Source organism: Microbacterium sp. NPDC055683 (assembly GCF_053617895.1).
In genome coordinates, this window is record NZ_JBSHGQ010000034.1 from 1 (window position 1) to 42187 (window position 42187).

Below are 42187 nucleotides of genomic sequence, written 5' to 3' on the forward strand. Positions count from 1 at the left end.
GGCTTCCCGGGCGGGCACAGGACGCATCGGATCAGTCGCGGATCTCCGCTCCGAACCGCTCCCGGGCCACGGCCACGCCCGCGAGCTTCGCCTCGGTCGCCTCGGCGGCGGTCAGCGTGCGGTCGACGGCGCGGAAGCGCAGCGCGAACGTGAGGCTCTTGGCGCCGTCCGGCACGCCCTGCCCGCGGTAGTCGTCGACGACGCGCAGCGACTCCAGGAGGTCGCCGGCGCCGTCGACGAGCGCGTCGCGCAGGTCGGCGGCCGGGAGCTCGGCCGGCACGACGAGCGATACGTCCTGCGTCGCGGCGGGGAAGGTCGAGAGCGATGCGACGACGACGCGGTCGCCCGCGAGCGCGAGCACGCGGTCGAGGTCGAGCTCCGCGACGACGACGCGGCCGGCGAGATCGGCGTCGGAGGCGACCTGCGGCAGCAGCTCGCCGACGTAGCCGACCTCCGCACCCCTCACCGAGAGGGCTCCCGTCCGTCCGGGGTGGAGAGCCGCGCGCGCCCCCTGCGAGACCTCGATGTCGACGCCCGCGGCGGCGGCGATCGTGCGCACGGCGTCGAGCGCCACCTCGAGACCGGCGTGCTCGGCCGCGCGGCCCGGCTGCTTGGGCGCCACGTTGCCGGCGAACAGCAACGCGACGTGGCGCGGCTGCGGCGGGATCGACGCGTCGAGCGCCGCGAGCGTCTCGGCGTCGGGGCGGACGGCGAGCGGCGGGATGGCGTCGGTGCCGTAGGCGACGCCGTCCTGCGGCAGGAAGACCGTGCCGATCTCGAAGAGCGCGAGGTCGGTGAGACCGCGGGAGAGGTTGCGGTGCGCCGTCTGCAGGAGACCGGGGACGAGCGAGCGCCGCAGGAACGGCGCCTGCCCGTCGAGCGCGTTGGCCAGCCGCACGCTCGGCAGGTGCGACCCGGCAGCCGAGCCGTGCAGGTCGTTCTGCTCCTGCGTCGTGAAGGGGAACGCGGGCGTCTCGACGAGCCCCGCCGCCGCGAGCGCGTTCGCCACCCGGCGGCGGCCCTGCTGCGAGGGCGTGAAGCCGCGGCCGGACGGCGGCACCGGCAGCACCGACGGGATGCGGTCGAGGCCGTGGATGCGCGCCACCTCCTCCGCGAGCGTCCACTTGTCGGTGAGGTCGGGGCGCCACGACGGCGGCAGGACCGACCATCCGCCCTCCGTCGTGCGCACCTCTGCGCCGATCGTCTCGAGCGCTCCCGTGATCTCGTCGGGCGCGTAGGCGACGCCGACGAGTCCCGGGACGAACGTCGCCGGCAGGTCGATCGCGCGGGGTGCGTGCACTCCCCCGAGGCGCGCGCCGAGACCGTCCGGCACGCCGCCCGCGAGCTCGACGAGAAGGTCGACGACGCGCTGGGCCGCCGCGACGGCGACCAGGGGGTCGACGCCGCGCTCGAACCGGCGCGACGCCTCGCTCGACAGCTTGTGCCGCCGCGCCGTGCGGGCGATGGAGACGGTGTCGAACGTCGCCGCCTCGACGAGCACGTCGGTCGTGCCGTCGCCCATCTCGGTGGCCGCCCCGCCCATGACGCCCGCGAGGCCGATCGCGCCCGAGTCGTCGGCGATGACGAGGTCCTCCGCGTGCAGTGTGCGGACCTGGCCGTCGAGGGTCTCGAGGGTCTCTCCCGGGGCCGCACGGCGCACCGTGATGCCGCCCGTGAGCGTCGCGAGGTCGTAGCCGTGCACGGGGTTGCCGAGCTCGATCATGACGTAGTTCGTGATGTCGACGAGCACGCCCAGCGAGCGCACGCCCGCGAGCGTGAGCCGGGCGATCATCCACGGCGGCGTCGGGCGCGACGCGTCCACGCCCCTCACGACGCGGGCGACGAAGCCGGATGCCCCCGCGTTGCCGCGGAGAGGAGCGGCGTCGTCGATCACGATGGGGAAGCCGTCGGCCTCGGCCGCCTCGGCGACGAGGCGCTCGGCGGGATCGCGGAAGACGGCGCCCGTGGCGTGGGCGTACTCGCGCGCGATGCCGCGGATCGACAGCGCGTATCCGCGGTCGGGCGTCACGTTGACGTCGACCGCGGCATCGTCGAGGCCGAGCAGCGCGATGGCGTCGGTCCCGACCTCGGGGTCGAGGCCGACCTCGACGAGCCGGAGGATGCCGTCGTGTTCGTCGCCGAGGCCGAGCTCGCGCGCCGAGGCGATCATCCCATCGGAGACGTGCCCGTAGGTCTTGCGGGCGGCGATGGGGAACGGACCCGGCAGCACGGCGCCCGGAAGCGTCGCGACGATCTTGTCGCCGGGGTGGAAGTTCGACGCGCCGCACACGATGCCGCGCGGCTCCGCCTCGCCCACGTCGACCTGGCACCAGCGGATCGTCTTGCCGTTCTTCTGCGGCTCCTCCTCGAAGGAGAGGACCCGGCCCACGACGATGGGCCCCGTCAGGTCGAACCCGACGACCTCCTCCTCCTCGAAGCCGACGCGCACGAGCGCCGCGAGGACGTCCTCGGGCGTCGTGCCGACCGGAAGCTCGACGTACTCACGCAGCCACGAAAGCGGGACGCGCATCACACCACCATCCCGAACTGCTCGCTGAAGCGCACATCGCCCTCTGCCATGTCGCGCATGTCCTGCACGTCGCTGCGGAACATCAGCGCCCGCTCGATGCCGATGCCGAACGCGAAGCCGCTGTACACGTCGGGATCGATGCCCGCCGCGCGCAGCACGTTCGGGTTGACCATGCCGCAGCCGCCCCACTCGATCCAGCGCGCACCGCCCTTGAACGTCGGATGCCACAGGTCGAACTCCGCCGACGGCTCCGTGAAGGGGAAGAAGTTCGTGCGCAGCCGCGTCTTCGCCTCGGCGCCGAACAGCTGCCGTGCGAGGTGGTCGAGCGTGCCCTTGAGGTGCGCCATCGTGATGCCCTTGTCGACGACGAGCCCCTCGAGCTGCGTGAAGACGGGCAGGTGCGTGGCGTCGAACTCGTCGGTGCGGTAGACGCGGCCGGGGCAGACGACGTAGACGGGCAGCTCGCGGTCGAGCAGCGAGCGCACCTGGACGGGGCTCGTGTGGGTGCGCATGACGAGGTGGCGCGAGACGGGGTCGACGAAGAACGTGTCCTGCAGCTGACGCGCCGGGTGGTCCTCGTCGAAGTTCAGGGCGTCGAAGTTGTACCACTCGTGCTCGAGCTCCGGCCCCTCCGCGATCTCCCATCCCATGCCGACGAAGATGTCGGAGATCTGGTCCTGGAGGAGGGTGAGCGGATGGCGGGCGCCCGTGCGCGTGCGGGCGCCGATCGCGGTGATGTCGACGCGCTCCGCCTCGAGCTGCGCGGCGAGCTCGCCGGCGGCGAGCTCCTCCTCGCGGGTGCTGAGCGCCTGCGCCACGCGGCCGCGCGCCTGGCCGACGAGCTTGCCGAACTCGGCCTTCCGCTCCTTGGGCACGCTGCGCATCTGCGCGTTGAAGGCCGCCAGCGGAGAGCCATCCCCCGCATGGGCGGCTCGAGCGGCTTTCAGGGCGGCGGTATCGGGGGCTGCGGCGATCGCGGCGAGCGCATCGGCGACCGCGGCCTCCACCCCTTCCGGCGTGATCTCGGGAGTGTCAGACACGAGAGTCGAGTCTAGTCGGCCCGGCCGACGCCCCCGAGCGGCTCAGACGCGGCCGTCGGCGTCGGGCTCGCCCTGCTGCAGGATGACCGACGTGTTGGTCGCGCCCTCGTGCTGCCGGGGGTCCTTCGGCCCGCCCGCGAGACGGACCTTCGGGGAGCGCTTGACGCCCTTCTGCACGCGGTAGGCGACGTACGACAACGCGAGGCAGACGGCGACGTAGATCGAGCCGCCGATGATCGCCGAGGGGATGAGCGGAGAACCGTAGGGCGCCTGGTTCCCGATCTGGTTGATGACGTACAAGAGCTCCTGGTACGTGATGATGAATCCGAGGGCGGTGTCCTTCAGCGCGACGACGAGCTGGGCGATGATGACGGGCATCATGGCGCGCACGGCCTGAGGCAGCAGGATGAACCACATCACGCCCGTCTTGCGGAGCCCGATGGCGTAGCCGGCCTCCTTCTGGCCGCGCGGCAGCGACTCCACGCCGGCGCGGACGACCTCCGCGAGCACCGACCCGTTGTAGGCGATGAGGGCGATGACGACCGCGGCATACGGCGGCATCTTGAGCCCCAGGACGGGGAGGCCGTAGTAGAGCAGCATCATCAGGATGAGGACGGGGACCGCGCGGAGGACCTCGACGACCGCGGTGAGCGGGATGCGCACCCACGCGTGCTCGGAGAGGCGTCCGACACCGAGGAGGAACCCGACGACGAGAGAGCCCACGCCCGCGACGGCGAAAGCCGACAGGGTGCTGAGGAGGCCCTCGCCGAACCGCACCCACACGGTCGAGTAGGTGAAGATGTTCCATTTGGCGGCGGAGAACTGCCCCGTCGCCATCAGGCGCCACACCACCCAGGCCAGGACGGCCGCCACGATGAGCACCGTGGCGATCCCGATGATGCGGTTGCGGGCGACGGCCCGGGGGCCGGGGACGTCGAACAGGACGGAGCTCATCGCGCGATCCTCCACTTGCTCTCGAGCGCTCGCTGCAGCCATCCGAGGAGCAGCACGAGCACGACGAAGACGACCATCACCCAGAGGAGCACGACGAGCTGGTTCTCGCCCTGCTCGCTGAGCGCCGATCGGATGGTGCCCAGGTTCGCGACCGAGAACCCCGCCGCGACGGTGGTGTTCTTGAGGAGCGCGATGAGCACGCTCATGAGGGGCGGGATCACGGAGCGGGCGGCCTGCGGCAGCACGACGTAGCGCATGACCTGCGCGAAGTTCAGCCCGATGGCCCGGGCTGCCTCCGCCTGGCCGACCGGAACCGTGTTGATGCCGGATCGCAGCGTCTCGGCGACGTACGTCGCGGTGTAGATGCCGAGCGCGCAGACGGCCAGCAGCAGCGAGTTCACGCGTTCGCCGACGAGGATCGGCAGGCAGAACGCGAAGAAGAACATCACGAGAGTGAGCGGGGTGTTCCGGATCCAGTTCACGTACACCGCGCCGACGACGCGTGCGATCGGCACGGGCGACACCCGCGCCGCGCCGACGATGAAGCCCAGCACGAGGGCGATCGCACCGCCGCCGAAGAACAGCACGAGCGTCCCCGTGAACGCCTCCTGCCAGAGGTCGGGGTGATCGGTGATGACTCCCACGTCTGCTCCTGTCGATCCGGGAAGGGGGGGTGGACGGGGTGGCCGGCGGATCACCGACGGCCACCCCGACGGGTCATTCGACCGCGTCGACCTCGGGCTGGGTCGCTGTCACGCCCGATGCGCCCAGGTTGTCGTCGAAGATCTGCTGCCAGATCTCGCCGCCGTCGGTGAGCTGCTCGTTGAAGTACTCGGTGAGAGCCGTGTCGTCCTTCGCGATGCCGATGCCGTACCGCTCCTCGCTGAAGGGCTCGCCGACGACCTTGAGGTTGTCGGGATCCTGCGCGGCGTAGCCGATGAGGATCGCCTCGTCGGTCGTGACCGCGTCGACCTGGCCGTTCTTGAGGTCCTCGACGCACTTGGAGTAGGTGTCGTACTCCTTCGTGGGCACGTCGGGGTAGTTGTCCTTGATGTTCTGGATGGGCGTCGACCCGGTCGCCGAGCAGACCGTCGTGTCCGACCCGAGGTCGTCGACGCTGGCGATGTCGCTGTCCGCCGCGACGAGCAGGCCCTGGCCCGTCACGAAGTACGGCCCCGCGAAATTGATCTGCTCCTTGCGGGCATCCGTGATCGAGTAGGTGCCGACGTAGTAGTCGATGTCGCCGTTGACGATGGCCTGCTCGCGGTTCGCGGAGGCGATCGCCTGGAACTCGATCTGGTCCTCGTCGTAGCCGAGGCTGGCGGCCATCCACCGCGCGATGTCGACGTCGAAGCCGGTGCGCTCGTTCGTGACCGGGTCGAGGTAGCCCAGATTCGGCTGGTCCTCCTTGACGCCGACCTTGACGACCCCGTCCTCGGCGATGCGGTCGAACGTCGGGCTGCCGTCGAGCGAGACGTCGGTGGCGACCGTCCACGCCGTGCCCGAGGCGTCGTCGTCTCCGCCGTCGCCGGATGTGCTTCCGGGCGTGCCGCTGTTGCAGGCGGTCAGGGCGAGCAGCGCCGTGGCGGCGATCCCCACGCTCGCGAGGGTCCTGATCTTGCGCATGTGCGTTCCTCTCTCTCGGTTGAGATCGTGACCGGGCCGCACGCCGTTGTGCGACTCCGGAGTCTCGGGTCAGTGCGTGATGAGCTTGGACAGGAAGTCCTTGGCGCGGTCGGAGGTCGGGTTCGTGAAGAACTCCTCCGGCGCCGACTGCTCGACGATCTGGCCGTCCGCCATGAACACGACGCGGTTCGCGGCCTTGCGTGCGAACCCCATCTCGTGGGTGACGACGATCATCGTCATGCCCTCGTGGGCCAGCCCGACCATGACGTCGAGCACCTCGTTGATCATCTCCGGGTCGAGCGCGCTCGTCGGCTCGTCGAACAGCATCACCTTGGGGTGCATGGCGAGCGCACGCGCGATCGCGACGCGCTGCTGCTGCCCGCCCGACAGCTGCGCGGGGAGCTTGTCGGCCTGCGCGCCCACGCCGACGCGGTCGAGCAGGGCACGCGCCTCCTTCTCGGCGTCGGCCTTCTTCATGCCGCGCACCTTGATGGGACCGAGCGTGACGTTCTCGAGGATCGTCAGGTGCGCGAAGAGGTTGAACGACTGGAACACCATGCCGACCTCGGCACGCAGGTTGGCGAGCGCCTTGCCCTCCTTGGGCAGCTCCTTGCCGTCGATCGTGATCGACCCGCTCGTGATCGTCTCGAGGCGGTTGATCGTGCGGCACAGCGTCGACTTGCCGGAGCCGGACGGCCCGATCACGACCACCACCTCGCCCTTGTCGACCGTGAGGTCGACATCCTTCAGCGCGTGGAAGTCTCCGTAGTGCTTCTGCACGTCCTTGACGACGACGAGGGGCTCAGCCATGGGTTCACCCTAGGCGCAGGCTGTGCACATCCTGAACATCGCCGGGCGAGGATTTACAGAGTTGTGACGGGGAGAGCTCCCCAGGTGCTCATTCCGCCTCGCGCTGGGCGAACGCGCTCTCGTACAGGCACACGCTCGCCGCGGTCGCGAGGTTGAGCGACTCGGCACGGCCGAAGATGGGCAGCCGCAGCGCCCGATGGGCGAGGGCGAGCGCGTCGTCGGCGAGCCCGCGCGCCTCGTTGCCGAACAGCCACGCCGTCGGCCGCGCCAGCGATCCGTCGCGTCGTGCGGCGAGCAGGTCGTCGCCCTTCACATCCGCAGCCACCACCTCGAGCCCGGCGCCGCGCGAACGCGCGACGACGTCCGCGAGATCGGCGCCCACGACCACGGGCACGTGGAAGAGCGATCCCGTCGTCGACCGGACGACCTTGGGGTTGTAGGGGTCCACCGTCCGGCCCGTCAGCACGACGGCGTCGGCGCCCACGGCGTCGGCGGCGCGGATGATCGTGCCGAGGTTGCCGGGATCGCGCACCTCCTCGCAGATCGCGACGAGGCGCGGTCGCGCGGAGAAGACGTCCTTCAGGGCGGTCGGGTTCTGCTTCGCGACCGCGACGAAGCCCTGCGGCGTGACGGTGTCCGCCATGGCGGCCAGCACGTCCTCCGTGACGAACTCGATCTCGACGCCCTCGTCGACGAGCGCAGACCGGAGGTCCGCGTGCTTCTCGAGCGCGGTCGGCGTGGCGTACAGCTCCACGATGACGTCGGGCCGGAACGCCACGGCCTCGCGGACCGCCTGCGGGCCCTCGAGCAGGAACAGCCCGGTCTCCTTGCGGGCGACGCGCCTCGCCAGCTTCGCAACGGCCCGCACTCGCGGCGATCGGGGATTCTCCAGCACGCCCTCAAGTCTAGAGACAGCAGAAGAGGGCGCCCCTCAGGGGCGCCCTCTTCGCGAGGCGTGTCAGATCACGCAGCCGACTTCGGCGCGTTCACGTCGCCGGGCAGAGCCTTCTTGGCGACGTCGACGAGGGCCGCGAACGTCGCGGGCTCGTGGACGGCCAGCTCCGCGAGGATGCGGCGGTCGACCTCGACGCCGGCCAGGCCGAGGCCCTGGATGAGGCGGTTGTAGGTGAGGCCGTTCTGGCGGCTCGCGGCGTTGATGCGCTGGATCCACAGGCGGCGGAAGTCGCCCTTGCGCTTGCGACGGTCGCGGTACGCGTAGACGAGGGAGTGGGTGACCTGCTCCTTCGCCTTGCGGTACAGGCGCGAACGCTGACCGCGGTAGCCCGAGGCGCGCTCGAGGATGACGCGACGCTTCTTCTGCGCATTTACTGCGCGCTTGACTCTAGCCATTCTTCATACTTCCTAACGAACGTCCGTCGCGGTTCAGCGACCGAGGAGCTTCTTGACGACCTTGAGGTCGTTGCCCGAGATGACCTGGTCCTGGTTCAGGCGACGGGTGCGGCGGCTCGACTTGTGCTCGAGGTTGTGGCGCATGCCCGCCTGCTGCTTCTTGATCTTGCCGCTGCCGGTGATCTTGAAGCGCTTCTTGCTGCCCGAGTGGGTCTTCTGCTTCGGCATCTTCTTCTTTCCTTGCGTCTGCGCCCGGTGGGCGACGTGATGTGCAACCCGCCGAAGCGGGAAGTTCGGGGGACTACTCCGCCGCGGGCTCCGCGGCGACCGTCTTCGCCTCGCGCTGCGCCTGCTTGGTCGCTGCGCGCGCGGCGTTCTGCTCGGCCTTCGCCTCCGACTTGTTCCGATGCGGGGCGATCACCATCACCATGTTGCGGCCGTCGATCGTGGGGCGCGACTCGACCGACCCGAACTCCGCGACGTCCTCCGCGAACTTCTGCAGCAGGCGCACGCCCTGATCGGGGCGCGACTGCTCACGGCCGCGGAACAGGATCATGGCCTTGACCTTGTCGCCCGCCTGCAGGAAGCCCTCGGCACGCTTGCGCTTGGTGTCGTAGTCGTGCTGGTCGATCTTCAGGCGGAAGCGGACCTCCTTGAGGACCGTGTTCGCCTGATTGCGGCGCGCTTCCTTGGCCTTCTGGGCGGCCTCGTACTTGAACTTCCCGTAGTCCATGATCTTGACCACGGGAGGACGCGAGTTGGGGGCCACCTCGACGAGGTCGAGGTCGGCCTCCTGCGCCAGGCGCAGTGCCACCTCGATACGGACGACGCCGATCTGCTCGCCTGCCGGGCCGACGAGTCGGACCTCTGGCACGCGAATGCGCTCGTTGGTGCGGGGATCGCTGATGCGGAACTCCTTGGGTGCGTGATTCGAGCCACCGTGTCGCGAGGGTCGCGGCGCGGGCGGGAGAAGAGTTCAGCATCCACCCGAGCACGACGATCGACATCGGCTCGACACCCTGATCGACCCGCGCGGACGCGAGCGGAGTGTGCATGACCCGGTAGCCTGGAGCGGCAAGCGCGGGTGGGAACTGAATCCTCTTTCGTCCGGAGCGAACTCCGGAGCCCGCAAAAGTCTACCAGAGAGCGGTCCATGAGCGCCATTCCGTCCGACGAGCCCATCCACGACGCCGACCGCCACGCGCGGTGGGAGGAGCAGGAGCGCGCCGCGGCCGCCACCGAGGCCGTCCGTGACATCGCCGACGTCGCCGCCGTCGAGGTCATCGCGTCGAGCTGCGTCCACCTCATGAGCGCGGCAGCGGTGAAGCTCGGCCTCGCCGACGCGGCGGACGCCGACGAGCTCGTAGACCTCGACGAGGCGCGCAAGCTCATCAACGCGCTCGCGGGCCTCGTCACCGCCGCCGCCCCGGAGATCAGCGACATGCACGCTCGACCCATCCGCGACGGCCTGCGATCGCTGCAGCTGCGCTTCCGAGAGCTGTCGCTCATTCCTGACGCGCCGGGGGCGGGCCCGGGCGAGAAGTACACCGGCCCCGTCATCTGAGGCGTCCGGCCGTCCGAGCCGAGGGCGGCCGCCTCAGCCGCGCTCGAGCGTGACCTGCAGCGAGTCCACGAGCACGGCGATGCGGTCGTCCGCGGCCCAGCGGCGCGCCAGGCGCTGCAGGACCGCGTCGACCTCCGCGCGTTCGAGGCCGTCGACGAGGCGGAGCCGGACGACGAGCTCCGGGCCCCGCAGGCGCGCCTCCGGGTCGCCGGCCTCCACAGCCAGGTCGATCACGGCCAGCTCGCCGCCCACGCTCGCCTGCAGCGCGAGGAACACGTCCGGGCTCTCTGGCGAGGGCTCCCAGGCCTGGTTCTGCGCGATCGCCCAGACGGCGGGCCTGCGCACGACGAACTCCGTGGGGCTCGTCGGGTCGAGCACGATGAGGTCGGTGTCCTCCCCCGCGGCCGCGAGCGCCGCGCGGGGGCCCGCCACGGGGATCGGCCGGGCAGCCGCATCCCACGCCGAGAGAGTCTCGACGCAGCTGAAGAGCGGAAGCACCTTGCGACCGTCCGGCGCGGAGACCGTCACGATCGACAGCTCCTGCGTCTTGTCGACGGCGAGCCCGTGCGCTCCGACGCCCTCGTCGCCCTTCTCCGCGACGAGCGGGACGAGCACGCGCGCGCCGCGCAGCGCGTCGACGACCTCGCGCGCGGACGCGCGACCGGCGCGGAATCCCGTCAGCGCATCCCACAGGGCGGGATCGGCCGAGCCGTCGTCTCCCGCGGCGGGGTTGGGATGGAACCGGCGCCCCTCCCAGGGGACGCCGGCGGAGTCGGAGAGGCCGTCAGTATCCGGCGACATCCAGCGCCTCGGCGAGCGTGAACGCGCCCGAGTAGAGGGCCTTGCCGACGATCGCTCCCTCGACGCCGAGCGGGACGAGGTCGCGCAGCGCGGCGATGTCGTCGAGGCTCGACACGCCGCCCGACGCGACCACCGGCTTCGGCGTGCGCGACGTCATCTCGCGGAGGAGCTCGATGTTCGGCCCGCGCAGCGTGCCGTCCTTCGTCACGTCGGTGACGACGTAGCGGCTGCAGCCCGCCTCCTCGAGGCGCTCGAGCACCTCCCAGAGGTCGCCGCCCTCCTGCGTCCAGCCGCGGGCGGCGAGCGTCGTGCCGCGCACGTCGAGCCCGACGGCGACCGCGTCGCCGTAGCGCCCGATGACGGATGCCGTCCACTCGGGGTTCTCGAGCGCGGCCGTGCCGAGGTTGATGCGCTGCGCGCCGCTCTCGAGGGCGGCCTCGAGCGAGGCGTCGTCGCGGATGCCGCCAGAGAGCTCGACGTTCACGCCGCGCACGTGCTTGATGACCTTCCGCAGGATGCCCGCGTTCGACCCGCGGCCGAACGCCGCGTCCAGATCGACCAGGTGGATCCAGTCCGCACCCTGGCTCTTCCAGTTGTCGGCGGCCTCGAGCGGATCGCCGTAGCTCGTCTCGGAGCCGGCCTCGCCCTGCGTCAGGCGGACGGCCTTGCCGTCGGCGACGTCGACGGCGGGGAGCAGGGTCAGTGCGGGTGTGGACGCGAAATCGTTCATGGCTCCTCGTGCACGCGGGCCTCTCCCGCGGACGCACGAGTCAAGAGACTAGACCGCCCGCGGCCCCTGCTCCAACTCGATGCCGTCACAGCGCGGGAGCGAGGCCGTCCACCCAGTTGCGCAGCAGGCGGATACCCGCCTCCCCCGACTTCTCGGGGTGGAACTGGGTCGCCGACAGCGGGCCGTTCTCGACGGCGGCGAGGAAGGGACCGCCGTGGTGCGCCCACGTCAGGACGGGCTGCGGGAACGGCGCCTGGACGTCGAGCTCCCACTGCTGAGCCGCATAGGAGTGCACGAAGTAGAAGCGCTCGCCCTCGAGCCCGCGGAAGAGCCGCGACCCCTCGCCCGCGTCCACCGTGTTCCAGCCCATGTGGGGCACGACGGGCGCGTCGAGCTGCGCGACGGTCCCCGGCCACTCGCCGAGGCCCTCGGTCTCGACGCCGCGCTCGATGCCGCGCGCGAAGAGCACCTGCATGCCGACGCAGATCCCCAGAACGGGCCGCCCTCCGGCGAGGCGCCGTTCGATGAGCTCTCCTCCGCGGATGGCGTCGAGCTGCTCCATGACGGCCTGGAAGGCGCCCACTCCGGGCACGAGGAGGCCGTCGGCATCGAGCACCGTGGAGCGGTCGCGGGTCAGCGCCACGTCGGCGCCCGCGGCCTCGAGGGCCTTCACGGCCGAGTGGACGTTGCCCGAGCCGTAGTCGAGGACGGCGACCTGCGGACGCGCCGTCACAGCGCGCCCTTCGTCGAGGGGATGCCGTCCACGAGCGGATCGAGCGCCTTGGCCTGCCGGAACGCGCGCGCGAACGCCTTGTACTCGGCCTCGGCGATGTGGTGGGGGTCACGGCCCCCGAGGACGCGCACGTGCACGGTGAGGCCCGCGTTGAACGCGATCGCCTCGAACGTGTGGCGAACGAGCGAGCCCGTGAAGTGGCCGCCGATGAGGTGCTGCTCGAACCCGGCCGGCTCCCCCGTGTGCACGAGGTACGGGCGGCCCGAGATGTCGACGACGGCCTGAGCGAGCGCCTCGTCGAGCGGGACCAGGGCGTCGCCGTATCTCGAGATGCCCGCCTTGTCGCCGAGCGCCTCGCGGATCGCCTGTCCGAGCACGATCGCGGTGTCCTCGACGGTGTGGTGCGCGTCGATGTGGGTGTCGCCCGTCGCCCTGACGGAGAGGTCCGTGAGGGAGTGCTTCGCGAACGCCGTGAGCATGTGGTCGAAGAAGGGCACGCTCGTCTCGATGGTGCTCTTCCCCGTGCCGTCGAGGTCGAGCTCGAGCTCGATGGTCGACTCGCTCGTGGAACGGGTGCGGCGCGCGATTCGGGTCATGCACCGATTCTATCGGCGCGCCTGCGGGCGCTCCCCGCCGTCAGCGGCCGATCTCGGCGAGCGCGTCGAGGAACGCGCTCGTCTCCTCCTCCGTGCCCGCCGTCACCCGGAGGTGACCGGGGATGCCGATGTCGCGGATGAGGACCCCGCGGTCGTAGAGCGCCTGCCACGTGCCGCGGACGTCGTCGACCCCGCCGAACAGGACGAAGTTCGACCAGGTCGGGTAGACCGTGTAGCCGAGCGCCTCGAGCGTGGCGGAGATCCGATCGCGCTGGACGACGATGTCGTCGACCATCGACAGCATGGTGTCGGAGTGGCGGAGCGCAGCCGAGGCCGCGGCCTGCGTGAGCGCGCTCAGGTGGTAGGGCAGCCGGACGAGGCGGAGGGCGTCGACGAGAGCGGGATCGGCGGCGAGGTACCCCACTCGCGCGCCCGCGAACGCGAACGCCTTGCTCATCGTGCGCGAGACGACGAGACGTTCGCGGCCGGGGAGCAGCTGCAGAGCCGACGGCACGTCGCGCGGGGCGAACTCGCGGTACGCCTCGTCGACGATGACGATCCCGCGCGCGGCCTCGTAGACGGCCTCGACGACGTCGTTCTCGAGCGGCGTCCCCGTGGGGTTGTTCGGCGCGCACAGGAAGACGACGTCGGGCCGCGCGTCGGCGACCTGCTCGGCGGCGCTCTCCGGAGTGAGGGTGAAGCCGGCGCCACGCTCGCCCGCCACGAACGTCGAGCCCACGCCGCGTGTCAGCAGCGAGTACATCGAGTAGGTGGGGGCGAAGCCGAACGCCGTGCGACCCGGTCCTCCGAACGCCTGCAGGATGTGCTGGAGCACCTCGTTCGAGCCGTTCGCCGCCCAGATCTGCGCGGGCTCGATCCCGTGGCCGAGGTAGTCCGCGAAGCCCTCGCGGAGCGTCGTGAACTCGCGGTCGGGGTACCGGTTGACATCGCGGAGCGCGAGAGCCACCGAATCGGCGATGTCGTCGGCGACGTCGTCGGGGATCGGGTGCGTGTTCTCGTTGACGTTGAGGGCGACGGGCAACGGCGCCTGGGGAGCGCCGTACGGCTGCTGTCCGCGGAGGTCGTCGCGCAAGGGGAGGTCGTCGAGGGTGGCGGTCACCCCATCCATGCTAGGGCGTGAGCGCCTGGCTCAGTCCGCCGACGCGTAGGCCGCGGGGATGGCGATCTCCGCGCCGGCGTCGACCCCGCCGCCGTCGAGGCGGTTGAGGCGGACGATCGCGTCGACCACGTCGCGCGGGTCGGCGTCGGGGGCGATCTCCTCCGCGATCCCCCACAGCGTGTCGCCCGCGAGCACCGTCACGGTCTCGAACCCGCCCGCAGGCACGCCCGCCTCGCTGGATCCCAGCGCGCCGCCGCCGTTGAGCACGCCGAGACCGATCGCCGTCACCACGGGGGCCGCCGCGAGGGCGGCGACGACGCGCCGACCGCGCGCGGTGAGGCGCAGCCGCGTTCGACGGGCGGGGGCTGTGCGGATGGTGCTCATGTCGGTTCCTTCCTCGGGGCCGCTTCGAACCTGCATCTCGGCCGGGAGACGCAGGCCCGAAGCGATGTTCCGAATGTATCTTCGAGGTGCCGGGCGTGTCAAGAGTTGTCTTCGAAGCGGCCTACGGTCCCGCATGCGACACGCTCGAACAAATCTCCTCGGATCCGTGTCGCATCCGATACCGTCTTCTCAACGGGATCACCACATCACGCACCACCGACATCCGCTCGGGGCAGCGAAGGAGCACGGACATGACGGATGCCCAGACCCGCGGCGAGAAGCCGCGGACGCGCAGGCGCAAGAACCTCAGCGAGAAGCAGCTCGCCATCCTCGAGGTCATCCAGCGGTCCATCCAGGTGAACGGATACCCGCCGAGCATGCGGGAGATCGGGGACGCCGTCGGCCTGAAGTCGCTCTCGAGCGTGACGCACCAGCTCGGGCAGCTGGAGCTGAGCGGCTACCTGCGACGCGACCCGGGCAAGACCCGGGCGATGGAGGTGCTCATCGACCTTCCCGGCTCCGCCGTGGAGAACCCGGCCGACGCCGCCCCCTCCGTCGGCGACGCCGCGCTCGTGCCGCTCGTCGGCCGCATCGCCGCCGGCGTGCCGATCACGGCCGAGCAGCACGTGGAGGAGATCTTCCCGCTCCCCCGCCAGCTCGTCGGCAAGGGCGATCTGTTCATGCTCAAGGTCACGGGCGAGTCGATGATCGACGCGGCCATCTGCGACGGCGACTGGGTCGTCGTGCGCTCGCAGGGGACGGCCGACAACGGCGACATCGTCGCGGCCATGGTGGACGGCGAGGCGACGGTGAAGACCTTCCGCCAGCGCGACGGGCACACCTGGCTGCTGCCGCGCAACTCGGCGTTCGAGCCCATCCTCGGCGACGAGGCCGTCGTGCTCGGCAAGGTCGTCGCCATCCTGCGCGCCGTCTGATCCCGCGGTGCCGCATCGCGCCTGCCCGGCGTCCGGCGGCGCCGGATAGCGTGGACGGCATGACGCAGACGCTCCCCTACGGCTCCTGGCCCTCGCCCCTCGCCGCCGCCGACATCGCGGTGTCGGCGCCCCGCCTGTCGGGCGCGCGCTTCGCGGACGACGACGTCTGGTGGGCCGAGGGAGTGCCCTCCGAGCGCGGACGCACCGCCGTGCGCCGCGCATCGGACGGCGGGATCGTGCTCCCCTCCCCGTGGAGCGCACGGTCGCGCGTGCACGAGTACGGCGGCGGCGCGTGGATCCCCGGTCCGGACGGGACGCTCCTGTTCGTCGAGCAGTCGGATCAGCGCGTGTACGCCCTCGCAGCCGGCGGCGTGCCCGTCGCGCTCACCCCCGCGGACGAGCACGCCGCGTACGGCGACCTCGTGCTCGCCGAGGGGCGGCTGTGGGCCGTCCGCGAGCGCCAGGACGGGCGGCGGGTGACGCGCGACATCGTGACGGTGCCGCTCGACGGCTCCGCGGCGGGGCGGCCCGACCGGATCGTCAGCGTCGTCGCCGGGAGCGACTTCCTCGCCTTCCCCTCCCCGCGCGCCGGCCGCCTCGCCTGGATCGCCTGGGACCATCCCGACATGCCGTGGGACGCCGCGGAGCTGCGCATCGGCGACCTCGGCGCCGACGGCCGGATCGCGCAGTGGCGAACGCTCGCGGGAGGGCGCGTCGATGGCGCGGAGATCTCCGCGCTCCAGCCGGAGTGGGTCTCCGACGACACGCTGCTGTTCTCCGCCGACCCGCCGATCCGCGCCGGCGGCCCCGCCCGCTGGAACCTGCACCGCGCCCGTCTGGATGCGCGGGGCGACGAGGTGGTCGTCGTCCGCTCCGTCGACGCCGACACCGGCGGACCGCTCTGGAACCTCGGCACGCGCTGGTACTCCCCGCTGGCCGACGGACGCATCCTCGCCGTCGAGACGAACGGGCGCGACCGTCTCGTCCTCATCGACGGCGGCACGGTGACCGACCTGGACACCGTGCTGGGAGAGATGCACGTCGAGGACGTCCGCGGTGCCCGCGCCCTGCTGACGGGCGCGGGTCCGCGCACGCCCGGGGGGATCTGGCTGCTCGATCTCGCTCTCGGGACCCTGACCGCTGTGCGGGGCGGGGTGTCCTCCCTCGACCCGGAGTGGTTGCCTGAGGCCAGGGCGGTCGCCTTCGACGGACCGTCCGGCGAGGTGCACGCCTTCCACTATCCGCCCACGAGCCCCGTCGCCGAGGGCCGGGACGACGAGCTGCCGCCCTGCCTCGTGCTCGTCCACGGCGGGCCGACCGCCCATGTGGCCGGATCGCTCTCCCTGGCGATCACGTACTTCACGAGCCGCGGCATCGCGGTGCTCGACGTGAACTACGGCGGCTCGACGGGCTACGGGCGCGCCTACCGCGAGCGGCTCCGCGGCGAATGGGGCGTCGTCGACGTCGACGACGTCGCCGCCGCCGCGCGCGGGCTCGCGGCAGAGGGGCTCGCTGACCCCGCACGGCTCGCCGTCCGCGGCGGGTCGGCGGGGGGATGGACCGTCCTGTGCGCCCTCGCCGGCACCGACGTGTTCGCGGCCGGCATCAGCCGCTACGGCGTCGCCGACCTGCGCCTGCTCGTGGCGGAGACGCACGATTTCGAGGCCAGGTACATCGACGGCCTCGTCGGCCCGCTGCCGGGCGCCGAGCAGCTCTACATCGACCGGTCGCCGCTGTCGCACGCCGAACGGCTGCGCACGCCGCTGCTCATCCTCCAGGGCGCCGACGACCCCGTGGTCCCGCCGTCGCAGTCGGAGGCGCTCCGCGACGCGCTCGCCGAGGGCGGGGTGCCGCACGCCTACCTGCTCTTCCCCGGCGAGTCCCACGGGTTCCGCGGCGCCGACGCGATCGTGCGCGCGTTCGAGGCGGAGGCGGCCTTCCTCGGCGCCGTGCTGGGATTCGACACGCCGGGGGTGCCTCCGCTCCCCCTCTCCGGGATGTCGGAGCCTCCGGCTATCGTCTGACCCGATGGAACTGACCGGCCTCGTCCTCGCCGCCGTCGGCGCCTCCGATCTGGGGCGCCGACTCGTCGCACCGCGCGCGGCGCGCGCCGTGTCCGTGGCCGTCGTCCTCCTCCTCTGCGCGCTCGCCGGCGCGGCGCTCGGCACGGATCCGGCGTCATCCGCGGTGCTGGCGCTCGTCCCCGCCGCGTGCGCCATCGGATGGCTCGCCACCGTGCGCGCCGACCGCGCGCTGCTCGGCTTCGCGCCCGTCGTGGTGCTCGCCGCCGTCGCGGGTGCCGGCCTCGTCTTCCCTCCTGGCACCGTGGCCGCCTCCGTCGGGTCGGCGGGCACGCCCGTCGGGCTCATCGTCCTCGTCGCGGGCGGGGCGCTCTTCCTCCTCGAGTCGGCCAATCTCGTCGTGCGCGCCGCGCTCCGCAGCGAGGACGTCCCCGCCGATGACGAGCCTTCCCCGCCGAGGCGCCTGTTCGCGCGTTCCGACCGCGCGTCCGTCGACGCGCCCGACCCTCGCACGACGCACACGCTGCGCGGCGGACGCATCATCGGGCCGCTCGAGCGCATCGTGCTGGCGGGGCTCGTCCTCGCGCAGGCCTACCCCGTCGTGGCGGCCCTCATCGCCGCCAAGGGGATCGTCCGCTTCCCGGAGATCTCCCGTGACCGGGATCGGGGCACGCAGGCGGAGTACTTCCTCGTCGGCAGCATGGTCAGCTGGGTGCAGGCCCTCGCCGTCGCCGGGCTGATATGGCTCGGCACGCGCTGACGGGTCAGACCGCGTAGGGCGCGAGGTCGGCGGCGAGCCGCGGCGACACCCGCACGTGCACGCGCGTGCCGCCCTCCTCGTGATCCTGGGAGAGGAAGATCCCCGTCTCATGGATGGCCGACAGCAGATCACCGCGTCCGTAGGGAACGAGGGCGCGCACCTCGACGGCGGGAAGAGGCAGCGCCTCCTCCACGACGGCGCGGAGCTCGGCGATCCCCTCCCCCGTGCGGGAGGAGACGAACACCGCGTCCGGCTCGAGACCGCGCAGCACGAGGCGCGCGTCGTCGTCGATGAGATCGGCCTTGTTGAAGACCACGATCTCCCGGATGTCGCGGGCCCCGACATCCGCCATGACGTCGCGGACGGTCGCCAGCTGCCCGGCGGGATCGGGATGGTGGCCGTCGACGACGTGCACGATGACGTCGGCGTCGGCGACCTCCTCGAGCGTCGATCGGAACGCCTCGACGAGCTGATGCGGGAGGTTGCGGACGAAGCCGACGGTGTCGGCGAGCGTGAAGACGCGGCCGTCGGCGGTCTCGGTGCGGCGCACGGTCGCATCGAGCGTCGCGAACAGCGCGTTCTCGACGAGCACGCCCGCGCTCGTCAGCCGGTTGAGCAGCGACGATTTGCCGGCGTTGGTGTAGCCGGCGATGGCGACCGACGGCACCGTGTTTCGCTTGCGCTCGGAGCGCTTGGCGTCGCGCGCGGGGGCGAACTCCCGGATCTGCTTGCGCAGCTGCGCCATCCGCGTGCGGATGCGACGGCGGTCGAGCTCGATCTTCGTCTCTCCGGGGCCGCGCGAGCCCATGCCCGCGCCTCCCGCGCCGACCTGGCCGCCCGCCTGGCGGCTCATCGACTCGCCCCATCCGCGCAGGCGCGGCAGCAGGTACTCGAGCTGCGCGAGCTCGACCTGCGCCTTGCCCTCGCGCGTCTTGGCATGCTGGGCGAAGATGTCGAGGATCACGGCCGTGCGGTCGATGACCTTGACCTTGATGACGTCCTCCAGCGCGCGGCGCTGGCTGGGGGCGAGCTCGGTGTCGGCGATGACGGTGTCGGCGCCGACGGCCGCGACGATGTCCTTGAGTTCGTCGGCCTTGCCGCGCCCGATGTACGTCGCGGGGTCGGGGTGCGGCCTGCGCTGCAGCACGCCGTCGAGGACCGTCGACCCCGCCGTCTCCGCCAGCGCCGACAGCTCGCGGAGCGAGTTCTCGGCATCGGCGAGCGACCCCTGCGCGTAGACGCCCACGAGCACGACGTTCTCGAGGCGCAGCTGGCGGTACTCGACCTCCGTGACGTCCTCGAGCTCCGTCGAGAGCCCCGCGACGCGGCGCAGCGCGTGCCGGGCCTCGAGATCCCACTGCTCGCCGTCGGTCGTCGATCCGTCGGCCGTCGACTCCGCCTGGAGCGCCTGCGCGGCTCCGAAGATGCGGACGCCCGAGCGCGACTCCGCGCGGGAGAGCACGCGATCGACCGGGTCCGTCTGCGGATCGGCCTGCACGTCGGACGGGGTCGTGTCGGTCAAAGGGTGCCTCTCGTCGGGTGCGCCAGCGGTGCGCGGGCGTCGAGCCCTCCAGGATACCCGGTCGGGCGTGTCGCGGGGGCGGCGCCTGCCCCGCCGTCGGGGCTTCGCCTCGAGTCCGCTCCTCGGGTAATCTCGTTCCCCATGGGGGATCACTACTTCAGTGCGAATCCCTCCGCTCCCGAGCAGCTCCGTCGCATCCGCGTGTCCCTGGCGGATCGCGACGTCGAGGTCACCACGGCGGGCGGGGTGTTCAGCCCGGGTCATGTCGACGCGGGCACCGCGGTGCTGCTCGCACACGCCCCGGCTCCCCCGCCGGGAGGGGACTTCCTCGACCTCGGATGCGGCTGGGGGCCGCTCTCCCTCGCGCTCGCGATGCAGTCTCCTCGTGCACGCGTCTGGGCCGTCGACGTCAACGAGCGCGCGCTCGACCTCGTCCGGCGCAACGCCGAGGAGCTCGGGCTGGACAACGTCGTCGCGGCACGGCCGCACGAGGTGCCCGACGACGTCGCCTTCCGGACGCTCTGGTCGAACCCGCCCATCCGCGTCGGGAAGGCCGTGCTCCACGAGCTCATGGAGACGTGGCTCCCCCGCCTCGCCCCCCGCAGCGACGCCTACCTCGTGGTGCAGCGCAACCTCGGGTCGGACTCGCTGCACCGGTGGCTCGAGAGCACCCTGGAACCGGACTTCAGCGTGCACCGCCACGCGACGTCGAAGGGCTTCCGCCTCCTGAAGGTGCGACGGCACGGATCGCCTCCGACGGGGCCCGTCCCGACCGCCTAGGACGTTCGGGCGGCAGGGCGGCGCGCGCCGCGGCGACGACGGCTTCGCGGATGGCGATGAGCGCCGGCGAGCGCAGGTTCCACTGCTGCCAGTGGAGCGGTACGCGGAGTCGGGGCTCCCCGAGCAGCACCAGCAGGCCTGCGTCGAGAGCGGGCTTCGCCTGCAGCGGAGGCAGCATCCCCCATCCGAGCCCGAGGCGGACGGCCGCCGCATAGTCCTCCGACGCCGGCACGTAGTGCCTCGGCGGGAGGGCGGGATCGGCTCCCTGCTCACGCAGCCACGCGGACTGGATGTCGTCCGCCCGGTCGAAGTCGATCGCGGGCGCCTGCTCGAGGGAGCGCGCGGTGACGCCGTCCGGCATCCACCGCGCGACGAAGGCGGGCGTCGCCACGGCGTCGTAGAAGGTGTCTCCGAGCGGCGTCACCGTGCAACCCGCGATCGGCTCGCTCTGCGACGTCACGGCGGCCATGACCGTCCCCGCTTCGAGAAGCGCCGCCGTGCGGTCCTCGTCCTCGCGGTGCAGCTCGAAGGTCACGTCGTGCGTGCGGCTGACGGGCTCGAGCGCCGGCAGCAGCCACGTCGCGAGCGAGTCGGCGTTCACCGCGATGGGAACGCTGAGCCGACCCGGGCCGTCGAGTCCCAGGGCGATCGCCGCGTCGTGCGCGAGCAGCCCGTACTGCCGGGCCATCCGGACGACCACGGCGCCCGACTCCGTCGCGCGCGCGGGCTTCGAGCGGACGATGAGCACGCGCCCGAGCTGGCCCTCGAGCGTGCGGAGGCGCTGACTCACCGCCGACGGCGTGATGCGCAGCGTCCGCGCGGCGCCGTCGAGGCTGCCGGCGTCGACGATGGCGGCGACGGTCTCCGCGAGTTCGGGGGCGATCTTCATTAGCTCAGCTTACGCAGGGTGAGAATCAGAAGATCTGCTTTCCCGAATCGACGTGACCGGCGTAGCGTCGCCTGCTGTGATCACCGCTCTCCTCGCCGGCCTCGGACTCTGCCTCTCGCTCATCATCGCCCCCGGCGCGCAGAACGTGTTCCTCCTCAAGATGGGCATCCGGCGCGAGCACGCGATCGCCCTCGCGGTGACGTGCTTCGCGAGCGACATCCTGCTCATCGGCGCGGGCGTGGCGGGGTTCGGCGTGGTCGTCGAGCACCTGCCGTGGCTCTTCCAGGCCGTCAAGTGGGCGGGGGTCGTCTTCCTCGCCGGCTACGCCCTGTCCGCGGGGTGGCGCGCCGTCCGGCCGCGCGGTTCCGCGATCGAGGTCGCGGCGGATGCGCCGGCACCCGCTGCGAGGGAGACGGCGACGGGCGGCGGCACCGCGACGGCCGTGATCGCGCGCCCCGTCACGACGACGCGGACCCTCCTGCCGGCCATCCTGTCGTGCCTCGCGATCACGTGGCTCAATCCGCACACCTACCTCGACACCGTGCTGCTGCTGGGATCGATCTCCGCGAGCTACGGAGACGCGCGCTGGATGTTCGGACTCGGCGCGGTGCTCGGCAGCGCCCTGTGGTTCGCCTTCCTCACGGCGCTCGCGCGCGTCGCGGCGCGCTGGCTGCGGTCGCCCCGCTCGTGGCGGATCCTCGACGGATCCATCGCCGTCGTCATGCTCGCACTCGCGGCGAGCCTCGCGCTCGCCTGACGTCAGGCGAGCGCGACAGACCCCGAGAAGACGAGGGTCGCCGGTCCGGAGAGCGCGACGTGCTCGCCTTCCTCCGTGGGGAGCATGCGCACGCCGAGCGTGCCTCCCGGGACCTCGACGCGCCAGATGTCGGGCGCGCCGGCTCCGGCCCAGTCGCGCACGGCGAGAGCGGCCGCCGCGGTGCCCGTTCCGCACGAGAGCGTCTCACCCACGCCGCGTTCGAAGACGCGCATGCGGAGCCGTCCGATCCCGTCGTGGACGCCCTGGGGGACGACGAACTCGATGTTCGCGCCGTGCGGCGGGACGGGGTCGATGAGGGGCTGGACCGTGAGGTCGAGCCCGTCGAGCTCCTCCTCCGATGCGAGCGCCACGACGATGTGGGGATTTCCCACATCGATGCCGAGGCCGGGTCGGGCGACGGGCAGCCCCTTCGCCCGGACCAGCGGGTCGCCCGGCTCCGCACGCCAGCGCCCGAGATCGACCTGGAAGCCGTTCTCGCTGCGGATGATGTCCTTCACCCCGGCTCGCGTTCCGATCGGCAGGGTGCTCCCGGGCGGCAGGTCTGCGAGGCCGGTCTCCAGCAGGTAGCGCGCGAACACGCGCGTGCCGTTGCCGCACATCTCGGCACGGGAGCCGTCGGCGTTGCGGTAGTCCATGAACCACTCGGCGCCGGGCTCCTCGGCGAGAGCCGCCGCTCCCTCCGGGAGGTGTGCCGAGCGGACGACGCGCAGCAGCCCGTCGGCGCCGATGCCGAACCGCCTGTCGCAGAGCGCCGCGACCTGCTCGTCCGCGAGGTCGAGCTCGCCATCGGGGTCGGCGACGATGACGAAGTCGTTGCCCGTGCCGTGCCCCTTGGTGAACTGGATCTCCGCCATGGCCCCAGTCTAGGGGCGCGGCCCCGGCGCCGGTCCGCGGCCCAGAGGAGGACGGACGGTCGGAGTAGGCCGGACGGTCAGAGCAGGCCGGACAGGTCGGGAGCCTCCGCGTCCAGCCAGGTGACGCCCTCGTAGCGACGGAACCACGAGACCTGCCGGCGGGCGTACCGGCGCGTCAGCGCCTGCGTCTCGGCCACGGCCTCATCCCGCGACTTCTCGCCGGAGAGCTGCGCGAGGGCCTGCGCGTAGCCGATGGCGCGGCTCGCCGTGACCCCGCGCTCGAGGCCGCGCTCGCGCAGCGCCGCCGTCTCGTCGAGCATGCCGTCGGCCCACATCCGCTCGACGCGCGCGTCGAGGCGGGCGACGAGCGCAGCACGGTCGAGGGCGAGCCCGATGATCGTCGCCGCCCGCCAGTGCACCGGCGCCTCGGGCAGGGCCGCACCGTGGGTCGACTCCCCTTGGGCCAGCACCTCGAGAGCGCGCACCAGTCGTCGTGCGTTGCGCGGGTCGACGCGCGCCGCGGCCTCGGGGTCCGCGCGGCGCAGCCGGTCGTGGAGCACACCGGGTCCGAGCGCGTCGAGCTCCGCCTCGAGGCGCGCACGCAGGGCGGGGTCGCGCGGCGGGAAGCGGAAGTCGAACAGCACGCTCGAGACGTAGAGGCCCGAGCCGCCGACGAGCACGGCATCGCGTCCGCGCGCGAGGACGGCGTCGATCGCCGCGCGCGCCTCGCTCTGGTAGCGCGCGACCGCCGCTTCCTCCGTCACGTCGAGGACGTCGAGGAGATGGTGCGGGACGCCGCGGCGCTCGGCGATGCCGAGCTTCGCCGTTCCGATGTCCATGCCTCGATAGAGCTGCATGGCGTCGGCATTGACGATCTCGGCCCCTCCGACCGCGTCCGCGATCGCGAGCGACAGGTCGCTCTTGCCCGTTCCCGTGGCGCCGACGACGGCCCACAGACGCGGTGGGCGCGCCGCGATCACACGCCGACGCGGATGGTCGGAAGACCCAGTCGCACCGCACCGGGAACAGCGCCCGGGGCCGGGACCGCACACGACTCCGCCTGCGAGCGGTCCCACGCGTCGCCGGCGCGCGTGCGACGGATCCGCAGCGGAGCACCGTCGGCGCTGTCGGCCAGGAGGTGGAACGGAGCGGCGTGCGTCACCTCGACCGTCACGACGTCGCCCGGGCGCGGGCGCGGGGACCCGGCCGGGAGTTCGAAGTGCACGAGGCGGTTGTCCTCCGCGCGCCCCGTCAGACGGTGCGTCTCGGCGTCCTTCTTCCCCTCGCCGGTCGACACGAGCACCTCGAGCGACCGCCCCAGCTGCTTCCGGTTCTCCTCGAGCGAGATCCGCTCCTGGAGGGCGATGAGACGGTTGTACCGCTCCTGCACGACCTCCTTCGGCACCTGATCGGGCATGGTGGCGGCCGGCGTCCCCTCGCGGATGGAGTACTGGAACGTGAAGGCGTTGGCGAACCGCGCCTCCTCGACGACGCGCAGGGTGTCCTCGAAGTCGGCGTCGGTCTCTCCGGGGAAGCCGACGATGATGTCGGTCGAGATCGCCGCGTCCGGCATGCGCTCTCGGACGCGGTCGAGGATGCCGAGGAACTTCGCGCTGCGATAGGAGCGTCGCATGCGCTTGAGGACGTCGTCGCTGCCCGACTGCAGCGGCATGTGCAGCTGCGGCATGACGGCCGGCGTCTCCGCCATGGCGGCGATGACGTCGTCCGTGAAGGCTGCGGGGTGCGGGCTCGTGAAGCGGATGCGCTCGAGCCCGTCGATCTCGCCTGCCGCGCGGAGCAGCTTGCCGAAGGCCTCGCGGTCGCCGAACTCGACGCCGTAGGTGTTGACGTTCTGCCCCAGCAGGGTGACCTCGATCGCACCGTCCTCGACGAGGAGGCGGATCTCGCTGAGGATGTCCCCGGGCCGGCGGTCCTTCTCCTTGCCGCGGAGGCTCGGGACGATGCAGAACGTGCAGGTGTTGTTGCATCCGACGGAGATCGACACCCACCCCGAGTAGGTCGAGTCGCGCTTCGTGGGGAGCGTCGAGGGGAAGACCTCGAGCGCCTCGAGGATCTCGAGCTCCGCCTCGCCGTTGTGGCGCGAGCGCTCGAGCAGCTCGGGAAGGGAGCCCATGTTGTGCGTGCCGAAGACGACGTCGACCCAGGGCGCCTTGTCGAGGACGGCCTGCTGGTCCATCTGCGCGAGGCATCCGCCCACGGCGATCTGCATGCCGTCGTGGACGTCCTTGCGCGACTTCAGGTGCCCGAGGGTGCCGTAGAGCTTGCCCGACGCGTTCTCGCGCACGGCGCACGTGTTGATGACGACGAGGTCGGCGTCCTCCCCCGGCGCGGCCTTGACGTATCCCGCGCTCTCGAGCGAGCCCGACAGCCGCTCAGAGTCGTGCACGTTCATCTGGCACCCGAAGGTGCGGACCTCGTACGAACGGGCGCGGCCGTCGGCGTCGAAGGCGGCCTCGGAGGGCGCGATGAGGGTCGGGGCGCTGGATGGCATAGTCATGACCCCGTCATTCTACGTTCCGGCGGCGCGAGCGCATCGGGCATCCGCTCAGCGGAACCGGACGCCGCCGCCCCCGCGCCGCGCCTCGTCGAGGGCGGTGCGCGCCGCCGTCATCGCGAGCCCGCCGCCGAACCCTCGACGGGCCAGCTGCCCGACGAGCCGGCGCACGGCGGTGTCGTCGTCGAAGCGCACGAGCGAGGCCGCCTTGCCGCGCGCGAACTCGAGCGCACGCTCCCTGTCGTCGTCGGGAAGACCCTCGAGGGCCGCATCGACCGTGTCGCGCGCGATCCCGCGAGACGCGAGCGCCTGCGCGATCGCCCTGCGCCCCTGGTTCTTCCGCGAGACGCCGATGTGCACGAGCTGTTCTGCGAGGGCGGCGTCGTCGAGTGCGCCGATCCGGCTGAGGCGCTGGACGACGTCTTCGACCGCCTCCTCGGCGACGCCCTCCCTGCGCAGGCGGGATCGCGCCTCGCTCTCCGACAGCGATCGTGAGCGGAGCGCCTTCACGAGGCGCTCTTCGGCCGCCGCGGCGACGTCCGTCGGGACCTCGCCGTCGCGGCCGGCCGCACCCTCCGAATCGTCGCCTCCCTCCGGCAGCTCGACGAACCGCACGCCGTCACGGACGGTCGTCGTCACGGCCGGCGCCGGGGCGAGGCGGCGCTCGCCGGAACCGAGATCGCGCCAGGTCGTGTGCCAGCCCTCGCCGTCGGGTGCTGGCGACGCCCCGCCGTCGCCCGCATCTCCGTCCGAGACCGGACGGCCGGCCGCGGGATGCCCGCCCGCTGCGGTGTCCCGGTCGTGCACGGCCGGTGTCCGCCGCGTCGGATGGGCCGCCTGGCTCCCGCCGAACAGCGGGATGACGGGAGCCAGGCCTTCGCCGTGATCGTCGCTCATCGAGCGGCGCCGATCACGCCGATCGGCGGACCGGCTCGACGGCCGGTGCGCCCTCCGCCTGCGCAGCGGGACGCGGGCCGATACCGAGCTTGTCCTTGATCTTGCCCTCGATCTCGAGCGCGACATCCGCATTCTGGATGAGGAAGTTGCGGGCGTTCTCCTTGCCCTGACCGAGCTGGTCACCGTCGTACGTGTACCACGAGCCCGACTTCTTCACGATGCCGTGCTCGACGCCGAAGTCGATGAGGCTGCCCTCGCGCGAGATGCCGACGCCGTAGAGGATGTCGAACTCCGCCTGCTTGAACGGCGGCGCCATCTTGTTCTTGACGACCTTGACCCTGGTGCGGTTGCCGACGGCCTCCGCGCCGTCCTTGAGCGTCTCGATGCGCCGGATGTCGAGACGGACGGAGGCATAGAACTTCAGCGCCTTGCCGCCAGCGGTGGTCTCGGGCGAGCCGAAGAACACGCCGATCTTCTCGCGCAGCTGGTTGATGAAGATGGCCGTCGTCTTCGTCTGGTTGAGCCCGCCGGTGATCTTGCGGAGCGCCTGCGACATGAGGCGCGCCTGCAGGCCGACGTGAGAGTCGCCCATCTCCCCCTCGATCTCGGCGCGGGGCACGAGCGCGGCGACGGAGTCGATGACGACGAGGTCGATCGCCCCGGAGCGGATGAGCATGTCGGCGATCTCGAGGGCCTGCTCACCCGTGTCGGGCTGAGAGACGAGGAGCTGGTCGATGTCGACGCCCAGCTTCTGCGCGTAGTCGGGGTCGAGCGCGTGCTCCGCATCGATGAATGCCGCGATGCCGCCCGCGCGCTGCGTGTTCGCGATCGCGTGGAGGGTGAGCGTCGTCTTTCCCGAGGACTCCGGGCCGTAGATCTCGACGATGCGGCCTCGGGGGATGCCGCCGACGCCGAGCGCGACGTCGAGGGCGATCGAGCCCGTCGGGATCACCTCCACGGGCGCCCGCTCGTCGCTGCCCAGTCGCATGACCGAGCCCTTGCCGAACTGCTTGTCGATCTGCGCGAGGGCCGACTCCAGGGCCTTCTCGCGGTCTGCTGCTGCGGGCATGTGCCGCTCCTTCTCCACTCGTGTTCCGCCGCCTGTAGGCTGCCGCGCACCCGAGGGTGCTGCGGCAAGGCGCGTGGCTCATCCGCCGCATCCCACGCTAGGAGGGACCACCGACATCGTCGGAGGCGAACCCATCCCGGGGAGAGACGAGGCCGGAGAACCGCGTTGTGGACGAGACTACGCGCGCCTCGAACGGATTTTCGACGACACGCCGTTCGGAGATGCGGGAGGATCGAACGTCAGCGCCGCGGAGCGAGAGTGCCGACGCCGTATCGCCGCTCGGCAGGCACGTCCATCTCGGCGCACAGCGACGCCCAGATCTCGCCCGGGGCGACGCCGGCGTCCAGGGCCTCGCGCGCCGTCCTCCCGATTCCCGGGAGCACGAGGTCCGAGACGAGAGAGGACGCGCTGCCGCCGAACTCGGCGTCGACGGCGCGCAGGAACTCGCTGCGGCGCATCCGATTCAGCGCAGCGACAGCTCGGGCTCGACCTCGGCGATGAGCTCGTCGGGGACGACATCGGGGAAGGCGGAGGGGACCTCGATGCCCTCGAGCACGGCGATCCGATCGCCCACCGTGCGGTAGATCGTGGAGATGGGCACGTCGAGCGCGTCGGCGACCGAGGCGAGGATCTCGCTCGACGCCTCCTTCTGCCCGCGCTCGACCTCGCTGAGGTACCCGAGCGCCACACTCGCCTTGCTCGCGACCTGACGGAGGGTCTGGCCCTTCTGCTGACGGAAGCTGCGCAGCACGTCGCCGATCTCTTGACGAACCAGGATCATGATCTCCCCTCCCCACTCCGAGCCGATTGCCGGGTGCACCAGAGTACAACACCGGTGAGACCAATCTAATCCCCACAGCCTGGGGGTGGACGCGGAACACCCCTGGAATCACCCGATCGCGGTCAGGCGAGCTCGGCGACGGCGAGATCGAGCGCGGCGAGCACCGCCTGCGCCCGGATCGACGTGCGGTCGCCGTCGAAGACATGGGAGGCGACGGAGACGCTCTCAGGCGTCGAGACCGCCACGTGCACCGTTCCCACGGGCTGGCCGTCGGGCGAGGCCGGACCGGCGATGCCCGTCGTCGAGATCCCGACGAGCGCGTCCTCGTCCGCCAGGGCGAGGACGCGGCGGATCCCCGACGCCATCTGCCGGGCGACGTCGGGATGGACGGCGCCGTGCTCCTCGAGGAGCGCCGCGTCGACGCCGAGCACGGTCCGCTTGACGGCGGTGTCGTACGCCACGACTCCGCCCCGCATCCACTGCGACGACCCGGGGATCTCGACGATCGCCGAGGCGAGCAGACCGCCGGTGAGCGACTCCGCCGTGCCGATCGACCATCTGCGCGCGGCGAGCCGGCGGAGCAGCTCCTGCGCCACAGCGGAGGTCATGGTGCCGCCCGGCGCGCGTTCCTGCTCGGTCACGCCTTCTCGCTCCGCGCACCGCGCACCTGCGCGATCACGTAGTCGACGCCGCTCGCCACCGTCAGGACGAGGACGATCCACATGAGCACGGCCGTGACGACCTCGAAGACCGGCACTCCCACGAGCAGCCAGATCGGCAGGAGCGCCCAGGACAGGGCCACGCCCTGGAACGCCGTCTTGATCTTGCCCATCCAGGCGGCGGCCACGACATGCTGCTTCGCCACCGCGAAGCGGTGAACCGTGATCCCCCACTCGCGGACGAGGATGATGACGACCATCCACCACGCCATCTCGCCGAGCACGGCGAGGCCGACGAACGCGGCGCCCGTCAGCAGCTTGTCGGCGATGGGATCCCACAGCTTGCCGAAGTCGCTCACGATGTCGAACCGCCGGGCGAGGTACCCGTCGACCCAGTCGGTGGAGATCGCCACGACGAAGAGCACGGCGGCGGTCCACCTCAAGGGGAGCGACTGATCCCCCAGATGCCCCGCCACGAGCAGGAGGACGAGGAAGAGGATCGCGAGCGGGATGCGCGCGACCGTGATCGCGTTGGGGAGCTGCCGGGGGATGCCCATGGTGCCAGTCTGTCAGCCGGCCGTCAGTAGCGCGGCTCGTCGCGACCGGTGAGAGTCCAGGCGTCTTCGGACTCCGACTCGTCGACCTCCTCGCGACCGGCGAACTGCGCCTCGATGGGATCGTCGGCGTAGCGGTCGTCCGCCGACGGGTCGTCGATCCGGGGAGCCGGCGCCTCGTCGTCGGCGTCCGCCGACGTGGGTGCGGAGCCGGCCGGGGGCTCGTCGCCCCGCAGCTTCGCGAGGACCCCCGGCAGCTGCTCCGGCGTCACGAGCACGTCGCGCGCCTTGGAGCCCTCCGAGGGACCGACGATCTCACGCGACTCGAGCAGGTCCATGAGACGCCCCGCCTTGGCGAAGCCCACGCGCAGCTTCCGCTGCAGCATCGAGGTCGACCCGAACTGGCTCGTCACGATGAGCTCCGCCGCGGCGAGGAGGAGCTCGAGGTCGTCGCCGATGTCCTCGTCGACCTCCTTCTTCTTCGGCTCCATCGCGTCGGCCACATCCGAGCGGTACTCGGGACGAGCCTGCCCTGTGACGTGCGCGACGACCTTCTCGATCTCGTCCTCGGTGACCCACGCGCCCTGCACGCGCAGCGGCTTCGACGAGCCCATCGGGGAGAACAGCGCGTCGCCCTGTCCGATCAGCTTGTCGGCGCCGCCCTCGTCGAGGATCACGCGGCTGTCGGTGACGCTCGTCACCGCGAACGCGAGCCGCGACGGCACGTTGGCCTTGATGAGACCCGTCACGACGTTGACGGACGGACGCTGCGTCGCGAGCACGAGGTGGATGCCGGCGGCACGAGCGAGCTGCGTGATGCGCACGATCGAGTCCTCGACGTCGCGAGGGGCGACCATCATGAGGTCGGCGAGCTCGTCGACCACGACGAGCAGGTACGGGTAGGGCTTGAGCACCCGTTCGCTGCCCACGGGGAGGTCGACCTCCCCGCGCGCGAGCGCGGCGTTGAAGTCGTCGACATGGCGGAACCCGAACGACGCGAGGTCGTCGTACCGCATGTCCATCTCCTTCACGACCCACTGCAGCGCCTCCGCCGCCTTCTTCGGGCTCGTGATGATGGGGGTGATGAGGTGCGGGACGCCCGCGTAGTTCGTCAGCTCCACGCGCTTCGGGTCGACGAGCACCATGCGCACCTCGCTGGGCTTCGCGCGCATGAGGATGCTCGTGATCATCGAGTTGATGAAGCTCGACTTCCCCGATCCGGTCGAGCCCGCGACGAGGAGGTGCGGCATCTTCGCGAGGTTCGCCACGACGAACCCGCCGCCCACGTCCTTGCCGACGCCCACCGTGAGCGGATGGCCCGACTTCTGCGCCGCGGCGGAGCGCAGGACGTCGCCGAGCGCGACCGTCTCGCGGTCGGTGTTCGGGATCTCGATGCCGATGGCGCTCTTGCCGGGGATGGGCGCCAGGATGCGCACGTCGTTCGAGGCGACGGCGTAGGAGATGTTGCTCTGCAGCTGCGTGATGCGCTCGACGCGCACGCCGGGCGCGAGCTCGATCTCGTACTGCGTGACCGTCGGCCCGCGCGAGAACCCGGTCACCTTCGCGTCGACCTTGAACTCGGCGAGGACGCGCGTCAGCTGCTCGACGATGCGGTCGTTCGCCTCGCTGCGCGCGACCGACGGCGGTCCGGACGACAGAGCGGCGGGCGACGGCAGCACGTAGGGGATCGCCGGCGGCTGAGGGCCGCGGCCTCCCGGGCCCTCCGTGCCGAAGCCCGTGAAGCCGGGCAGCTCCTCCTCGGCGTCGTCGAGGTCGTCGCCGTCGCCCACGAGGCCCGTGCGCGCCTCGTCCGCGCGGAGGCCGGCGACCACCGCGTCGCTCAGCACCTCGGTGACCGCGTCGTGGGCCGCCGGCTGCTCGGCCGTGACGATGGCCTGCTCGTAGCCGCGGTCGCCCTGCTCGGTGAGCAGCTCGGTGAGGTCCTGCGGCTCCGACACGACGTCGGGATCCTCTTCGCGGCCGGACTTGTTGCGCCGCCACCACGGCAGCGACGCCGCGTCCTCGTCGCCCTCGGCGTCGCCGAGCACCTCGGTCGGGGCGGTCTCCCCCTTCGCCGCCTTGCGCTCGGCCTTCTGCTCCGGCGTCAGGCGCTCGGCGTCGAACATCCAGACGTAGAGGTCGCCGAGACGCTGGACGATGCGGTTCGGGGGCGTCTTCGTGATGATGAGCACGCTCAGCACGGCGAGCAGGGACAGGACGATGTAGGCGCCGACCTCGGTGATGAGGAACGCCATCGCCTCCGCGATGAGCCAGCCGAAGAGACCGCCCGCCTCGCTCAGCGCCGGCATCCCCTGGACGGGCTTCGGGCGTCCTCCCGCGACGTGGAGGAAACCCGCGATCGTGACGACGAGCATCCCGAATCCGATGCCCAGGCGGCCGTTGTCGTTCACCGACGACGGATGGCGGAACAGCCAGCCCGCGAGGATGAGCAGGAGGACGGGGAACACGAACGCCGTCCGCCCGATCAGCCCGCCGAAGGTGAACGCGCTGATGTTCGACGCGACGTCGTCGCCGATGAGGAACCACTCGACGACGGCCCCCGCCACGGCGAGGAGCACGAGCAGCAGCGGGAAGCCGTCGCGACGCTGGTCCTTCTCGAGGGCCTCGGGTCCGAACGCGCGGAACAGTCCCCCGACGGCTCGCGCCAGGCCGTTCCAGGCGCGCACGGGGAGCGCGTCGCGATCGGCCTCGTCGGCGTAGCGCTTCGGGGCGGGGTCCGCCGCCTTCTTGCGCGAGCGCGGGGACACCGCGGCCTCCTCCTTGGAGGTCGCGCGGCTGCTCCGGGATCCCGGAGTCTTGGGCGCGGCGGACGTACGTGGCATTGCTCCACGGTACGTCGTGCCTCCGACATCCGCCGGGAGCGACCCGGGGCCGAGGCGGATTCCCCGCCCCGGCCCCGGTCACGATCCGGTCTCGAGCCGGCTCGTGCGCGTCACGCCTCGATGACGAGGGGGACGATCATCGGGCGGCGGCGGAGCGACTGGTTCACCCAGCGGCCGATCGTCCGGCGCACCGTCTGCGACAGCGCATGGTTGTCGCGCACGCCCTTCTGGGCCGCCTCCTCCAGGGCCGCGACGATCTTGGGCTTGACCTTGTCGAAGACGCGGTCGTCCTCCGCGATGCCGCGCGCATGGATCTCGGGGCCCGTGATGATCTTGCCCGTCTGCGAGTCCACGACGATAATGACCGAGACGAAGCCCTCCTCGCCCAGCGTGCGGCGGTCCTTGAGGTCGGCGTCGGTGATGGCGCCCACACTCGACCCGTCGACGTACACGAAGCCGAGGTCGAGCTGGCCGGCCACGCGGGCGACGCCGTCCTTGAGATCGATGATCGTCCCGTTCGAGCCGATGATGGTGCGCTCGGCGGGGATGCCGGTGTCCTGGGCGAGCTTGGCGCTCGCCATCAGGTGCCGGTACTCGCCGTGGACGGGGAGCACGTTGCGCGGCTTGAGGATGTTGTAGCAGTAGAGCAGCTCGCCCGCCGCGGCGTGACCGGAGACGTGCACCTTGGCGTTCGCCTTGTGCACGACGTTGGCGCCGAGCTTGGTGAGGCCGTCGATGACGCGGTACACGGCGTTCTCGTTGCCGGGGATGAGGCTCGAGGCGAGGATCACCGTGTCGCCGGGACCCGGCTCGATCTCGTGATCGAGGTTGGCCATCCGGCTCAGGACGGCCATCGGCTCGCCCTGCGACCCCGTCGACATGTAGACGATCTTGCTGTCCGGGATGTCGCGCGCCTTCTTGTAGTCGACGAGCACGCCGTCCGGCACGTTGAGGTAGCCGAGGTCGGCGGCGATCGTCATGTTGCGCACCATCGATCGCCCGAGGAGCGCCACGCGACGGCCGTTCGCGGCGGCGGCGTCGAGCACCTGCTGAACGCGGTGCACGTGGCTCGAGAAGCTCGCCACGATGACGCGGCCCGTCGTCTTCGAGATGACCTGGTCGAGCACGGGGCCGATCTGGCGCTCCTGCGGCGTGAAGCCGGGGACGTCGGCGTTCGTCGAGTCGGGGAGGAACAGGTCGATGCCCTCCTCGCCCAGGCGGGCGAAGGCCCGCAGGTCGGTGAGGCGGCCGTCGAGCGGCAGCTGGTCCATCTTGAAGTCGCCCGTGTGCAGCACGAGGCCGGCCCCCGTCCGCACCGCGACGGCGAGCGCGTCGGGGATGGAGTGGTTGACCGCGACGAACTCCATCTCGAACGCGCCGGTCTCCCACGTCTCGCCCTCTTGCACGACGTGCGAGACGGGCGTGATGCGGTGCTCCTTGAGCTTCGCCGCGACGAGCGCCAGAGTGAGCGCCGAGCCGAAGAGCGGGATGTCGGGCCGCAGCCTGAGGAGGTACGGCACGGCGCCGATGTGGTCCTCGTGCCCGTGCGTCAGCACGAGGCCCGCGATGTCGTCGAGCCGGCCCTTGAGCGGCTCCATGTCGGGGAGGATGAGGTCGACGCCCGGCTGGTGCTCCTCGGGGAAGAGCACGCCGCAGTCGACGATGAGGATCTCGCCGTCGTACTCGTACGTCGTCATGTTGCGCCCGACCTCGCCGAGTCCGCCCAGGGGCGTGACACGCAGGGTTCCTGGTGCGAGGTCGGCAGGTTCGGAGACCGGTGTGGACATGGTCCGCCTTCCGGGATGCCCCACGGCATCCGGTTCGTCGTATTCGGTGTTGTCGCGACGACCGGTGCCGCCGCGGAAGCGTCAGCGCGTCGTGCCGGCGATCTTCGGCAGCGCCCCGCCCGCCGCCGCGTTGCGGTCGGGGCGGAAGTTGGAGAAGTCGACGCCGTCGACGTCCTTCACGAGGGCGAGCTCGTCCTCGATGATCGCGGCCTCCCAATCCTCCGGCCCCACGAGGGGAAGGCGGACGCGGGGGCTGGAGATGCGGCCGAGGCCGTGCAGGACGTACTTGGCCGCGACGGTGCCGGGCACATGCGTCATGACGGCGCGCACGAGCGGCTCGAGCTTCTTGTGCTGCGCGGTCGCGGCGGCGAGGTCGCCGCGGTTGACGGCGTCCACGATGGTCCGGTACGGGCCGGAGACGATGTTGGCCGTCACGCCGATGAGGCCCGTGGCGCCGATCGCGAGCGACGGCAGCACGTTGGCGTCGTCGCCGGAGAAGTACAGCAGATCGGTCTGGTTGAGCACGCGGCTCACCTCGCTCAGGTCGCCCTTGGCGTCCTTCACGGCGAGGATGTTCGGGTGCTTGGCGAGGCGCAGGATCGTCTCGTACTTGAGCGGGATGCCCGTGCGGCCGGGGATGTCGTACATGATGACCGGCAGATCGGTCGAGTCGGCGATGAGCCGGAAGTGCGTGAGCACGCCGGCCTGCGTCGGCTTGTTGTAGTACGGCGTGACGATCATGATGCCGTCGGCGCCGGCCTTCTCGCTCTTCTGGTAGAGGTCGATGGCGTGGGCGGTCTCGTTCGACCCGCCGCCCGTGATGATCTTCGCGCGACCTGCGGCGACGTCCTTGCCGACCTCGACGAGGCGGAGCTTCTCGGGGTCCGTGAGCGTCGACGTCTCGCCCGTCGTGCCGGTCACGACGATGCCGTCCGCACCCTGCTGGATGCACGCGTCGATGTGCTTCTCGACGCCGGGCCAGTCGACCTCGCCGTCGGCCGTCATCGGGGTGACGAGCGCGACGAGAACCTGTCCGAACGGGTTGCCCTGGTGCGTCATGGCATCAAGGTTATCGTCTCGCGGCGCCGCTCCTCCGCAGGGTGGCCGTCAGAGCGGGCGACGGTACACGAGGAAGCGGTACCTGGTGCCCGTGCGGCTCTCCAGCCACGCGCTCCGATCGGCGGGCTCGGAGCGCACCACCTCCCACGTCTCGTCGATGTCCGGCGCGTACGCGTCGCCCTCGGCGTCGACGTCGACCTCGGTGACCCAGAGCTCGTCGGCGATGTCCATCGCCTGCGCGTAGATCTCGGCGCCGCCGATGATCCACACCTCGTCGTCGCTCCGCTCGGCGGCGTGCACGGCCTCCTCGAGGGAGTGGACGACCTCGGCGCCGTCGGCCTGGAACGCGGCGTCGCGCGTGACGACGATGTTGGTGCGGTCGGGCAGCGGTCGGAAGCGCTCGGGGAACGACAGCCATGTCTTCCGGCCCATCACGACGGGCAGCCCCGTGGTGGCGCGCCGGAAGTAGGCCATGTCCTCGGGGAGCTGCCACAGCATGCCGCCGTCGGCGCCGATGGCTCCCGTCCGCGACTGCGCCCAGATCGAGCGGATGGTCACGGCTCAGACCGCCACGGCGGCGCGGATGGCCGGATGATGGCGGTAGTCGTCCACGACGAAATCGTCGTACTCGTAGTCGAAGATGCTCTCGGGCGTGCGGGCGAAGCGGAGCGCGGGGTACGGGTACGGGTCGCGCGCGAGCTGCTCCGCGACCTGCTCGCGGTGGTTGTCGTAGATGTGGCAGTCGCCTCCCGTCCAGACGAAGTCACCGGGCTCGAGGCCCGTCTGCTGCGCGACCATGAGGGTGAGCAGGGCGTAGGAGGCGATGTTGAACGGCACCCCGAGGAAGAGGTCGGCGCTGCGCTGGTAGAGCTGGCAGCTGAGCCGCCCGTCGGCGACGTAGAACTGGAAGAGCGCGTGGCACGGCGGAAGCGCCATGTCGTCGACCTCCGCCGGGTTCCATGCCGTGACGATGTGGCGGCGGCTGTCGGGATTCGCCTTCAGCTGCGCGACGACCTTCGCGATCTGGTCGATGCTCTCGCCCGTCGGCGTCGGCCACGAGCGCCACTGCACCCCGTACACGGGACCGAGCTCACCGTCGTCGTCGGCCCACTCGTCCCAGATCGAGACGCCGTGCTCCTGCAGCCAGCGCACGTTCGACGACCCGCGCAGGAACCACAGCAGCTCGTACGCGACCGACTTGAAGTGCACGCGCTTCGTCGTGATGAGAGGGAACCCCGCGCTCAGGTCGTACCGGAGCTGACGGCCGAAGACGCTCGTCGTGCCCGTCCCCGTGCGGTCGTCCTTGTGCGTGCCGTTCGCGAGCACGTCGCGCAGGAGATCTTCGTAGGGGGTCGGGATGGCGCCGCTCATGCCCTCAAGGCTAGCCCGGATGGCGCCGCGCCGGCTCGGTCCGTGGGCGTCGCCCCGCCGACGTCCGCTCAGGCCGCCCGCTCGCGGCCGACGACGCCGGCGCGCTGCAGGAGGAGGTAGATCTGGCAGCCGAGGCAGAACCCGAACGCGGCGTTGAGGAAGGCCGCCACGAAGGCGGCTGCCGCCGCGATGGGCAGCGCCCAGGGCACCCCTGCGAGGTGCAGCACGAGCCCGATGCCCGTGACGAGAAGGCCGACGCCCTGTGCGAATCGCGGAGGGCGTGGGTCCTCGAGCTCGCTCGGCGGTGCGAGACGGGGCGGACGACGGCGCGGAACAGCGCGCCCCAGGGCGCCGTGCGCGGTGAGAGCACGCTCCACAGGAAGAGCAGCGCGACGACGAGCACCGCGAGGAAACCGGGATCGGCCGCACGCTCGGCGACGGACGCGCGCGTGAGCACGGAGAGGTCGCCCAGCGTGAACTGCGCGTTCGCGAGCGGCTGATACGCGAACCATCCGAACGACGCGCTCACGGTGCCCGTCGCGTTGCCGATGAACGCGAGGAACGTCGCGACGAGCAGGAGCGCGCTCGTGATGGCGGCCGCGAAGCGCGGTCCGCGCGGATCGATTCCGGCGGGAGCGTCAGACATGCGTGATCCCCTCGAGGGCGTCGAGCTCGCGCGCGACGGTATGGCGGGCGGGGGCGCCCGCGATGCGGGCGCGGGGGACGCCGTGCGCGTCGAGCACGAGCGTCGTGGGCGTCTGGAGCACCCGGAACCGCTGGGCGATGTCGGGCCGGTGCGTGAGGTCCACGTCGACGTGGACGACGCCCTCCCGCTCCCCCGCGACCTCGGAGAGGAGACGGCGCACGGCAGGGCAGCGCGCGCACAGCTCCGTGCTGAACTGCACGAGCGTCGCGCGCCCGCCGAACGCGTCCCCCGGGAGGGCCAGCGCCGACGGCTCGACGGCGCCCGCGTGCACGGCGCGGGCGCGGCCATCCCGCCGGCGCAGCACGATGCCCGCGATCGTCGCCGCGACGACGATCGCGGCGAGCACGAGCAGCGCGGCGATCGGGGACATCGCCTCCACGGTAGGCCCGTGCGGGGCGCCCGGGGCCGAGGTGGCGGAATATGACATGGCGGCGGCACGCGCAAGCCGTTCCCCGGCGCGAGCCGCGCGGATAGGCTGGCCGCGACCATCCGCCCCCGACCCGGAGGACCGACATGACCGTCACGAGCGAAGCCAGCACCGCGTGGAGCGGAACCCTCTTCGAGGGATCGGGGACCGTCTCCTTCTCCTCGGGGATCGGCGCGTTCCCCGTGAACTGGAAGGCCCGCAGCGAGGGCTCGGACAGCACCACGACCCCGGAGGAGCTCATCGCGGCCGCGCATTCGTCGTGCTTCAGCATGGCGCTCTCGAACGCGCTGGCCGAGAACGGCACCCCGCCCGAGCGCATCGACACGACCGCGTCGGTGACCTTCAAGCCCGGCACGGGCATCACGGGCAGCCACCTCAACGTCGACGCCGTCGTCCCCGGGCTCGACGCGGAGCGATTCCAGGAGATCGCGGAGGGGGCCAAGGCGGGCTGCCCCGTGTCACAGGCCCTCGCGGGCATCGAGATCTCCCTCGAAGCCACGCTCTCCTGACCGCGATGACCGCCGAGCCGCTCGCCCGGGTCGTCGTCGCGGGGTCGTCCGGGCTCATCGGCCGCGCTCTCGTCGATGCGCTCCGGGCCGACGGCACGGCCGTCACGCGCCTCGTGCGCCGCACGCCCACCGCGCCCGACGAGGTCAGATGGCTCGACGCGCCGAGCCTCGACCCGGCCGTGCTCGACGGCGCTGACGCCGTCGTCAACCTCTGCGGCGCGAGCGTCGGACGCCTGCCGTGGACCGCGGGCTACCGCCGCGAGCTCGCCGCGTCGCGGCTGACGCCCACGCGCGTGCTCGCGCGCGCGGTGTCGCACCTCGACCGGCCGCCCCTCCTCGTGTCGGCGAGCGCGTCGGGCTACTACGGCTCCGCGCCGGGGCGGTCCCTCGACGAGTGCTCCGCGCCGGGTGACGGGTTCCTCGCACGGCTCTGCGTCGACTGGGAGGAGGCGGCACGCGAGGCCGGCGACCGGGTCGCCCTGCTCCGCACGGCGCCCCTCGTCCATCCCGCCGCCCTCTTGAAGCCGCTCGTGCCCCTCACGAGGGCCGGCGTCGCGGGTCCGCTGGGGTCGGGGCGCCAGATCTGGGCGTGGATCTCACTCGAGGACGAGGTGCGCGCCATCCGGCACGTGCTCGCCCACCGTCTCACCGGACCCGTGAACCTCGCCGGCCCCTCCGCCACCAGCGCATCCGAGCTCGTCTGCGCGCTCGCGCGGCGCCTCGGACGTCCGTTCCTCGTGCCGGCTCCGGCGTGGGCGCTGCGCGCGCTGCTCGGGCGCGACTTCGCCGACGCGATGCTGCTCGCCGACGCCGACGTCGCACCGAGCGCCCTGCGGGCGAGCGGGTTCTCGTTCGTGCACGACACCGTCGAGGCCGCGATCGCCGCGGCGGTGCCGGCGCGCTGAGCCGACCCCAGGCAGGCGGTCGGGCTCAGACGGCCTCTGCGCGTTCGCGGCGGATGGCCTCGCGCACGGCGGAGCGGGCGCGCTTCGTGTCGCCCGCTGCCGAGTAGGCCAGGCTGAGGCGGTACCACGCGCGCCAGTCGGCCTCGTCCGCCTCGACCTGGGCGCGGTACACGGGGAAGAGCGCGTCGCCGTCGGCGCGCGTCGGGCGGCCGCTCGGCGACGTCTCGACGGCCTCGGTCGGCAGGCCCCCCTCGCTCTCGAGCCGGCGCGCGAGACGCTCGGCTCGCCATCCGAACCACAGCTCGCGACCGAGCGCCCAGAGCGCGATGAGCGGGAGGACGATCATGGCCGCGCCCATGACGACGAGCACGGGCTCGCCCTCGCCGACGCCCGCGACGAGCGCGGCCACGGCGCGCTGGCCGACGACGAGGATGTAGAGGAGGAGGAGCGCGGCCATCACGGCCACGCCCACGCGGAGCCTCACGCGCCCGTCGCCCGCGCCGCCTGGCCGCCGGGCGTCGAGCCGTCGTCGACAGGCGCCGACACGGAGGTGCGGGGCACGCCGATGCCGATGTCGATGAAGCTCTCGAGGCCCACGACGACGCCCGTCGCGGCGAGCGCGGCCGGCACCGCGATGCGGATGCCCGGCGCGTACGCGGCCGCCGGCTCGACCGTGTCGTGCACGACCGTGAGCGACTCCCCGGGGCCTGAGAGGACGACCTCCTGCCGCGCGATGACGCCGGGGCGCCGGAGGGAGTGGACGGGCACGCTCGCGACCTGCTGCCCTCGCGCCCGCTGGTCCGCGAAGGGCGCCTCCACGGGCGTGCGGCGGGAGGCGGCGACGAGCTCGGCGGTGCGGACGGCCGTACCGCTCGGCGAGTCGATCTTCGTGTCGCGGTGCGCCTCGATGATCTCCGCGAACGGGAAGAAGGGCGCCGCTGCGGCGGCGAGCGCCGTGCCCAGCACCGAGCCGAGCGAGAAGTTCGGGATGAAGACCGCGGCCGTCCCCGCCTCGGCGACGACGGGGCGGATGAGCGCGATGCGCTCCGCCGACCATCCGCTCGTTCCGACGAGGACGTTGAGCCCGCGTGCCGCGGCCGCCCGCACCACGTCGATGCTCGCCGCCGGAGTCGAGGCGTCGACGACGAGGTCGGCGCCGTCGAGCTCGGACAGGTCGCTGCGCGAGCCGAGCACGGCCGCGACCTCGAAGCCCTCCATGTCGTCGACGACCTCGCGGATGATGCCTCCGAGCTTGCCGGTACCGCCGACGAGGGCCACGCGTGTCGTCATGCTCCCATCCTAGGCCGGCCCGCGATTCGGACCGGCGGGACGGATGTCGTCCCCCGCGGCCGACACGCGCACACCCGCCCCAGCCATCCGAATCCCGGGACAGGGGCACCGCGACCACCGCGGCGGCTCAGACCGGAGGGGTCTCCGGGAGGCCGGTGCGGAGCTCGAACGGCAGGTGCGCGAGATCGTTGTGCGAGATGAGGTTCCAGGGCCGGCCCTGCTTCTGCGCGATGATCGTGAGCCCGCAGTTCGCCTGGTTGAGGGTCATCCACCGCCAGTCGGGGGCGCCGAGCACCTCCCGCACGAACCACGCGATGACGAAGTTGTGCGTGATGATCAGCTCGTGCACGTCGCCGTTCTTGCGGACGAGGAACTCCGTCATGGCGTCGGCCATCTGCGCGCGGCCCGCCTCGATCTCCTCGTCGGTGATGGCGCCGAAGAACGGCTCGAACACCGCGGGGGTCTCATCCGTCATCCCCGTCGGCACGCAGTCGAACAGGAGAGCGTGCGGCTGGGGGTCGACAGCGGGCATGCGCTCCGCGACGATGCGCGCCGTCTCCGCAGCCCGGGCGAGGGGCGAGTGCCAGACGGCGTCGAACGGCACACCGGAGAGCCGGTCGGCGAGCAGCGACGCCTGGCGCTCGCCGCGCGGCGAGAGCGGACCGTCCTCGAGCCCATGCTCAGCATGCTGGTGCTCGCCGTGGCGGACGAGGTAGATGTAGTGCGTCATCCGACCCCCTCTTCGACCGCACCGTGGCCCGCATGGCGCGGGCCTCATCCACCCTATGTCACCCCCGCGGGCCGCCCGCCGCCCGTTACGCCGAACGCGGAATCCGGCTCAGTCGACGGCCCTCGCGAGGTCGGCGCGGTGCGCGCGCCCGAGCCGCACGCCGACGCCCCGTACGAGCTCGTCGACGTGCGACGCCGTGAACGCGTTCACGATCGGCGCGACGACGCCGTGCTGCGCCAGCAGCCACGCGACGGCGACGGCGGCGTGCGGAAGCTCCAGCTCCCCCGCCACGACGTCGAGCGCCTTGAGGGCCCTCGCCCCGCGCCGGTTCATGAGCTTCGACAGCTGCGCGGCGCGCACGGAGTGCCCGATGCCGAGCCGGCTGCGGTGCATCCCCGACAGGAACCCGTGCTCGAGCGCGTGCGACGGCGTCACGGCGAGTCCCTGCGCACCCGCGACGAACCGCATGTCCCCCTCGTACTCGTCGCGGCGCATGAGGTTGTAGGGGACGTCGACCGCCTCGATGCGGGGGTATCCGGCCGAGCTCAGGATGCGCGCCTCGACGAGCTGCTCGGGGGTGAGCCCGTAGGCTCCGATCGCGCGGACCTTGCCCTTCTCGACGAGCCATTCGGCCGTCGCGAGCGCGTCTTCGAGCGAGCCGAGCGGAAAGCTCGAGGCATCCAGGTAGAGCAGGTCGATGCGATCGCTCGCGAGCCGTTCCAGCGACGCCTCGACGGCTCGGACGAGGTTGACCGATCCGAGCCCGGGGTTGTCGGGATGGGCACCGACGCGCACGGCGAACACGATGTCGTCGCGGACGCCGCGAGACGCCGCCCACTGGCCGAGGATGAACTCGCTCCGGCCGGCGCCGAACCGATCGGAGGTGTGGAGCGCGTTGCCGCCGAGCTCCGCGTAGCGGTCGAGCACGGCGAACGCGGCGGCCCGGTCGATGTTCCACCCGAACTCGGCGCCGCCGAGCATGAGCGGGAAGACCGAGAGGTCGGAGCCCCCGACCGCGGCGCGCACCCCGGCCCCGACCCCCGGCCCCTGCGTCGGCAGAGGCGCGGACGGGTGCGCCCCGACCGTCTGGATCGCCTGGGTGGCGACGTCGAGGTGGGCGCGCGCGTCGGAGGGGCCGTGCGCCCCGACCCGCTCATGCGGCGACCCAGGTTCCATGTCGCTCCTCGTGGGGTGCGACGGAGCCGCCCATCCCCTCCCCCATTGAAGCGGATGGCCGCGGCGGACCCGGCCGGCACGCCATAACGCTTTCATCACACCGGGTGCACGAAGGGCCGGTCGCGCATGCGC

Annotated in this window: 45 protein-coding genes and 1 pseudogene; 8 read left to right on the forward strand and 38 right to left on the reverse strand. The window is 71.9% G+C overall.

The annotated features are described in order from the left end of the window. Window positions 1-31: 31 nt before the first annotated feature. The 10 genes from pheT to infC all read right to left on the reverse strand — a co-directional run bounded on the left by pheT (window position 32) and on the right by infC (window position 9184). Window positions 32-2530, reverse strand: a complete 2499-nt coding sequence (gene pheT, locus ACWGPF_RS12810) for a phenylalanine--tRNA ligase subunit beta (protein ID WP_452333183.1) — start codon at window positions 2528-2530, stop codon at window positions 32-34. Then, on the reverse strand, window positions 2530-3570 hold the full coding sequence (gene pheS / locus ACWGPF_RS12815) for a phenylalanine--tRNA ligase subunit alpha (RefSeq protein WP_452333184.1): 1041 nt from the start codon (window positions 3568-3570) through the stop codon (window positions 2530-2532). Before pheS ends, pheT begins: the two co-directional genes overlap by 1 nt. Before the next feature lie 42 nt (window positions 3571-3612). Then, window positions 3613-4524, reverse strand: a complete 912-nt coding sequence (locus ACWGPF_RS12820; protein WP_452333185.1) for an amino acid ABC transporter permease — start codon at window positions 4522-4524, stop codon at window positions 3613-3615. Further along, window positions 4521-5168, reverse strand: coding sequence for an amino acid ABC transporter permease (locus ACWGPF_RS12825; RefSeq protein WP_452333186.1), 648 nt, complete (start codon window positions 5166-5168; stop codon window positions 4521-4523). The genes ACWGPF_RS12820 and ACWGPF_RS12825 overlap by 4 nt, the downstream gene beginning before the upstream one ends. A gap of 73 nt (window positions 5169-5241) precedes the next feature. After that, window positions 5242-6150: a glutamate ABC transporter substrate-binding protein gene (locus ACWGPF_RS12830; RefSeq protein WP_452333187.1), complete on the reverse strand. Its 909-nt coding sequence runs from the start codon at window positions 6148-6150 to the stop codon at window positions 5242-5244. A gap of 69 nt (window positions 6151-6219) precedes the next feature. Continuing rightward, window positions 6220-6960 (reverse strand): amino acid ABC transporter ATP-binding protein, encoded by a 741-nt coding sequence (locus ACWGPF_RS12835; RefSeq protein WP_452333188.1) that lies wholly within the window; start codon window positions 6958-6960, stop codon window positions 6220-6222. An 88-nt stretch (window positions 6961-7048) separates the two neighbouring features. Beyond that, window positions 7049-7855, reverse strand: a complete 807-nt coding sequence (locus ACWGPF_RS12840; protein ID WP_452333189.1) for a TrmH family RNA methyltransferase — start codon at window positions 7853-7855, stop codon at window positions 7049-7051. A gap of 68 nt (window positions 7856-7923) precedes the next feature. Continuing rightward, window positions 7924-8310 (reverse strand): 50S ribosomal protein L20, encoded by a 387-nt coding sequence (gene rplT, locus ACWGPF_RS12845; protein WP_345439831.1) that lies wholly within the window; start codon window positions 8308-8310, stop codon window positions 7924-7926. A 33-nt stretch (window positions 8311-8343) separates the two neighbouring features. Next, window positions 8344-8538 (reverse strand): 50S ribosomal protein L35, encoded by a 195-nt coding sequence (gene rpmI / locus ACWGPF_RS12850; RefSeq protein WP_067026090.1) that lies wholly within the window; start codon window positions 8536-8538, stop codon window positions 8344-8346. A 73-nt stretch (window positions 8539-8611) separates the two neighbouring features. After that, window positions 8612-9184, reverse strand: a complete 573-nt coding sequence (gene infC / locus ACWGPF_RS12855; RefSeq protein WP_425562980.1) for a translation initiation factor IF-3 — start codon at window positions 9182-9184, stop codon at window positions 8612-8614. A 279-nt stretch (window positions 9185-9463) separates the two neighbouring features. On the opposite strand from infC, the gene ACWGPF_RS12860 reads away from it, so the two are divergent. After that, window positions 9464-9874 carry a DUF1844 domain-containing protein gene (locus ACWGPF_RS12860; protein WP_452333190.1) on the forward strand — a complete coding sequence of 137 codons (411 nt, stop codon included), beginning with the start codon at window positions 9464-9466 and terminating at the stop codon, window positions 9872-9874. Window positions 9875-9907: 33 nt separating this feature from the next. Here the strand turns inward: ACWGPF_RS12860 and ACWGPF_RS12865 are convergent, their stop codons facing one another. From ACWGPF_RS12865 to ACWGPF_RS12890, 6 genes are all read right to left on the reverse strand, one after another. Then, window positions 9908-10675 (reverse strand): SseB family protein, encoded by a 768-nt coding sequence (locus ACWGPF_RS12865; protein ID WP_452333191.1) that lies wholly within the window; start codon window positions 10673-10675, stop codon window positions 9908-9910. Next, window positions 10659-11405: a bifunctional 1-(5-phosphoribosyl)-5-((5-phosphoribosylamino)methylideneamino)imidazole-4-carboxamide isomerase/phosphoribosylanthranilate isomerase PriA gene (gene priA, locus ACWGPF_RS12870; RefSeq protein WP_452333192.1), complete on the reverse strand. Its 747-nt coding sequence runs from the start codon at window positions 11403-11405 to the stop codon at window positions 10659-10661. The genes ACWGPF_RS12865 and priA overlap by 17 nt, the downstream gene beginning before the upstream one ends. An 85-nt stretch (window positions 11406-11490) precedes the next feature. Further along, on the reverse strand, window positions 11491-12138 hold the full coding sequence (gene hisH, locus ACWGPF_RS12875) for an imidazole glycerol phosphate synthase subunit HisH (protein WP_452333193.1): 648 nt from the start codon (window positions 12136-12138) through the stop codon (window positions 11491-11493). Beyond that, window positions 12135-12734, reverse strand: a complete 600-nt coding sequence (gene hisB, locus ACWGPF_RS12880; protein ID WP_452333194.1) for an imidazoleglycerol-phosphate dehydratase HisB — start codon at window positions 12732-12734, stop codon at window positions 12135-12137. Before hisB ends, hisH begins: the two co-directional genes overlap by 4 nt. A 40-nt stretch (window positions 12735-12774) precedes the next feature. Continuing rightward, window positions 12775-13854, reverse strand: coding sequence for a histidinol-phosphate transaminase (locus tag ACWGPF_RS12885; protein ID WP_452333195.1), 1080 nt, complete (start codon window positions 13852-13854; stop codon window positions 12775-12777). A gap of 30 nt (window positions 13855-13884) precedes the next feature. Next, window positions 13885-14238 (reverse strand): LysM peptidoglycan-binding domain-containing protein, encoded by a 354-nt coding sequence (locus tag ACWGPF_RS12890; protein ID WP_452333196.1) that lies wholly within the window; start codon window positions 14236-14238, stop codon window positions 13885-13887. A 251-nt stretch (window positions 14239-14489) separates the two neighbouring features. On the opposite strand from ACWGPF_RS12890, the gene lexA reads away from it, so the two are divergent. Genes lexA through ACWGPF_RS12905 form a run of 3 tightly spaced genes read left to right on the forward strand, consistent with a single transcriptional unit; the run spans window position 14490 to window position 17954 of the window. Continuing rightward, window positions 14490-15173 carry a transcriptional repressor LexA gene (gene lexA / locus ACWGPF_RS12895; protein WP_452333197.1) on the forward strand — a complete coding sequence of 228 codons (684 nt, stop codon included), beginning with the start codon at window positions 14490-14492 and terminating at the stop codon, window positions 15171-15173. A 59-nt stretch (window positions 15174-15232) separates the two neighbouring features. Then, window positions 15233-17197, forward strand: coding sequence for an alpha/beta hydrolase family protein (locus tag ACWGPF_RS12900; protein WP_452333198.1), 1965 nt, complete (start codon window positions 15233-15235; stop codon window positions 17195-17197). 4 nt (window positions 17198-17201) lie between these two features. After that, the gene (locus tag ACWGPF_RS12905; protein ID WP_452333199.1) at window positions 17202-17954 is read left to right on the forward strand and encodes a hypothetical protein; all 753 of its coding nucleotides are present in this window, start codon (window positions 17202-17204) and stop codon (window positions 17952-17954) included. Window positions 17955-17958: 4 nt separating this feature from the next. On the opposite strand, the gene hflX is transcribed toward ACWGPF_RS12905, so the two are convergent. Continuing rightward, a complete protein-coding gene (gene hflX / locus ACWGPF_RS12910; protein WP_452333200.1) occupies window positions 17959-19476 on the reverse strand; it encodes a GTPase HflX in 1518 nt (505 codons plus the stop codon). A 141-nt stretch (window positions 19477-19617) separates the two neighbouring features. Here hflX and ACWGPF_RS12915 point away from each other — a divergent pair, with 141 nt between their 5' ends. Beyond that, window positions 19618-20256: a class I SAM-dependent methyltransferase gene (locus ACWGPF_RS12915; protein WP_452333201.1), complete on the forward strand. Its 639-nt coding sequence runs from the start codon at window positions 19618-19620 to the stop codon at window positions 20254-20256. Here ACWGPF_RS12915 and ACWGPF_RS12920 read toward each other — a convergent pair. After that, window positions 20162-21145: a LysR family transcriptional regulator ArgP gene (locus ACWGPF_RS12920; RefSeq protein WP_452333202.1), complete on the reverse strand. Its 984-nt coding sequence runs from the start codon at window positions 21143-21145 to the stop codon at window positions 20162-20164. The genes ACWGPF_RS12915 and ACWGPF_RS12920 overlap by 95 nt on opposite strands. Window positions 21146-21221: 76 nt before the next feature. On the opposite strand from ACWGPF_RS12920, the gene ACWGPF_RS12925 reads away from it, so the two are divergent. Beyond that, window positions 21222-21902, forward strand: coding sequence for a LysE/ArgO family amino acid transporter (locus ACWGPF_RS12925; protein WP_452333203.1), 681 nt, complete (start codon window positions 21222-21224; stop codon window positions 21900-21902). 2 nt (window positions 21903-21904) lie between these two features. On the opposite strand, the gene dapF is transcribed toward ACWGPF_RS12925, so the two are convergent. The 16 genes and pseudogenes from dapF to ACWGPF_RS13005 form a co-directional block, all read right to left on the reverse strand. Next, window positions 21905-22777, reverse strand: a complete 873-nt coding sequence (gene dapF / locus ACWGPF_RS12930) for a diaminopimelate epimerase (RefSeq protein WP_452333204.1) — start codon at window positions 22775-22777, stop codon at window positions 21905-21907. A gap of 77 nt (window positions 22778-22854) precedes the next feature. Beyond that, the gene (miaA, locus tag ACWGPF_RS12935; protein ID WP_452333205.1) at window positions 22855-23757 is read right to left on the reverse strand and encodes a tRNA (adenosine(37)-N6)-dimethylallyltransferase MiaA; all 903 of its coding nucleotides are present in this window, start codon (window positions 23755-23757) and stop codon (window positions 22855-22857) included. Next, window positions 23754-25295 (reverse strand): tRNA (N6-isopentenyl adenosine(37)-C2)-methylthiotransferase MiaB, encoded by a 1542-nt coding sequence (miaB, locus tag ACWGPF_RS12940; RefSeq protein WP_452333206.1) that lies wholly within the window; start codon window positions 25293-25295, stop codon window positions 23754-23756. Before miaB ends, miaA begins: the two co-directional genes overlap by 4 nt. 48 nt (window positions 25296-25343) lie before the next feature. Continuing rightward, complete coding sequence (locus ACWGPF_RS12945) at window positions 25344-26189, reverse strand: regulatory protein RecX (RefSeq protein WP_452333207.1); 846 nt, start codon at window positions 26187-26189, stop codon at window positions 25344-25346. Between the two features lie 13 nt (window positions 26190-26202). After that, complete coding sequence (gene recA / locus ACWGPF_RS12950) at window positions 26203-27258, reverse strand: recombinase RecA (protein WP_452333208.1); 1056 nt, start codon at window positions 27256-27258, stop codon at window positions 26203-26205. A gap of 239 nt (window positions 27259-27497) precedes the next feature. After that, window positions 27498-27716, reverse strand: a complete 219-nt coding sequence (locus ACWGPF_RS12955) for a DUF3046 domain-containing protein (RefSeq protein WP_452333209.1) — start codon at window positions 27714-27716, stop codon at window positions 27498-27500. Window positions 27717-27721: 5 nt separating this feature from the next. Beyond that, the gene (locus ACWGPF_RS12960; RefSeq protein ID WP_345439788.1) at window positions 27722-28039 is read right to left on the reverse strand and encodes a helix-turn-helix domain-containing protein; all 318 of its coding nucleotides are present in this window, start codon (window positions 28037-28039) and stop codon (window positions 27722-27724) included. A gap of 122 nt (window positions 28040-28161) precedes the next feature. Continuing rightward, a complete protein-coding gene (locus ACWGPF_RS12965; protein ID WP_452333210.1) occupies window positions 28162-28680 on the reverse strand; it encodes a CinA family protein in 519 nt (172 codons plus the stop codon). Next, window positions 28677-29255 (reverse strand): CDP-diacylglycerol--glycerol-3-phosphate 3-phosphatidyltransferase, encoded by a 579-nt coding sequence (gene pgsA, locus ACWGPF_RS12970; RefSeq protein ID WP_452333211.1) that lies wholly within the window; start codon window positions 29253-29255, stop codon window positions 28677-28679. The genes ACWGPF_RS12965 and pgsA overlap by 4 nt, the downstream gene beginning before the upstream one ends. A gap of 23 nt (window positions 29256-29278) precedes the next feature. Then, window positions 29279-32095, reverse strand: coding sequence for a DNA translocase FtsK 4TM domain-containing protein (locus ACWGPF_RS12975; RefSeq protein ID WP_452333212.1), 2817 nt, complete (start codon window positions 32093-32095; stop codon window positions 29279-29281). A 110-nt stretch (window positions 32096-32205) separates the two neighbouring features. Then, window positions 32206-33882, reverse strand: a complete 1677-nt coding sequence (locus ACWGPF_RS12980; RefSeq protein ID WP_452333213.1) for a ribonuclease J — start codon at window positions 33880-33882, stop codon at window positions 32206-32208. Window positions 33883-33963: 81 nt separating this feature from the next. Continuing rightward, entirely contained in the window at window positions 33964-34941 is a 978-nt protein-coding gene (gene dapA, locus ACWGPF_RS12985) for a 4-hydroxy-tetrahydrodipicolinate synthase (protein WP_452333214.1), read from the reverse strand. Between the two features lie 48 nt (window positions 34942-34989). Continuing rightward, window positions 34990-35499: a dihydrofolate reductase gene (locus ACWGPF_RS12990; RefSeq protein ID WP_452333215.1), complete on the reverse strand. Its 510-nt coding sequence runs from the start codon at window positions 35497-35499 to the stop codon at window positions 34990-34992. 3 nt (window positions 35500-35502) lie between these two features. Then, the gene (locus ACWGPF_RS12995; protein WP_452333216.1) at window positions 35503-36312 is read right to left on the reverse strand and encodes a thymidylate synthase; all 810 of its coding nucleotides are present in this window, start codon (window positions 36310-36312) and stop codon (window positions 35503-35505) included. Window positions 36313-36380: 68 nt separating this feature from the next. After that, window positions 36381-36958, reverse strand: a pseudogene (locus ACWGPF_RS13000) (DUF4395 domain-containing protein). Continuing rightward, complete coding sequence (locus ACWGPF_RS13005; protein WP_452333217.1) at window positions 36951-37388, reverse strand: TlpA family protein disulfide reductase; 438 nt, start codon at window positions 37386-37388, stop codon at window positions 36951-36953. Before ACWGPF_RS13005 ends, ACWGPF_RS13000 begins: the two are co-directional and overlap by 8 nt. Window positions 37389-37531: 143 nt before the next feature. Here ACWGPF_RS13005 and ACWGPF_RS13010 point away from each other — a divergent pair, with 143 nt between their 5' ends. After that, a complete protein-coding gene (locus ACWGPF_RS13010) occupies window positions 37532-37954 on the forward strand; it encodes an OsmC family protein (protein WP_345439768.1) in 423 nt (140 codons plus the stop codon). Between the two features lie 5 nt (window positions 37955-37959). Beyond that, window positions 37960-38859 (forward strand): TIGR01777 family oxidoreductase, encoded by a 900-nt coding sequence (locus ACWGPF_RS13015; protein ID WP_452333218.1) that lies wholly within the window; start codon window positions 37960-37962, stop codon window positions 38857-38859. 25 nt (window positions 38860-38884) lie between these two features. Here the strand turns inward: ACWGPF_RS13015 and ACWGPF_RS13020 are convergent, their stop codons facing one another. From ACWGPF_RS13020 to ACWGPF_RS13035, 4 genes are all read right to left on the reverse strand, one after another. After that, window positions 38885-39331 (reverse strand): hypothetical protein, encoded by a 447-nt coding sequence (locus ACWGPF_RS13020; protein WP_452333219.1) that lies wholly within the window; start codon window positions 39329-39331, stop codon window positions 38885-38887. A gap of 8 nt (window positions 39332-39339) precedes the next feature. After that, a complete protein-coding gene (locus ACWGPF_RS13025; RefSeq protein WP_452333220.1) occupies window positions 39340-40149 on the reverse strand; it encodes a 4-hydroxy-tetrahydrodipicolinate reductase in 810 nt (269 codons plus the stop codon). A 127-nt stretch (window positions 40150-40276) separates the two neighbouring features. Beyond that, a complete protein-coding gene (locus tag ACWGPF_RS13030; protein ID WP_452333221.1) occupies window positions 40277-40879 on the reverse strand; it encodes a histidine phosphatase family protein in 603 nt (200 codons plus the stop codon). Between the two features lie 108 nt (window positions 40880-40987). Beyond that, the gene (locus tag ACWGPF_RS13035) at window positions 40988-42055 is read right to left on the reverse strand and encodes an aldo/keto reductase (protein WP_452333222.1); all 1068 of its coding nucleotides are present in this window, start codon (window positions 42053-42055) and stop codon (window positions 40988-40990) included. Window positions 42056-42187: the final 132 nt, after the last annotated feature.

Excerpts from the sequence above, each read along its gene's own strand:
- pheT (WP_452333183.1), bottom strand. The coding sequence starts at position 2,530 with ATGCGCGTCCCGCTTTCGTGGCTGCGTGAGTACGTCGAGCTTCCGGTC.
- ACWGPF_RS12820 (WP_452333185.1), bottom strand. The coding sequence starts at position 4,524 with ATGAGCTCCGTCCTGTTCGACGTCCCCGGCCCCCGGGCCGTCGCCCGC.
- ACWGPF_RS12830 (WP_452333187.1), bottom strand. The coding sequence starts at position 6,150 with ATGCGCAAGATCAGGACCCTCGCGAGCGTGGGGATCGCCGCCACGGCG.
- ACWGPF_RS12835 (WP_452333188.1), bottom strand. The coding sequence starts at position 6,960 with ATGGCTGAGCCCCTCGTCGTCGTCAAGGACGTGCAGAAGCACTACGGA.
- rplT (WP_345439831.1), bottom strand. The coding sequence starts at position 8,310 with ATGGCTAGAGTCAAGCGCGCAGTAAATGCGCAGAAGAAGCGTCGCGTC.
- rpmI (WP_067026090.1), bottom strand. The coding sequence starts at position 8,538 with ATGCCGAAGCAGAAGACCCACTCGGGCAGCAAGAAGCGCTTCAAGATC.
- ACWGPF_RS12860 (WP_452333190.1), top strand. The coding sequence starts at position 9,464 with ATGAGCGCCATTCCGTCCGACGAGCCCATCCACGACGCCGACCGCCAC.
- ACWGPF_RS12865 (WP_452333191.1), bottom strand. The coding sequence starts at position 10,675 with ATGTCGCCGGATACTGACGGCCTCTCCGACTCCGCCGGCGTCCCCTGG.
- priA (WP_452333192.1), bottom strand. The coding sequence starts at position 11,405 with ATGAACGATTTCGCGTCCACACCCGCACTGACCCTGCTCCCCGCCGTC.
- hisB (WP_452333194.1), bottom strand. The coding sequence starts at position 12,734 with ATGACCCGAATCGCGCGCCGCACCCGTTCCACGAGCGAGTCGACCATC.
- ACWGPF_RS12890 (WP_452333196.1), bottom strand. The coding sequence starts at position 14,238 with ATGAGCACCATCCGCACAGCCCCCGCCCGTCGAACGCGGCTGCGCCTC.
- lexA (WP_452333197.1), top strand. The coding sequence starts at position 14,490 with ATGACGGATGCCCAGACCCGCGGCGAGAAGCCGCGGACGCGCAGGCGC.
- ACWGPF_RS12900 (WP_452333198.1), top strand. The coding sequence starts at position 15,233 with ATGACGCAGACGCTCCCCTACGGCTCCTGGCCCTCGCCCCTCGCCGCC.
- ACWGPF_RS12905 (WP_452333199.1), top strand. The coding sequence starts at position 17,202 with ATGGAACTGACCGGCCTCGTCCTCGCCGCCGTCGGCGCCTCCGATCTG.
- ACWGPF_RS12915 (WP_452333201.1), top strand. The coding sequence starts at position 19,618 with ATGGGGGATCACTACTTCAGTGCGAATCCCTCCGCTCCCGAGCAGCTC.
- ACWGPF_RS12920 (WP_452333202.1), bottom strand. The coding sequence starts at position 21,145 with ATGAAGATCGCCCCCGAACTCGCGGAGACCGTCGCCGCCATCGTCGAC.
- dapF (WP_452333204.1), bottom strand. The coding sequence starts at position 22,777 with ATGGCGGAGATCCAGTTCACCAAGGGGCACGGCACGGGCAACGACTTC.
- miaB (WP_452333206.1), bottom strand. The coding sequence starts at position 25,295 with ATGACTATGCCATCCAGCGCCCCGACCCTCATCGCGCCCTCCGAGGCC.
- ACWGPF_RS12945 (WP_452333207.1), bottom strand. The coding sequence starts at position 26,189 with ATGAGCGACGATCACGGCGAAGGCCTGGCTCCCGTCATCCCGCTGTTC.
- recA (WP_452333208.1), bottom strand. The coding sequence starts at position 27,258 with ATGCCCGCAGCAGCAGACCGCGAGAAGGCCCTGGAGTCGGCCCTCGCG.
- ACWGPF_RS12955 (WP_452333209.1), bottom strand. The coding sequence starts at position 27,716 with ATGCGCCGCAGCGAGTTCCTGCGCGCCGTCGACGCCGAGTTCGGCGGC.
- ACWGPF_RS12960 (WP_345439788.1), bottom strand. The coding sequence starts at position 28,039 with ATGATCCTGGTTCGTCAAGAGATCGGCGACGTGCTGCGCAGCTTCCGT.
- pgsA (WP_452333211.1), bottom strand. The coding sequence starts at position 29,255 with ATGGGCATCCCCCGGCAGCTCCCCAACGCGATCACGGTCGCGCGCATC.
- ACWGPF_RS12975 (WP_452333212.1), bottom strand. The coding sequence starts at position 32,095 with ATGCCACGTACGTCCGCCGCGCCCAAGACTCCGGGATCCCGGAGCAGC.
- ACWGPF_RS12980 (WP_452333213.1), bottom strand. The coding sequence starts at position 33,882 with ATGTCCACACCGGTCTCCGAACCTGCCGACCTCGCACCAGGAACCCTG.
- dapA (WP_452333214.1), bottom strand. The coding sequence starts at position 34,941 with ATGACGCACCAGGGCAACCCGTTCGGACAGGTTCTCGTCGCGCTCGTC.
- ACWGPF_RS12995 (WP_452333216.1), bottom strand. The coding sequence starts at position 36,312 with ATGAGCGGCGCCATCCCGACCCCCTACGAAGATCTCCTGCGCGACGTG.
- ACWGPF_RS13005 (WP_452333217.1), bottom strand. The coding sequence starts at position 37,388 with ATGTCCCCGATCGCCGCGCTGCTCGTGCTCGCCGCGATCGTCGTCGCG.
- ACWGPF_RS13010 (WP_345439768.1), top strand. The coding sequence starts at position 37,532 with ATGACCGTCACGAGCGAAGCCAGCACCGCGTGGAGCGGAACCCTCTTC.
- ACWGPF_RS13015 (WP_452333218.1), top strand. The coding sequence starts at position 37,960 with ATGACCGCCGAGCCGCTCGCCCGGGTCGTCGTCGCGGGGTCGTCCGGG.
- ACWGPF_RS13025 (WP_452333220.1), bottom strand. The coding sequence starts at position 40,149 with ATGACGACACGCGTGGCCCTCGTCGGCGGTACCGGCAAGCTCGGAGGC.
- ACWGPF_RS13030 (WP_452333221.1), bottom strand. The coding sequence starts at position 40,879 with ATGACGCACTACATCTACCTCGTCCGCCACGGCGAGCACCAGCATGCT.
- ACWGPF_RS13035 (WP_452333222.1), bottom strand. The coding sequence starts at position 42,055 with ATGGAACCTGGGTCGCCGCATGAGCGGGTCGGGGCGCACGGCCCCTCC.